At 61.2% G+C, this 56240-nt stretch carries 50 protein-coding genes and 5 tRNA genes; 26 read left to right on the top strand and 29 right to left on the bottom strand.

Annotated elements, in window-relative coordinates:
- The first annotated feature begins 183 nt into the window (after positions 1 to 183).
- From J3L12_RS12210 to J3L12_RS12195, 4 genes are all read left to right on the top strand, one after another.
- Positions 184 to 1152 carry a sodium-dependent bicarbonate transport family permease gene (locus J3L12_RS12210; RefSeq protein WP_208015332.1) on the top strand — a complete coding sequence of 323 codons (969 nt, stop codon included), beginning with the start codon at positions 184 to 186 and terminating at the stop codon, positions 1150 to 1152.
- A complete protein-coding gene (locus J3L12_RS12205) occupies positions 1152 to 1454 on the top strand; it encodes a transcriptional regulator (RefSeq protein ID WP_208015331.1) in 303 nt (100 codons plus the stop codon). Before J3L12_RS12210 ends, J3L12_RS12205 begins: the two co-directional genes overlap by 1 nt.
- A gap of 359 nt (positions 1455 to 1813) precedes the next feature.
- Positions 1814 to 3640 carry a 2-oxoacid:acceptor oxidoreductase subunit alpha gene (locus J3L12_RS12200; protein ID WP_208015330.1) on the top strand — a complete coding sequence of 609 codons (1827 nt, stop codon included), beginning with the start codon at positions 1814 to 1816 and terminating at the stop codon, positions 3638 to 3640.
- 17 nt (positions 3641 to 3657) lie between these two features.
- Positions 3658 to 4707: a 2-oxoacid:ferredoxin oxidoreductase subunit beta gene (locus J3L12_RS12195; protein ID WP_208015329.1), complete on the top strand. Its 1050-nt coding sequence runs from the start codon at positions 3658 to 3660 to the stop codon at positions 4705 to 4707.
- A gap of 98 nt (positions 4708 to 4805) precedes the next feature.
- Here the strand turns inward: J3L12_RS12195 and J3L12_RS12190 are convergent, their stop codons facing one another.
- Entirely contained in the window at positions 4806 to 5591 is a 786-nt protein-coding gene (locus J3L12_RS12190) for a YdcF family protein (protein WP_243455193.1), read from the bottom strand.
- Between the two features lie 79 nt (positions 5592 to 5670).
- Between J3L12_RS12190 and J3L12_RS12185 the strand changes: the two genes are divergently transcribed.
- From J3L12_RS12185 to J3L12_RS12170, 4 genes are all read left to right on the top strand, one after another.
- Complete coding sequence (locus tag J3L12_RS12185; protein ID WP_208015328.1) at positions 5671 to 6792, top strand: acyl-CoA dehydrogenase family protein; 1122 nt, start codon at positions 5671 to 5673, stop codon at positions 6790 to 6792.
- A gap of 338 nt (positions 6793 to 7130) precedes the next feature.
- Positions 7131 to 7727, top strand: a complete 597-nt coding sequence (locus J3L12_RS12180) for an NAD(P)H-dependent oxidoreductase (protein ID WP_208015327.1) — start codon at positions 7131 to 7133, stop codon at positions 7725 to 7727.
- 29 nt (positions 7728 to 7756) lie between these two features.
- A complete protein-coding gene (locus J3L12_RS12175) occupies positions 7757 to 8794 on the top strand; it encodes a serine hydrolase (RefSeq protein ID WP_208015326.1) in 1038 nt (345 codons plus the stop codon).
- 24 nt (positions 8795 to 8818) lie between these two features.
- Positions 8819 to 9379, top strand: coding sequence for a 5-formyltetrahydrofolate cyclo-ligase (locus tag J3L12_RS12170; RefSeq protein WP_208015325.1), 561 nt, complete (start codon positions 8819 to 8821; stop codon positions 9377 to 9379).
- 200 nt (positions 9380 to 9579) lie between these two features.
- Here the strand turns inward: J3L12_RS12170 and J3L12_RS12165 are convergent, their stop codons facing one another.
- From J3L12_RS12165 to J3L12_RS12155, 3 genes are all read right to left on the bottom strand, one after another.
- Positions 9580 to 9975 (bottom strand): VOC family protein, encoded by a 396-nt coding sequence (locus tag J3L12_RS12165; protein WP_208015324.1) that lies wholly within the window; start codon positions 9973 to 9975, stop codon positions 9580 to 9582.
- Between the two features lie 11 nt (positions 9976 to 9986).
- On the bottom strand, positions 9987 to 11492 hold the full coding sequence (gene malQ / locus J3L12_RS12160) for a 4-alpha-glucanotransferase (RefSeq protein ID WP_208015323.1): 1506 nt from the start codon (positions 11490 to 11492) through the stop codon (positions 9987 to 9989).
- Positions 11493 to 11741: 249 nt separating this feature from the next.
- Positions 11742 to 13814, bottom strand: coding sequence for a hypothetical protein (locus tag J3L12_RS12155; protein WP_208015322.1), 2073 nt, complete (start codon positions 13812 to 13814; stop codon positions 11742 to 11744).
- A 534-nt stretch (positions 13815 to 14348) separates the two neighbouring features.
- On the opposite strand from J3L12_RS12155, the gene greA reads away from it, so the two are divergent.
- Together greA and surE are read left to right on the top strand one after the other, a co-directional pair.
- Entirely contained in the window at positions 14349 to 14828 is a 480-nt protein-coding gene (gene greA, locus J3L12_RS12150) for a transcription elongation factor GreA (protein WP_208015321.1), read from the top strand.
- Between the two features lie 216 nt (positions 14829 to 15044).
- The gene (gene surE / locus J3L12_RS12145; RefSeq protein WP_243455192.1) at positions 15045 to 15860 is read left to right on the top strand and encodes a 5'/3'-nucleotidase SurE; all 816 of its coding nucleotides are present in this window, start codon (positions 15045 to 15047) and stop codon (positions 15858 to 15860) included.
- A 232-nt stretch (positions 15861 to 16092) separates the two neighbouring features.
- Here surE and J3L12_RS12140 read toward each other — a convergent pair whose 3' ends face one another.
- The 8 genes from J3L12_RS12140 to J3L12_RS12105 all read right to left on the bottom strand — a co-directional run bounded on the left by J3L12_RS12140 (position 16093) and on the right by J3L12_RS12105 (position 26235).
- Positions 16093 to 17514, bottom strand: a complete 1422-nt coding sequence (locus tag J3L12_RS12140) for a HAMP domain-containing sensor histidine kinase (RefSeq protein WP_208015320.1) — start codon at positions 17512 to 17514, stop codon at positions 16093 to 16095.
- Positions 17515 to 17589: 75 nt separating this feature from the next.
- Positions 17590 to 18264: a response regulator transcription factor gene (locus J3L12_RS12135; protein WP_208015319.1), complete on the bottom strand. Its 675-nt coding sequence runs from the start codon at positions 18262 to 18264 to the stop codon at positions 17590 to 17592.
- Between the two features lie 324 nt (positions 18265 to 18588).
- Entirely contained in the window at positions 18589 to 20841 is a 2253-nt protein-coding gene (locus tag J3L12_RS12130) for an endonuclease MutS2 (RefSeq protein WP_208015318.1), read from the bottom strand.
- Positions 20842 to 21071: 230 nt separating this feature from the next.
- A complete protein-coding gene (locus J3L12_RS12125; protein WP_208015317.1) occupies positions 21072 to 22811 on the bottom strand; it encodes a glycoside hydrolase family 13 protein in 1740 nt (579 codons plus the stop codon).
- Between the two features lie 32 nt (positions 22812 to 22843).
- A complete protein-coding gene (locus tag J3L12_RS12120) occupies positions 22844 to 23203 on the bottom strand; it encodes a nucleotidyltransferase domain-containing protein (RefSeq protein ID WP_208015316.1) in 360 nt (119 codons plus the stop codon).
- Positions 23145 to 23540: a HEPN domain-containing protein gene (locus J3L12_RS12115; protein ID WP_208015315.1), complete on the bottom strand. Its 396-nt coding sequence runs from the start codon at positions 23538 to 23540 to the stop codon at positions 23145 to 23147. The genes J3L12_RS12120 and J3L12_RS12115 overlap by 59 nt, the downstream gene beginning before the upstream one ends.
- A 14-nt stretch (positions 23541 to 23554) precedes the next feature.
- Entirely contained in the window at positions 23555 to 24883 is a 1329-nt protein-coding gene (locus J3L12_RS12110; RefSeq protein ID WP_208015314.1) for a sugar ABC transporter permease, read from the bottom strand.
- The gene (locus tag J3L12_RS12105; RefSeq protein WP_208015313.1) at positions 24883 to 26235 is read right to left on the bottom strand and encodes an ABC transporter permease subunit; all 1353 of its coding nucleotides are present in this window, start codon (positions 26233 to 26235) and stop codon (positions 24883 to 24885) included. Before J3L12_RS12105 ends, J3L12_RS12110 begins: the two co-directional genes overlap by 1 nt.
- A 262-nt stretch (positions 26236 to 26497) precedes the next feature.
- Between J3L12_RS12105 and J3L12_RS12100 the strand changes: the two genes are divergently transcribed.
- On the top strand, positions 26498 to 28111 hold the full coding sequence (locus tag J3L12_RS12100; RefSeq protein WP_243455191.1) for a succinic semialdehyde dehydrogenase: 1614 nt from the start codon (positions 26498 to 26500) through the stop codon (positions 28109 to 28111).
- 2 nt (positions 28112 to 28113) lie between these two features.
- On the opposite strand, the gene J3L12_RS12095 is transcribed toward J3L12_RS12100, so the two are convergent.
- The 9 genes from J3L12_RS12095 to rph form a co-directional block, all read right to left on the bottom strand.
- The gene (locus J3L12_RS12095; protein ID WP_208015312.1) at positions 28114 to 28755 is read right to left on the bottom strand and encodes an anti-sigma factor; all 642 of its coding nucleotides are present in this window, start codon (positions 28753 to 28755) and stop codon (positions 28114 to 28116) included.
- The gene (locus J3L12_RS12090) at positions 28752 to 29306 is read right to left on the bottom strand and encodes a sigma-70 family RNA polymerase sigma factor (protein WP_208015311.1); all 555 of its coding nucleotides are present in this window, start codon (positions 29304 to 29306) and stop codon (positions 28752 to 28754) included. Before J3L12_RS12090 ends, J3L12_RS12095 begins: the two co-directional genes overlap by 4 nt.
- A 258-nt stretch (positions 29307 to 29564) precedes the next feature.
- Positions 29565 to 30905 (bottom strand): aminotransferase class III-fold pyridoxal phosphate-dependent enzyme, encoded by a 1341-nt coding sequence (locus J3L12_RS12085; RefSeq protein ID WP_208015310.1) that lies wholly within the window; start codon positions 30903 to 30905, stop codon positions 29565 to 29567.
- A gap of 245 nt (positions 30906 to 31150) precedes the next feature.
- Entirely contained in the window at positions 31151 to 32185 is a 1035-nt protein-coding gene (locus J3L12_RS12080) for a S1C family serine protease (protein ID WP_208015309.1), read from the bottom strand.
- A gap of 185 nt (positions 32186 to 32370) precedes the next feature.
- Positions 32371 to 33573 (bottom strand): maltose ABC transporter substrate-binding protein, encoded by a 1203-nt coding sequence (locus tag J3L12_RS12075; protein WP_208015308.1) that lies wholly within the window; start codon positions 33571 to 33573, stop codon positions 32371 to 32373.
- Between the two features lie 696 nt (positions 33574 to 34269).
- Positions 34270 to 34971 carry an SDR family oxidoreductase gene (locus J3L12_RS12070; protein ID WP_208015307.1) on the bottom strand — a complete coding sequence of 234 codons (702 nt, stop codon included), beginning with the start codon at positions 34969 to 34971 and terminating at the stop codon, positions 34270 to 34272.
- Between the two features lie 62 nt (positions 34972 to 35033).
- The gene (locus J3L12_RS12065; protein ID WP_208015306.1) at positions 35034 to 35444 is read right to left on the bottom strand and encodes a thrombospondin type 3 repeat-containing protein; all 411 of its coding nucleotides are present in this window, start codon (positions 35442 to 35444) and stop codon (positions 35034 to 35036) included.
- An 803-nt stretch (positions 35445 to 36247) separates the two neighbouring features.
- Positions 36248 to 36859 carry an RdgB/HAM1 family non-canonical purine NTP pyrophosphatase gene (gene rdgB / locus J3L12_RS12060; RefSeq protein ID WP_208015305.1) on the bottom strand — a complete coding sequence of 204 codons (612 nt, stop codon included), beginning with the start codon at positions 36857 to 36859 and terminating at the stop codon, positions 36248 to 36250.
- Between the two features lie 236 nt (positions 36860 to 37095).
- A complete protein-coding gene (rph, locus tag J3L12_RS12055; protein ID WP_208015304.1) occupies positions 37096 to 37812 on the bottom strand; it encodes a ribonuclease PH in 717 nt (238 codons plus the stop codon).
- A gap of 265 nt (positions 37813 to 38077) precedes the next feature.
- Here rph and J3L12_RS12050 point away from each other — a divergent pair.
- Positions 38078 to 38152 (top strand) — tRNA-Thr (locus J3L12_RS12050).
- A 26-nt stretch (positions 38153 to 38178) separates the two neighbouring features.
- Here the strand turns inward: J3L12_RS12050 and J3L12_RS12045 are convergent.
- Positions 38179 to 39003 carry a metalloenzyme gene (locus tag J3L12_RS12045; RefSeq protein ID WP_347708893.1) on the bottom strand — a complete coding sequence of 275 codons (825 nt, stop codon included), beginning with the start codon at positions 39001 to 39003 and terminating at the stop codon, positions 38179 to 38181.
- A 190-nt stretch (positions 39004 to 39193) separates the two neighbouring features.
- Between J3L12_RS12045 and J3L12_RS12040 the strand changes: the two genes are divergently transcribed.
- The 3 genes from J3L12_RS12040 to J3L12_RS12030 all read left to right on the top strand — a co-directional run bounded on the left by J3L12_RS12040 (position 39194) and on the right by J3L12_RS12030 (position 41982).
- Positions 39194 to 39613, top strand: coding sequence for an OsmC family protein (locus tag J3L12_RS12040; RefSeq protein WP_208015303.1), 420 nt, complete (start codon positions 39194 to 39196; stop codon positions 39611 to 39613).
- A 656-nt stretch (positions 39614 to 40269) separates the two neighbouring features.
- Entirely contained in the window at positions 40270 to 41130 is an 861-nt protein-coding gene (locus tag J3L12_RS12035) for a dihydrodipicolinate synthase family protein (protein ID WP_208015302.1), read from the top strand.
- A 66-nt stretch (positions 41131 to 41196) separates the two neighbouring features.
- A complete protein-coding gene (locus tag J3L12_RS12030) occupies positions 41197 to 41982 on the top strand; it encodes a hypothetical protein (protein WP_208015301.1) in 786 nt (261 codons plus the stop codon).
- On the opposite strand, the gene J3L12_RS12025 is transcribed toward J3L12_RS12030, so the two are convergent.
- Together J3L12_RS12025 and hutH are read right to left on the bottom strand one after the other, a co-directional pair.
- Positions 41915 to 42913 (bottom strand): tRNA-dihydrouridine synthase family protein, encoded by a 999-nt coding sequence (locus J3L12_RS12025; RefSeq protein ID WP_347708892.1) that lies wholly within the window; start codon positions 42911 to 42913, stop codon positions 41915 to 41917. The two genes, J3L12_RS12030 and J3L12_RS12025, sit on opposite strands and share 68 nt — an antisense overlap.
- Before the next feature lie 25 nt (positions 42914 to 42938).
- Positions 42939 to 44459 (bottom strand): histidine ammonia-lyase, encoded by a 1521-nt coding sequence (gene hutH / locus J3L12_RS12020; RefSeq protein ID WP_208015300.1) that lies wholly within the window; start codon positions 44457 to 44459, stop codon positions 42939 to 42941.
- Between the two features lie 58 nt (positions 44460 to 44517).
- Here hutH and J3L12_RS12015 point away from each other — a divergent pair, with 58 nt between their 5' ends.
- The 4 genes from J3L12_RS12015 (at position 44518) to J3L12_RS12000 (ending at position 49019) form a co-directional block, all read left to right on the top strand.
- Positions 44518 to 45213 carry a GntR family transcriptional regulator gene (locus J3L12_RS12015; RefSeq protein WP_208015299.1) on the top strand — a complete coding sequence of 232 codons (696 nt, stop codon included), beginning with the start codon at positions 44518 to 44520 and terminating at the stop codon, positions 45211 to 45213.
- Entirely contained in the window at positions 45210 to 46859 is a 1650-nt protein-coding gene (gene hutU, locus J3L12_RS12010; RefSeq protein ID WP_208015298.1) for a urocanate hydratase, read from the top strand. Before J3L12_RS12015 ends, hutU begins: the two co-directional genes overlap by 4 nt.
- A gap of 149 nt (positions 46860 to 47008) precedes the next feature.
- The gene (gene hutI, locus J3L12_RS12005; protein ID WP_208015297.1) at positions 47009 to 48199 is read left to right on the top strand and encodes an imidazolonepropionase; all 1191 of its coding nucleotides are present in this window, start codon (positions 47009 to 47011) and stop codon (positions 48197 to 48199) included.
- A gap of 34 nt (positions 48200 to 48233) precedes the next feature.
- Positions 48234 to 49019: an alpha/beta hydrolase gene (locus J3L12_RS12000; RefSeq protein WP_347708891.1), complete on the top strand. Its 786-nt coding sequence runs from the start codon at positions 48234 to 48236 to the stop codon at positions 49017 to 49019.
- A 213-nt stretch (positions 49020 to 49232) separates the two neighbouring features.
- Here the strand turns inward: J3L12_RS12000 and J3L12_RS11995 are convergent, their stop codons facing one another.
- The 3 genes from J3L12_RS11995 to J3L12_RS11985 form a co-directional block, all read right to left on the bottom strand.
- Entirely contained in the window at positions 49233 to 49478 is a 246-nt protein-coding gene (locus tag J3L12_RS11995; RefSeq protein WP_243455194.1) for a DUF5615 family PIN-like protein, read from the bottom strand.
- A 26-nt stretch (positions 49479 to 49504) separates the two neighbouring features.
- The gene (locus tag J3L12_RS11990) at positions 49505 to 49843 is read right to left on the bottom strand and encodes a DUF433 domain-containing protein (RefSeq protein ID WP_208015295.1); all 339 of its coding nucleotides are present in this window, start codon (positions 49841 to 49843) and stop codon (positions 49505 to 49507) included.
- A gap of 223 nt (positions 49844 to 50066) precedes the next feature.
- A complete protein-coding gene (locus J3L12_RS11985) occupies positions 50067 to 50558 on the bottom strand; it encodes a putative immunity protein (protein ID WP_208015294.1) in 492 nt (163 codons plus the stop codon).
- A gap of 60 nt (positions 50559 to 50618) precedes the next feature.
- Between J3L12_RS11985 and J3L12_RS11980 the strand changes: the two genes are divergently transcribed.
- Both J3L12_RS11980 and J3L12_RS11975 read left to right on the top strand, forming a co-directional pair.
- Complete coding sequence (locus J3L12_RS11980; RefSeq protein ID WP_208015293.1) at positions 50619 to 51392, top strand: RNA methyltransferase; 774 nt, start codon at positions 50619 to 50621, stop codon at positions 51390 to 51392.
- Positions 51393 to 51410: 18 nt separating this feature from the next.
- A complete protein-coding gene (locus tag J3L12_RS11975) occupies positions 51411 to 52997 on the top strand; it encodes a sensor histidine kinase (protein WP_208015292.1) in 1587 nt (528 codons plus the stop codon).
- Positions 52998 to 53031: 34 nt separating this feature from the next.
- On the opposite strand, the gene J3L12_RS11970 is transcribed toward J3L12_RS11975, so the two are convergent.
- Together J3L12_RS11970 and J3L12_RS11965 are read right to left on the bottom strand one after the other, a co-directional pair.
- Entirely contained in the window at positions 53032 to 53886 is an 855-nt protein-coding gene (locus J3L12_RS11970; RefSeq protein WP_243455190.1) for a hypothetical protein, read from the bottom strand.
- A gap of 172 nt (positions 53887 to 54058) precedes the next feature.
- Positions 54059 to 55402 (bottom strand): MBL fold metallo-hydrolase, encoded by a 1344-nt coding sequence (locus J3L12_RS11965; protein WP_208015291.1) that lies wholly within the window; start codon positions 55400 to 55402, stop codon positions 54059 to 54061.
- Between the two features lie 179 nt (positions 55403 to 55581).
- On the opposite strand from J3L12_RS11965, the gene J3L12_RS11960 reads away from it, so the two are divergent.
- The 5 genes from J3L12_RS11960 to J3L12_RS11940 form a co-directional block, all read left to right on the top strand.
- Positions 55582 to 55657 (top strand) — tRNA-Thr (locus J3L12_RS11960).
- A gap of 4 nt (positions 55658 to 55661) precedes the next feature.
- A tRNA-Tyr gene (locus J3L12_RS11955) sits at positions 55662 to 55747 on the top strand.
- Positions 55748 to 55850: 103 nt separating this feature from the next.
- Positions 55851 to 55926, top strand: a tRNA-Gly gene (locus tag J3L12_RS11950).
- A 29-nt stretch (positions 55927 to 55955) separates the two neighbouring features.
- Positions 55956 to 56031 (top strand) — tRNA-Thr (locus J3L12_RS11945).
- Positions 56032 to 56114: 83 nt separating this feature from the next.
- Positions 56115 to 56240: GTP-binding protein (locus tag J3L12_RS11940; protein WP_240631362.1), on the top strand; the 126-nt coding region annotated here is incomplete at its 3' end.

Raw genomic sequence — 56240 nt, 5'->3', positions numbered from 1 at the left:
ATAAAAAGGTCGTTGCGAGGAAGCCAGAGGCCGACATCGTAACCCTGGAGAGCGTCGCACAGCCGTTTGACCACGGAGGTATCCTGGGTTGCTAGTGAGAACCAACCGCTCAAAGCCAAAACAGATTTCTGGAATGCTACCGGCCGTGCGTAACTATGTCAGAAAGCGGTAGAATCCTGGACAGTGGATACGCTGGAATTGCTCCGTATCAACCTGCTCTCCCCTGCCGTGCTGGCCTTTGCCCTGGGCCTCACGGCCACACTGGTCAAGTCCGACCTCAAAATCCCCGATGCGCTCTACACCACCCTCTCGATCTATCTCCTGCTGGCCATCGGCCTCAAAGGCGGGGCTGCACTTTCCACCACGCCATTTGCCGAGCTGTGGAAACCCGCCCTGGCAACGCTGGTGCTGAGCGTCCTTACGCCGCTACTCTCTTACGCTGTGTTGCGGCAAATAGGGCGCTTCGATGTGGTGAATGCTGCCGCTATCGCGGCCCACTATGGCTCGGTTTCGGCGGTGACCTTCATCGCTGCCACTACCTTCATGCAGGCAGCCGGGCAACCGGTGGAGGGCTTTATGCCCACCCTGGTAGCCATTTTGGAAGTCCCGGCCATTGTGATTGCGCTGCTGATTGCCCGCCGTAGCCTGGGCGAAGGCTCGCTGGGCGAGGCGGTGCGGGAGATTTTTGCCGGTAGAAGTATCCTGCTGCTCGTGGGGGGCTCTGTAATGGGCTTTTTGGCGGGGCCAGAGGGTCTCAAGCAAATTGCCCCGGTGTTCGTAGACCCCTTTCGGGGGGTGCTGGTGTTGTTTTTGCTCGAGCTCGGCATGGTAGCCGCCAAGCGCTTGCGCGATCTGCGAACGGTAGGGTTTTTTTTGATTGGTTTTGGCATCGTGATGCCACTTGTACAAGGGGCTCTGGGCGTGTGGTTCGGGAGCCTGGCCGGTATGTCGGTGGGGGGGGCAATGGTCTTGGGCACCATGGCCGCCAGTGCTTCGTACATTGCAGCCCCAGCTGCCGTACGCATTGCCTTGCCCCAGGCCAATCCGAGCTACTACCTTACCGCCTCGCTGGGCATCACCTTCCCCTTCAACCTGACCCTGGGAATCCCCATCTACTTTGCGCTTTCTCGCTGGCTGCACGGAGGTAGCTAATGGCCCTGGTTTCGCTCAAACTGGTCACCATCATTGCAGAAGGCTTCCTGGAAGAGCGGCTTGTCCGGGAAATCAAAAAATTGGGCGCCAAGGGCTACACCATCACACCAGCCAGGGGCGAGGGCAGCCGTGGGGTGCGGGCCAGCGAGTGGGAGGGCAATAACATTCGTCTGGAAACGATTGTGAGCCCTTCTGTGGCAGAAAAAATCCTGAACCGTCTGGCCGAGGTATATTTTGCCAACTACGCGGTGATTGCTTTTGTGGAAAACGTAGAGGTGGTTCGCGGCGATAAGTACACTTAACGCGCCATCCAGGATTAAGAAATCTCTGTCCTGGGTAGAACCTTGGCTGCTTGAGCAGGCGACCAGATCAGTGAAGCGCGCAATATCTCTGAGAGGCATCGCCTAATCCCCACAACCGACGAACCCCCCAGGTGCAGTCTATCGCGTTCCCATCACTGTTTGTGGTTCAGGCAGATCTGGCATGACTGCATCCGCCGCACATCGGAGGAACAATCGCACACTTCAGGCTCGAGCCAGAGAGGCTTTATGTGCTAGATTTCCCAAAAAATAGGGCCTAAAGTCACTCAGACCCCTCACCTATATCCGATAGGATAGAGGGGCAGACCGATGCTGGCCTGACAAAGCACTAGGAGGTGCTAATGAGCGTTCTGGAACGACAGCAAGAGGCGGGTTATGCTACGCGCTCGCCGGTCATCAACGACTTCTCCCTGGTTGTAGCCACCGCCAACGGTACCGGCAGTCAGACCGCCAACCTTACCCTGTTGCGGTCTTTTTTTAAGATGGGCATTCCTGTACATGGCAAGAACATTTTTCCTTCCAATATTCAGGGGCTTCCCACCTGGTACCACATCCGGGTCAGCCATGAAGGGTACATCGCCCGAAAGCCTTCCGAAATTTTAGTGGCCTTCAACCCTACCACCGCCGCAGAAGACGTCCAGGAGTTGCCCCCAGGCGGAGTGTGTCTCTATAACGCTGACCTGAAAAATCTGCCCAAACGCGACGACCTGATTTTCTACCCCATTCCTGTGAGCGAGCTCATTGCAGGCGTGGACGTGCCAGTCAAGCGCAAGCCCTACATTGCCAACATGGCCTATGTGGGGGTGGTGGCCTGGATGTTGGGGGCCCCGCTCGAGGTCGTGGAGGAAGCCCTGGGAGCACAGTTTGGTTACCGCCAGAAGCTGGTGGAAAGCAACCTGCAGGTAGTGCGCCGGGCGCATGAATGGGCCAGCCAGAACCTGCGCAAACAAGACCCGTACCGCCTCGAGCCCATGAACAAGACCGAAGGGCTCATCATCATGACCGGCAACGAGGCCGGCGCTTTGGGGGCGGTGTTTGGCGGGGTGAGCGTGGCGGCCTGGTATCCCATCACCCCTTCGACCAGCTTTATGGATGCCCTGCGCGAGTTTTTACCCAAACTGCGCAAGAACCAAAACGGTAAACCCACCTATACGATCATCCAGGCCGAGGATGAACTGGCTGCCGCAGGCATGGTTATGGGCGCAGGCTGGGCTGGTGCAAGGGCCCTTACCTCCACCAGCGGCCCCGGCATCAGCCTGATGGCCGAGTTCGTCAGTTATGGCTACTTTGCCGAAATTCCCGCCGTAATCTGGGACATCCAGCGGGTAGGCCCCAGTACCGGCCTCCCTACCCGCACCAGCCAGGGCGATGTTTCGTTTGCCTACACCCTGGGCCACGGTGATACCAAGCACCCGATCCTGTTCCCGTCCTCCATCGAAGAAAGTTTCGAGTTTGGCTGGAAGTCTCTCGACCTGGCCGAGGTGCTGCAGACCCCCGTGTTTGTGCTCTCCGACCTCGACCTCGGAATGAACCACTGGATGGGCAAACCCTTCGACTACCCCGAAGCACCCCTGCAACGGGGCAAGGTGCTGAGCGCCACCGAGCTCGAGGCCCTGGGCGGTTTTGCCCGCTACAAGGATGTGGACGGCGACGGCATCCCCTACCGGACGCTGCCCGGCACGCCCCACCCCCTGGCCGCCTACTTCACCCGGGGCAGCGGCCACAACGAACAGGCCCAGTACAGCGAACGGGCCGAGGACTATGAACGCCTGATGGCCCGACTGGCTCGTAAATTCGATACGGCCCGCAACCTGGTACCCGCTCCGGCCATCGAACACAGCCCCTCCGCCAAAGTGGGTATCATCGCTTACGGCACCACCCGCTACGCCATCGAAGAGGCCCGCGACCGCCTCGCCCGGCAGCTCCCTACCAGCTTCCTGCGTCTGCGGGCCCTGCCCATCAACCATGCCGTGCGGGACTTTGTGGCCGCCCACGAACGGGTGTACGTTATTGAACTCAACCGCGACGGCCAGCTTCACGGCATCCTGCAAAACGAGATGCCCGAGTATGCTACCCGCCTGCGCTCGGTGGCCCATCTCGACGGACTGCCACTCACCGCCGAGTGGGTGAAGACCCGCTTACTGAACGAGGAAGCCGGTCTCAAGTAGGAAATAGGGGAACACCTATGGAAAACCCAGTGCCTTCCGACCGCATCCCGCTCAAGCTCAACGCCGTGGGCCTGAGCAAGAAAGACTACGACGGCGCCCCCAGCACCCTGTGCAAGGGCTGTGGGCACAACAGCATCGCCAGCCAGATCGTGCAGGTAGGCTATGAACTGAACCTGAGGCCCCACGAGATTATCAAGCTCTCGGGCATCGGTTGCTCGTCCAAGTCGCCGGCTTACTTTTTGGGCATGTCGCACGGCTTCAACGCCCTGCACGGGCGGATGCCCAGCGTGGCCACGGGTGCGCTGCTGGCCAACCACACCCTGAAAGCCATTGGGGTCTCGGGCGATGGCGACACCGGCAGCATCGGCATGGGCCAGTTCAAGCACCTGATGCGCCGCAACGTGCCAGTGGTTTACATCGTGGAAAACAACGGCGTGTACGGCCTTACCAAGGGCCAGTTCTCGGCTACAGCCGAGGAGGGCCTCGAGCTCAAATACGCGGGCCACAACGAGTTTCCGCCGGTTGACCTGTGCATGGAGGCCATCATTGCCGGAGCCGGTTTTGTAGCCCGCAGCTTTGCGGGCGACGCCAAGCAGGTGCGCGAGTTGATCAAGGCCGCCCTCTCGTTCCGGGGTACGGCAGTGCTGGACATCATCAGCCCCTGCGTGACCTTCAACAACGAGGACGACAGCCCCAAGAGCTATGGCTACGGCACCAAAAACGAAAAGCCCCTGCACGAACTCGGCTTCATCCCCTCTGCGGAAGAAATACAGATTGAGCCCATGGAACCGGGCGAGCTTCGCACCGTCAAGCTCCACGATGGCTCGCTGATTAGCCTGCGGAACCTGGACGCCGACTACGACCCTACCAACAAGCTTGCAGCCCTGGAGCGTCTCGTCCGGGCCCAGGAAACCGGCGAGTTCATCACCGGCCTGATCTACTACAACCCCAGCCGGCCCAGCCTGGCCGAGGTAGAAGAGCTGGACACCCCTCTGGCCCAGCTATCCCCAGAACAGCTCCGGCCCGGCAGGGAGAAGCTCGAGCAAATTTTGCAAACCTACCGCTGAGCCTCAGAGTGCTGGGCTTTTTCAGTGTTCTGGACAGAACAGTGGCCGCCTGGATGGTCGAGCAGGTCTGTGAGGAGTGCTGTGACTTTCTAAGCGCGCTACAACCAACCCTGTAAGCGGTATTTCAACAGGCCCAGATACTCCCGCGTGAGGGGGGTCAGGGCTTTCAATCGGTCGGCGGGGGCGGTGAGGGCCAGGTCGAAGCGGGGTTCGCTCGAGGTCACGCTCACGACATCCAGGCCCAGCTTGCGAAAGGCCCCCACGGCCCGGCGGCTGTGCGCGGGGGTGGTCACCAGCAAAACCCGTGCCCATCTCCGCTCCCTGACCACCTCGGCCACCGCCAGGGCTTCGGTGCGGGTGGTACGCATCTGGGGCAGCAGGACAATTTCCGGGCCTTCGGTACCATACAAAGCCTGCACCCGCGCCCGGGCCTCGAGGCCCAGCGAAGGGCAGCGGGCATCGCCAAAAATCTCGCCCACCGTGTCCGAGAGGGAAATGCGGGGCGCGTAGCCGGCCCGCCAGAGCTCCAGGCCCTTCTCCAGGCGAGCCAGTGAGGAGGCCTCGAGCTCCCCCGCCCCGCAGTGCATCCCGCCCCCTAGCACCACGATCAGGTCGGCTTTTTGCGGCACCTCATGAACGATTAGCCCGTTCATCAGCGCCCGGGTGAGCGGGGTAAAGACAACCGACGCAACGAATAGCGCACAAAGCCCGCTTCCCAGCAGCAAAACCCGAAAGGTGGGGCCGAATAAGCCCATGAGCGTGCCCCCCAGCCAGAAGCCCAGCAGCGCCCCCACCCCAAGCTCAGGGTTGAGGACGAGCCCCAAGGGCAACAAGAGCAGGCTCAAGCCCGCCGCCATCAGCAATTGTGCGCGTTGCTTCAACATCCCCCCAATCTTACGAGATGCTTTCAGTTTTCCATTTCATAACGCTTTTTCAACACAAGCTGCGTGATACGATATATTTATGGCCGTTCTGACCGCCGACCAAAAAATGGTACTGGACATGGTGCGGGCCGTTTCCCGCGAGGTGTTGTGGGAGATGGCCCCCGAATACGACCGCTCGGGGCAGTACCCCTGGCCCCAGCTCCAAAAGCTGGGCGAGCTGGGCCTGCTGGGCATGACCACCCCCGAAGCCTGGGGCGGGGCCGGGCTCGATTCGGTCACCTGGGCCCTGGCTATGGAAGAAATCGCTGCAGCCGACCCCAGTGTGGCGGTCATTCTTTCGGTCACGTCGGGCTTGCCGCAGTACATGCTGAACAAGTTTGGCACCGAGGCCCAGAAAAAGAAGTACCTGGTGCCGCTGGCCAGGGGCGAATGGATTGGGGCCTTCTCGCTGACCGAGCCCCACGCCGGTTCCGACCCGGCCTCGCTCAAGGCGACGGCCCGCAAGGTGCCGGGGGGCTGGCAGCTGGACGGCCTCAAAAGCTGGGTCACCTCCGGCGGGCAGGCCCAGGTCTACGTGGTGATGGCGCGGGGCGAGGCTGGCATTAGCAGCTTCATTGTGGAAAAAGATACCCCCGGCCTCAGCTTTGGCAGCCCCGAGGACAAGATGGGCCTCCATGCTGCCCACACCTGCGAGGTGCGCCTCGAGGAGGTCTTTGTACCGGATGAAAACCTGCTGGGGCAGGAAGGCCGGGGACTGGCACAGGCCCTGGCCGGGCTGGACGCCGGGCGCATTGGGATTGCCGCCCAGGCGGTAGGCATGGCCCGCGCAGCCTTTGAGATAGCCAGGCAGTACGCTGACGAGCGCACCCAGTTCGGCCAGAAGATTCGGGAGTTTCAGGGGGTTGGCTTCAAACTGGCCGAGATGCACACCCGCATTGCCGCTGCGCGGGCGCTGGTTCTGGAAGCTGCCGCCAGGAAAGACCGGGGCGAAAAGTTTACCCTCGAGGCCTCCACCGCCAAACTATTCGCTTCGGACGTAGCGGTGGGCGTGACCCGCGAGGCTGTCCAAATTCTGGGCGGCTATGGCTACCACCGTGAGTACCGTGTAGAGCGCTACTACCGCGATGCCAAGATTACTGAAATTTACGAGGGCACCAGCGAGATTCAAAAGCTGGTCATTGCCAGAGAGCTGTACCGATAGAGCGCATCTCACGAAGTAGCCGCCTGAAAACTCGAAATCCAAGCACCTGTGGGCCGGGCCCGACCCACGCCTGGGTGCGTAATATGCGTCTGGGCCGAGACGGATTTTTGTTTTCGCGGGCGGCCACCCATGTAAAGGGTGCTGCTATTTTTATTCAAACACACCGCACAGGCCAGCCATCTCAAAGACCTACACACCCCTGGTCGAGCCTTTGGCTTTGAGCTTTCGGCTTTCGGCCCGCCGAGTGTGGGGATTTATCAAAAGTTGAGTGTTCAGGTGAAGCTGGTATAAACCATCCCGTTGCAGCTTTGGGGCTTTTGGCCGTAGGCTTTGAGCCGATGAACGTATTGATCATCCATGCCCACCCCAACCCCAATTCCTTCAATGCAGCCCTACGCGACGTGGCTGTCCGCACCCTGAGCCGCTCAGGGCACAGCATTTTGCTCTCGGATCTCTACACCATGCGCTTCAACCCCGTGCTGAGTGCGCGGGAGCTCCAGGGCGACCTGAGTGAAATCCAGCCGGAAATAGACAAGGTTCGCCGCGCCGATCTGTTGCTCTTCCAGTTTCCCGACTGGTGGTACGGGATGCCTGCCATCATGAAAGGCTGGATAGACCGGGTGTTTGCCTTTGGCTTTGCCTACGACGACGAGCATTCTTTTGAAAATGGTCTGCTGCGGGGTAAAAAGGCCATGCTGAGCCTGACCGTAGGAGCCCGCGAGGACTATTACCGTCAAGCGCCCCAGCGCGACCTCATGCGGGTACTCGAGCCCATCCACTACGGCATTCTGGCCTACTGTGGCCTGGAAGTGCTGCCCCCCTTTATTGCCTACGGGCCGGGTGAAATGAGCGAGGCCGAGCGCAAAGCCACCCTCGAGGCCTTCCGGGAACACCTGCATAAACTACCCGAACTCAAACCCCTTCACTTCAGCTAAACTTCAGCCTGGAAGACTAGGCTCTGGTCATGCACCGACGCACCGTTCTCAAGGGGCTGGCCGCCTTGCTAAGCGGCACCAGAGGCTTTGCACAAACCGCGCCCAATCCTGCCAACCCTGCCTTCCACAAGCTAGCCGCTACCTACTCCGCCCAGAACCGAGGCATTTCCCTTCTGGTGATGGTAGACGGCCAGATTGTGTTTGAGGATTACCCTGGCAGGGGTAGCCCCACCCGCGCCCACGAGCTGGCCAGCGGTACCAAGAGCTTTTGTGGGGTGATGGCCGTGGCTGCCGCACAGGACGGACTCCTCTCGCTGGACGAGCCCCTGGCCCAGACCCTGACCGAGTGGCAGGGCGACCCCCTGCGTTCACAAATCACCCTGCGCCAGCTTTTGCACCTGACCAGCGGCATTCCGGGCGGCACCCTGGCCCGCCCCCCCACCTACCAGGCCGCCATCCTGACCCCTGCCGAGGCGCCCCCGGACACGCGGTTTTCGTATGGCCCCATTCCCTTCCAGATTTTTGGCGAGCTGATGCGCCGAAAACTGAAGGGCGACCCACTTCAGTACCTGCAGCGCCGCCTGTTCGAGCCGATTGGCCTCGAGTACGCCTTCTGGCGCCGGGGTTCCGACGGCAACCCCCACCTGCCCTCCGGGGCCTTCCTGACCGCCCGCAACTGGGCCCGCTTTGGGGAGCTGGTGCGAAACGAAGGGGTCTGGCAGGGGCAGCGCGTGGTGGACACCGCGCTCCTGGAAAAGTGCTTTGAGCCCTCGAGGGTCAACCCCATCTACGGCCTGACCTGGTGGCTGGGCCGCCCCATCAGCCCGGCAGAGCGGGCCGCCATTGGCCGTGTAGGGCAGGACATAGACACACTGGCAGGCTCCCCTGGTCTGCCCGACGACCTGGCGGTTGCGGCAGGAGCCGGCGACCAACGGCTCTACATCAGCCGCAAGCTCAGGCTGGTGGTGGTACGCCAGGCCGAGGGTATTGTAGAAAGCCTTGCGGGGCGCAGAACGGCCTTTTCGGATGCCACATTTCTGCGCCTCTTGCTCACCGGCCAGCCATGAATCGCCATACGATAAACTGCCAGCGTGACGCAAGGTGAAGTGCGCGAAATGGTCTGGAGCGCCCTGGCACAGCACCGGGCTGCTACCTACCCCACCCCACCCCACGGACACCACCCCAATTTTGTGGGGGCCAGTCGGGCTGCCGAACGCCTGATGGCTTTGAAGCTATGGCAACTGGCTACGGTAGTGCTGGCCGGCCCCGACCAGGTGCTCAAACCCTTACGAGAGGCCGCCCTAAAGTCTGGAAAAATCGTCCTGATGCCGCACCCGGACAAAGCCGGAAAGTACCTGAGCTTGGAGGGCCTCCTACCCCACCAGCTCAAACGGGTGCGGGAAATCGCCCAACTGGGCAAACCCGTCGAACTCCAGCAAACCGCCATTGACCTGGTTCTGGTAGGCAGTGTAGCCGTGGACGAACAGCGCAACTGGATCGGCAAGGGCTATGGCTTTCCCTACAAGGGTCTGCAAGTGGCCGCCCCCTGGGCCACCCTGGCCCATACCCTGATGGTGTTTGAGCACCTCCCCTGCCCGCCAGAGCGCACCGTAGACCTGATTGCCACCCCTCATCAGGTAATGGGCATTTGATGTCGGCTTTAGGCGTATAACCAACTTTAGGCAACGCACGAGGTGGGGGTGGGTGGCGGGAGGTAGGTGGTGGTTGATAATCCCCTACCCCCTATTCCCTACCTTCCACCTCCTATGATGTGCACAGTGTCGAAGCAAAAATGGTTTGACTGTGTAAAACCGTTCATTTGAACGGACTATCAGCTATCGGCCATAGGCCATCAGCTATCTGCTAAGCCCCATATCGCCGCCGAGGCCAGCTCAACCAGGTTGCCAGCGGGGTCGTAGACGTACAAGCTCCGGCCCGCTTTCCACTCGGCCCAGAAAACCGGGTAGCCGTGGGCCTCGAGCCGCGCCGCCCAGTCTGGCAGTTCCTCTGCGGGTACCCTGAAGCACACATGCACGCTGCCCTGTGCGCCATGCGGCGGCAAGACGGTTTCTTGCTGGGTGGCTTCGGGGTTGAACACCAGAAAGACCCCCGGCCCTGCGCGAAAAAACAGGTGCCGCCCCGGCTGCTCGGCAAAGAGCTCGAGGCCCAGCAACCCCTGGTAGAAGCCCCTGGCGGCATCCAGGTCGGGCGCGTACAGGCAGGTCTCGAGCACCCCCGCAATCTTCATCAGAACCTCCGCTAGGCCCGCCGGTTCGCTTCGGCCAGCGCCCGCAATCCGGCGGCCAGGCCGGGCTCGAGGGCCTCTTGGCTGTAGCGCCACGACCAGTTACCCCCCAGCCTGCCGGGATAGTTCATGCGGGCCTCGGGGCCCAGCCCCAGCACGTCTTGCAGGGGCGCTACCGCCAGCTTGGCCGGGCTTTTGAAGGCCAGCTCGATCAAGGCGCCCGCCACTTCGTATTCCGACAGGCAGCGGATATCGTAACGGGCCAAGTAGTCGCGCATGAAGGTGCGTTCGGCCTCGGGCGCAGTGCGGAACCACCCCAGGCTGGTGTCGTTATCGTGGGTGCCGCTGTACACAATCACGTTGCCATGCTTGGGGTAGTTGTGCGGCAGGAAGACGTTGGTATCGTCGGAAAAAGCGAACTGGAGAATCTTCATGCCGGGAAAGCCAAACCCATCGCGCAGGGCCTCCACCTCGGGCGTGATGACCCCCAGGTCTTCGGCAATAATCGGCGCATCCCCCAGCGCCGCCCGCACCGCTTTAAAGAGTTTTTCACCCGGCGCCTTGACCCACCGGCCCTGGATGGCGTTGGGCATGCCAAAAGGGATTTCCCAGTAGGCCTCAAAGCCCCGAAAGTGGTCAATGCGTACCAGGTGGCATTGCTTGAGCGACTGCCGAATACGCGAAACCCACCAGGCAAAGTGCTCTTCCTCCATCACCTCCCAACGGTAGAGCGGGTTACCCCAGAGCTGGCCGGTCTCGGAAAAGTAGTCGGGCGGAACACCCGCCACCACGGTAGGGTTGCCATCGGCATCGAGGTAAAAGTACTGCGGGTTAGCCCACACGTCCGAGGAGTCGAAGGCCACAAAGATGGGCATGTCCCCAATAATCCGAATGCCCTTCGACTCGGCGTAGGCTTTGGTCTTGCCCCACTCGGTGTAAAACAACCACTGAATCCACTCGTGCAGGGCCACCTCGTAGGCCAGCTCTTCGCGGGCTTTGGCCAGGGCTGCCGGTTTGCGGTCGCGCAGCTCGGGGCTCCACTCGTTCCAGGGCTTGCCGCCAAAGCGGGTCTTGAGCGCCATGAAGAGCACAAAGTCTTCCAGCCAGGCTTGTTCGGCCTGAATAAAAGCCTCCAGAAGCGCTTTATCCTGCGCAGAACCCCTGGCCTGGAACCCGGTGAAGGCCCGCCTCAGGAGGGGCCAGCGGGTCTCGTAGAGCCAGCCGTAGTTCACGCTATCGGCGGGGTACTGCGGGGGTTCCTCGGTATTTTCCAGCCAGCCCTTTTCGATGAGCATTTCCGGGTCTATCAGGTAGGGGTTTCCGGCAAAGGCCGAGAAGGACTGGTAGGGCGAGTCGCCGTAGCTGGTAGGGCCTAGCGGCAATACCTGCCACCACTTAGCGCCAGTGGAAGCCAGCCAGTCTATAAACCGCTTGGCCTCGCGGCCCAAAGCCCCCATCCCCCACCGGCCCGGAAAGCTGGTGGGGTGAAGCAGAATCCCAAACGAACGTTCGATTTGCATAGTAAGGCCAGTCTATCCCACCTGGGCGCAGGATGGAAGCGCTTCTATTGCCGTAGATCCCCTTGGTTTTTTCTTTCAATATATCCACCGAAACTCAAAACCCAAGCGTGGGCCGGGCCCGGCCCACGCTTGGGTGTGTAATCCGCGTCTGGGGCCAGGCGTATTCTCGTTTTCGTGGGCGGCCACATCTGCGAAAAGCACTGTATACGACCTGTGGTATTTGGATCGGTAGAGCTATTCCAGCTTGGCTCACTTGTTTCCTCGGTAAACCAGCAAAAACCACAGCAACAGATGGAACCCCAGGGCCACACCCGTTAGAAGAGCTCCCCAAGGGTTTCCCAGGCGCCACAGCCACAGGCCGCCTGCCACGGCCAGCAAGACCATCAGGCCCCAGCCCTGGCTGTAGGTGGGACTGCCTGGAAAAAACAGTTGTACCCCCCGCCGCCAGGCCAGGTAGCCGTCCACACCCTGGGGCCGGGGAAGGAAGAAGCATAGCAAGTGGTAAAGCGCGAACAACAGAATTGTAATGGCAATGACCCAGGCCCAGAGTGGACTGGGCCAGATAGGGAGGTCGCGCCAGACTGCCAGAAAGTCGGTGCCCAAGCCTTGCAACTCGCTCAAGCCCACTGCTGCGGCGATGATTCGGGGGGTCGGCACAGCCTCGCGCACCACCCCGGCATCGCGGTAAACCGCCGTCCAGAAGTCGCCGCCGAGGCCCAGCGTCTCCCGTACAGATGCCGAAGACGGAGCCCTTCGGTAAGCCTGCGCCAGGGCCTCGGGCGTGCCGCGCCCAAGCAAAACGTACGTCCAGGGTGGGGCGGCTGCATAGAGCCGCTTTGCCTCGCTGGGGTTTTCTTTGGCCAGTGCATACGCCAACAGACCTTGTAGCGGCGCGGTGTTTGCAAAGCTACGCAGGGTTTCCTGGGCGGCACTCGAGCGTAGGGTACCCCGGGTCAGGCTGTCCTGGGCAACAAGCGCCTCGGAGCGGGCTGTCAGGCCCCAGCCCAGCAGGGCCAGTGCAGCCAGCAGAAACAAAAAGAGCAGCAAGGTGCGTTCACCAAGAGAGGTATAGGCCAGCACACTGTGGCGCAGGCGCAGGAGGGGATGCCGGAGCCAGCCCGCCAGCCAGCCGCCGATGGGGCGCACCCCGCGCAGCTGGGCAGGCAGGTACATCAGGGTCAGGTACAGCAGCATCAGGCTGTAGAGCCCCAGCAAGACCCAGGTAGCTGCGGCCATATTGGCCGAGGTGAGGGGGTTTTGCCAGCTTGCCACCTGGCGCAAAGCCTCGCGGTAGCGCTGTCCCAGGTCGGGGCGACCCTGGGCCTCGAGCCAGCCCACCTGCTCCCACAGCATAGCCCTGGCACCGGGCACCTGGGGCAGGTACTTCAAAAAAAATTCCGACCAGACCAGGCTTTGCTCGAGCCCCTGGCTTCGTGCAGCCCGTATCTGCATCAGCCAGGGCTGGAGCCACTGCATCACCCCCGGGCCCCAGGCCAGCTCGGGGCGGTGGCTGCGTTGCAGCAAGTCCTGCCCCACGGCCTCGAGGTCGGCGGGGCCGATGCTTCCTACCTCGCGGCTGAAGTAATACCAGTAGGGCCGACCGGTGGTGGGGCTCTGGTCGAGTTCGCGGGCCCCCGCAGCGCTCAGGGTCTGGTGGTACTCCCGAATGACTGCCAGGTTTTCCCACCTGCCCTCAAAGGGCTTGCCCGTAAAAGCGCTCAGGCCCAGCCGCCGCCCATCCTCGAGCAGCACCGTTAGCTCGGCATCGGCGTCCAGGGCCCGAACATCCCCCGGCGGGTAGTGCTGGGCCACCACTTTGGGGTTTTGCAGATCTATTTCCAGCACCAGGGGCCCTCGGGCAATAAAAGCGCGCTGCCCCAGCAGCTTGGGGCCGATCCACTCCCCCTTGAGTGGTAGTTTCCAGTTGCCCAGCACCAGGCCCTCGGGCCCCAGGGTGGGCGGGGCTATCTCGGGCCGAGTGGGGGCGGGTTGGGGGGGGCTGGGGGGTGAGACCGGCGAGGAGGGTGCGGCAGGGGCGGCTCGCACTCGAGTCTGCGCTTCCACCGTGCGCTCCCCTACCAGGATGCTGATCTTGTACACCCCTTCCGCGCTCGGTGTCCAGGCCGTGGATATGTTGCCATTGAAGGTCTCGAGATCTACCTCGGTAGCTGTGGTATCCGAGGCAATCTTGAGGGAGTACCGGCCTGGGGGAAAGTCTGCCCCGCGAATTTCCAAAGGCTGCCCCACCGGGGCTTCGGGCGGCACGGTCAGGCTCTGGGCCAGCGTTGCGCCAAACAGGAGAACTCCCGCCATCCATCGCATACCGTCATTTTATTCCACTGCCGAGTGAGGCAGTAAACGCAATTCCGAACAGGGCTGGGATGAATTGCTTTTTAGCAAGGGAAAAGACATGTTTCGCTGATACAATAGTTCGGAAGGTTTCAAGGAAGTACGATTATGACGTAAACAACGTTTTCTCGGGGCTGCTTATTTTTGTGTATCTCCGCCTTTGGGCCGACAGTGACAAAATTCAAACGGCTTTCCTGGGCGCTGTTATGTAGTAGATTGCTAAATCAAACTAGGGAACGAGGCTCTTTGCTTTGAACATGTCGCCCCTGAACTGCCCCAAAAATCTTCCGAACCATTGGCTGATAGTCAAAGGTGCATAAAAAGGGTTCTCCAAGGGGCTTATTCCGCTAATAGCCCAAAGCCGGAGGATAAGTGCTTCTACTGACTGGTTGCAACCGGCTCGGATAGGCGCAGTGTTGCCTGTTCTCGCTCAGGGCAGTAAAACCGGGCCATGTACTATACTGAAGTTCGGGTCTACGAACGGTAGGCTTGTGGAGGTTTTGCTAAATGTCAGATAAAAAGCCGGTATACCTTACCGCGGAGGGCAAAGCGCGGCTCGAGCAGGAACTTGCCTATTTGAAAACCGAAAAAGTACAGCAAATTGCCGATGAGATGGGCCGGGCCATTGCCGAGGGCGATTTGCGTGAAAATGCTGGCTACGACGAGGCTCGGCGGGCCATGTGGCAAAACAATAGCCGCATCGCGGAACTCGAGGACATCCTGAGCCGTGTACAGATTGTCGAATCTGGCAACGGCATTCCTACCGAGGTGCAGATTGGGGTGACGGTAGAGCTCGAGACCCCTACCGGCCAGCGCATGAGCGTTACCATGGTGGGTAGCCACGAAGCGGATGTATTCAGCGGCAAGATTTCCAATGAATCCCCCCTGGGCCAGGCTCTGATGGGCAAAAAGGTAGGCGACGAGGTGCAGGTCAAAAGCCCCAAGGGCAGCCAGACCTATGTGGTGGTTGAACTGGTATACGCCTGATGCCTTGCCGATAGCTGATGGCTGATAGCTATAATCCGAAGGCCAAAAGCTCAAAGAACGTCCATATTGTTGCAACCCGTAGGTTTGTCCTCGTTCGGTTACCTACCGAAGGGTCAGGGAGCTTGCATGCGAACCGAAACTTATGGCTACATTACCGATCAAGACCTTTGCTATGGTGCTTTCCGCCCCGGCGCTTTGGCGTTAGGCTAATCGCATATGCGAATCCTTGTTGCCAACGATGATGGCATCTTCTCGCCCGGAATCAAGGCTTTAGCCTTTGCCCTGCGGGAGATTGCCGAAGTAAATGTAGTGGCTCCCGATGTGGAGCAGTCGGGTGTGGGCCACAGCATCACCTTTCGCAGACCGCTGCGCTTTAAGCACACCGCCTCGGCAGGGTTTGGCGAGATTCCAGCCTACCGCGTGGATGGAACCCCAGCAGACTGTGTGGTGCTTGGCAGCAGGCTCCTGGGCTGGCCCGATTTGGTGGTCTCGGGAATTAACATTGGGGTCAATATGGGCCTCGATCTGACCCACTCGGGCACTGTGGCAGCAGCGCTGGAAGGGGCCTCGCTGGGCATTCCCTCCATCGCGTTTAGCCTAGATGCTTCTGGCGAGGAATTGCACTTTGAAGAAGCCGCCCAAAACGCGGTTCCGATTGTGCGGTGGGTGCTGAAGCACGGTCTGCCCAGTAAAACCCTGCTCAATGTCAACTTTCCCAACCGGACGCCGCAGGGGGTCAAGATCACCCGGCTCTCCACCCATCGCTACGAAGATTCCATTGTTGAAAGGATAGATCCCGATGGGCGGCCCTACTACTGGGTGGCCGGCAAGCCCACCGCCGAGTTGGAGGAAGGCACCGATTTCTGGGCCGTTCAGCACGGTTTTATCTCGGTAACGCCCATTACCCTGGACTACACCAACCACGCTTTTGCTGCCGAGCTCGAGCGCAAATTTACCCTGCAACCCCGCAGGGCTAAAGCGGTAAAGCCCCGGGCGGCCACCAGGAAAGACCCTTCTGCCTCTAAGAAATAGAGCACTCTTCACCACCATTTGAGCCCTCCAACTTCAAGAACGCTTTGTCCCGGACAGAACGCTGGCTGTCTGGACGGATGGCCGGGTCTGTGAAGAGCGCGATACTTGAACGCCCTGGATAGCAAGGGAGCTGAGGGGTAGGAAGTAGGGTGTGGACGTTGAAAACCCATCACCTACCCTCATCCAGCGCGTTGCTGAAGGTTGGCTATGCGCCCATAAAACCTGAGGGGTTTCAGGTGAGCTGAGGATGGGGAGCAGAAGCCCTTTTGAGCGAGATGCTGAAAACCGAGCCTTTGCCGGGCTCGCTCTCGGCCCACACGCTGCCCCCGTGGGCCTCCACAATTGAGCGCACGATGGCCAGCCCCAGCCCGCTGCCGCCCCGTTCGCGGTCACGCGCCTTATCCACCCGGTAAAAGCGTTCAAACAGATGGGGGAGGTGCTCTTTGCTGATACCTTCGCCGTTGTCCTCTACCCGGATCACCACCCGCTCGGCCAGGTCGAGCACTACCAGACGAATATGGGTAGAGTTGGCCTTGATGGCGTTGGAAACCAGATTGGCAATTACCTGATGCAGCCGCTCGGGATCGCCCAGCACCCATACCTGATCGGGCGCCTGTACCTCGATACGGCCCTCAAAACTTTTGCTGTATTCTTCCTGGATTTCGTTCAGCACCGTTTGCAGGTGTACCGAGCCCAGCTCCACCTTCCAGCTTCCGCCGGTTTTGGAGAGCTCGAGCAGGTCGCCCACCAGCTTTTGCATGCGCTCGGCTTCTCGTTTGATGATTTCCAGGCTCTCGCGCTGCTGCTCCGAGACCTGGGTGCGCCGCAGCAGGTAGCTGATATGCCCCAAAATGGCAGTCACGGGGGTGCGCAGTTCGTGTGAGGCATCGGCCAGAAAGCGGCCCTGGGTTTCCCAGGCGCTCTCCAGCCGGGAGAGCATCCGGTTGAGCGACCGAACCAGCGAGGCGACCTCGTTGTGGCCCTCGAGTTCGGGTAGTTTGTCGGGTTTGTTGCTGACCTGCTCGGCTTTTTTAGCCACCCACTCCAGGGGTTCCAGGGTCTGCCGTACCAGCCGGAAGGCCAGCAGTCCGCCAAAAATGAGCACCAACAGGGCCGTGGCGGTGTAGGTGCGGGCAAAATCGGCCAGGGTGCTTTCGATGCTTTCGGTGGACTTGCCTACCAGCAAAATGACCAACTGCTTGCCCTGGGGGATTCCGGCAATCTCGGTCTCGAGGCGCTCGGCCCGCACCCGCAGGGGAATCTGGCTGCCATCGGGGCGGGTCAGGGTGGTCTGGGTGTAAAACCCTCCGGAACGCAAGACCTCCTGCAAGCCTTTTTCCGAAAGCATGAGGGTAGCGTTACCCAGCGCCAGCGACTGGGCAATCGGGATGGCAGCTCCTTGCAGGATGTCGTTGGCAGTGGGGTTTGGGAAAGGTACCCACAGGGCTTGCCCGTAAACCGTGAGGGGGAGGCCCTCGAGGTTGCCCCGTTCTTGAATGAGCCGCTGAGCGCTTACCGAAGTCTCGACCAGTTCGCGCCGCAGGTTGTCGTAAAGCGTGAACTGGAGGGTTCCATACACCGAGCCCCCAATCAAAAGCAGCGAGAAAGCCAGCAGCGCTAGCGTGAGCAGGGTGATGCGGGTTCGGAGGGTCATGGTTTAAGGCTTATAGCCCATAGCTGATAGCCATATCAGGATCTCGGCTATCAGCTATGGACTATCGGCTATTAGCTAGTCCTCCCTAAGAACATACCCCACCCCGCGCACGGTGTGGATCAGGCGGCGCTCGCCGGTGCCCTCGAGCTTCTTGCGCAAATACCCGATGTACACGTCCACCACATTGGAGCCGCCCTGGTAGCCGGGCCAGACCTTTTCTTCAATCTCGAAGCGGCTGAAGACCTTGCCGGGGCTCTTGGCCAGCAGTTCCAGCAGCTCGAACTCCTTGTTGGAGAACTCGATGCGCCGCCCCCCCCGGTACACCTCACGGCCCTCGAGGTTGATAATCAGGTCGGAGACCCGGATCTCGCCGGTGATGGCGGGCGTCACCCGGCGCAGGTGGGCGCGGATGCGGGCCAGCAGCTCCTCGATGCTGAAGGGCTTGACCAGGTAGTCGTCGGCCCCGGCGTCCAGTCCCTCCACCTTGTCCTCCACCCGGTCTTTGGCGGTCAGGATGACAATGGGCACATTCGAGGTCTTGCGGATGCGCCGGGCCACCTCGAGGCCGTCCATCACCGGCAGCATCAGGTCCATCACCACCAGGTTGGGGTTGGTCTCGCGGAAACGTGAAAGCCCGGTGATGCCGTCGTAAGCCACCTCGGTGCGGTAGCCCTCGGCCTGGAGCTCGAGTTCGATAAAGCGGGCGATGTCCTTCTCGTCTTCGACGATCAGGATCAGGGGTTGATCCATACCTTCCATGCTAGCAGGGTAGCCGGACTTCTCATGAGAATCATGGCTAATCCACTAAGGATTAACTCACTTTGACGACTTGGATGAGACCATGACAGAGAGCGGCTGTAGCTAATGTGGGTAGCCCTTGGCTTGAAGGATGTTGTAGGTCGCAGATCTCATGCCGTCTTTACTTGAACCCCACTCACATTCAAGGAGGTAGGGGATAGGGGGCAGGGGTTAGAGGCGCAAAACTGCTTCCCCCACCATGTGCGTTACTGCAAGTTGGCCCTACGCCTGAAGCCAGCATCATTGGATAGCTGCCAAAACGGCACTCCAGTTGCCTCAAATACGCAGATGAACCACCGTCACCCCGTGGCCGCCCTCGTAGGGCAGGGCGTCGTGGAAGCTGTCTACCCGGCGGTCGCGTTTGAGCGAATCGCGCAGGGCGTTGCGCAAGGCCCCCGTACCCTTGCCATGCAACAGGCGCACGGGGGTGGTGGCGGTGGCCTTGGCTTCGGCCAGGTAATCGTCCACCGCTAGCAAGGCTTCCTCCACCGTCAGGCCCCGCAGGTTGAGCTCGCTGGCAATTTTGGCTTTGTGCTGGACACGGCCCGCCGGTTTGAGGGGTTTAGGTTCTTCCTTGGGCCGCAAACGGGTGATGGGTACGGTGAGGCGCACCGCACCCATTTGCAGCACGGCTTCCTGGCCCCGAAGCTCTACGATGGTTCCCTGGCCCCCATACTCCGGCACCTCCACCACCGACCCCGGTTGTAAACCTGGCTTGGGAGGTGTGGTTTTTTCCGGGCGCTGGTAACGGCTGCGAAGCTGGATGAGCTCCTGCAAGGCCTGGCCCTGGCCCTGGGTTTTGCTGCGTTCGCGGGCCTGGCGGATACGCTCCTGCGCTTCCCTTACCACCTGTTCGGCTTGGGCTCTGGCTTCCTCGAGCAAACGTTCCTTGTTTTGCCTTAGTTCGGCGAGTTGCTGGGTCAGCTCCTGCTCCAGGCTCTTTAGCCTTTCCTGCTCGCTCTCGGCTGCCTGCCGCGCTTCCCGCAAACGTTCGCGCTCGAGCTCGAGGGAGGCCAGCAGGCGCTCGAGCCGCCCCCCTTCGGGCCCCAGCAGGGCCTCGGCCCGCTCGAGCTGGGCCTGCGGAAAGCCCAGCCGCCGCGCAATCGAGAGGGCATAACTGCGCCCCGGTGCCCCTACTACCAGCTGGTAAGTGGGTCGCAGGTGTTCCAGGTCAAAGCGCATCGAGGCGTTTTGCACACCGGGGGTGTCCTGGGCGAAGGCCTTGAGGGGGGAGAGGTGGGTGGTAATCAGCCCGCGTACCCCCTTGTTCAGTAAGCCTTCCACAAAGGCTTGCGCGAGCGCGGCCCCCTCCTCGGGGTCGGTGCCGGAGCCCAGCTCGTCCACCAAAACCAGGCTATTCGGGGTGGCGGCCTCCAGCACTTCCTTGAGCTTGAGCACATGAGCGGCAAAGGTAGAAAGGCTCTGCTGAAGCGACTGCTGGTCGCCGATATCCACAAACAGCCTGTCCGGGAAGGCTATTTCGGCGGTTTCGGCGGCCACAAACAGCCCGCACTGGGCCATCAGCACTGCCAGGCCCAGGGTTTTCAAGAGGGCGGTCTTGCCCCCCATATTGGGGCCGGTTACCAGCAGGATTCGCCGCTCTGCCGAGAGGGCCAGGTCGTTGCTGACGGGATTGGCGATGAGGGGATGGCGGGCGGCCTTGAGAAGATAATGCCCCTCCTGGTTTAGCCGGGGCCGCACCAGGTTCCAGTCCTCGGCCAGGTGCGCGGCAGCGCGGGCGATGTCGAGCTCGGTGAGGGCCTTCAGGGTATGGTCTAGCTCGAGGTCGTTGCCCAGAATGGCCGATAACTCAAAGAGCACCCGGTTGACCTCGGCCTCCTCCTCGAGCTTCAGGCTGGCGAGCTGGTTGTTGAGGGGCACCACCGAGGAAGGCTCCATGTACACGGTGAGCCCCGAGTCGGACTGATCCAGGATGATGCCCGGAATTTTATGCTGGAAGCTGGCCTTGACCGGAATCACATAGCGTTCGCGCCGCAGGGTGATGAAGCGCTCCTGGATGGCCTCCGGGTGCCGATCCATGAGCTGGTGAAGCCTGTCCTGAATCTGCTCGCGCAAAGGGTTCACCCGCCGGCGGATTTCCCGCAGCCGGGGGGTGGCCTCGTCGCGTACATGGCCCGCTTCGTCCAGGCATTCCCGGATGCGCCGCAGGAAGTAGGTGTGCTCCCCCATGCGGGCGGCCAGGGCCTTCAAATACTCGCCAATCTCCAAAAGCTCGTGCTTGAGGGCCACCGCCGATTCCAGGCTGGCGGCCACCTCGCGCAGTTGGGGCCCCTCGAGCCGCAGCCCCTCCCTGGCGGCGGCCAGGGCGGGCCGCAGGTCGGAGATGCCCCCCAGCCGGTAGGGGTAGGCCAGGGCCTCGGCCACGGTGGCCTGCTCTGCCAGGGCTTCCGCCAGGGTTGCCCTGGGCGACAGGGCCAGGAGTGCCTCCCGCCCCATAAAGGTAGAGGCCCGCTCGGCCAGTGCCTCACGGATACGGTCAAAATCCAGCGATTCAAGAACCCCCTGCATACCCAACCCAAAGGGCCAGTATAGCTCAGCAGCCCGTGCAGGATGCGACCTGCGTTACCTAGCGCGGGCTTTTATTTGGCTACATTTCTTGGCTGCAGCCCCCTCACCCGGCGACACCGGGTTGTCGTTAGCCGTGTTCCAGTCGGCAAAATGGGTACAAAGCAAAGGTGCGGCGTCGCCACCCTCTCCCACTGTGGGAGAGGGAAAGGGGAAACTGTAAAAGCCTGACCCTAACGCTGCAAGCGAAATATTCCCAGGCCCGAGAGCCGCACAGTGCCTTCTACGGGTTGGCTCGTCAGCAGATTTTCGGCCTTTGGGAGCTGTACCTCGGTGGGCTCCAGAGCCGCATACACCCAGACCTCTTCCTCCTGGTACCGGCGCTGGTAGGCCAGAAGCTTCTCGGAAACCTGCAAGGGGAGCAACCCTCCCCGTCGCAGGGCGGGCACCTGTTTCCTGAGCCGAATGAGGGTCTTGGTCCAGTCCCGCACCTCCTGGTTCCACCGCCCTTCGTCCCAGGGAAACGTTCCCCGGCACATGGGGTCGCCGTTCCAGTCGTGGTAGGGGTTGGTCTGGTTGAGCCCGATTTCGTCGCCGTAGTAGAGCCCCGGTGCGCCGGGAAAGGTGAGCAAGATGCCCAACGCCAGCTTGAAGCGCTCCACATCCCCCTTTAGCCGCCAGAGTGCGCGGGGGATGTCGTGGCTGCTGATCAGCGTGTACATGCTCTGGCGAAGCTGGAGGGGCAGGGCTGCATAGTGATCCCACAGGGTCTCCCAGAGCTGAAGGGTGGAAACCCGCACCTCCCAGCCGTACACATTTTTCCCCGACAGCCACTCCATCAGGGGGTTGGCAAACCCTGCGTAGTGCATGGAGCCATCCAGGGTGTGGGCCCGCAGGGTGGGCAGGGTGTCGAAGAACAGCTCGCCAAACACGAAGGCCTCGGGGTTTTCTTCCAGGCTATTGTGCTTGATGAGCCGCAGGAGCTCGGCATTGCGGCGATCAGTGCCCCCCTCTCCCATCTGATGGGCCACATCCAGCCGCCAGCCATCGGCCCCCTTGCGAATCCAGTGCCGCACCGGGGCGTGGTAACCATCCAGCCAGCGCTCCACCGTGAGGGGGTTGGCGTAGTCCAGCTTAGGAAGCGTTTTGACCCCAAAGAAGGCTGCATAGGAGCCGTCGGCATAAAAGGTGAACTGCCCGGCCTCGGGGGCGGTGGGGTCGTGCAGGGCTTTCTGGAAGTCGGGGTGGGTGTTGCCGATGTGGTTGAACACCCCATCCAGCACCAGCCTCATGCCGCGCTGGTGTAGTGCCTCCACCAGCCGGTCGAAGGCTTCATTGCCGCCCAGGTGGGGATCCACGTTCAGATAATCGCGGGCATCGTAGCGGTGATTGGAGCCTGAGGGCAGAATGGGGGTGAGGTAAAGGGCCTCAATGCCCAGGTCTTGCAGGTAGTCCAGTTTTTCCAGGATGCCCTCGAGGTCGCCGCCGTAGTGCTGGATGGGCCCCTCACCCGGCCCGTAGTCCACCGGCTCGTCCCAGTGTTTCTTCACAATGGGGCGGCCCATATACATCCACTCCCCGGTCTGGGGGTCGTTGTGAGGATTGCCGTTGCGAAAGCGATCCGGGAAAATCTGATAAAACACTGCCCCCACCGCCCAGTCGGGTACGGTGGGCTGGGCCAAAAGGTGAAAGAACCTGTCGTAGCGCGGCATGGCCCCGTGCAGCCCGTGCGCGGTCAGGTAGGCTTTTTCCTGGGTCAGGAAGAAGCAGTAGCGCAGAGGCGAGCTGTAGAGCGGCAGATGAATCTCCAGCCCGCCCGCCACGGCCTTCATGGGCCGACGCTCCACCTCGCCGTAGCGCTCGAGGATCAAAAACCCCTCTTTGGCCGGTGTCCGGAGTCGCAGGGTGATTTCCTGTCCCAGCTCGGGCTTCAGGGGGTCTACACAGAAAGGCTCCCAGTCGTGGTAGTGCATGAGGAAAAACTAGCTGGTAATGAATCAAAAAGCTAGGGCGGGGGTCTCAACCATCGGATTTCCCGAACCAGGGTCTGCCAGAAACGGGGCCTAGCCTCGGGCAGCGCGTGCCATTCGGCCTGCGAGAACACCAAAGCCTCGGTTGGCACAGGTAGAAGCTCGAGGGGCAGGCGGCGCGTACGTTCCCAGGGAGCCTCAGGCGTTTCCTTGACCACCAGTATCAAGTCCAGGTCGCTGCCCGGGCCTGCTTCTTCCCGTGCGTAGGAACCAAAGTATCCAGCGGCCAGAAGCCCGGGAACCTCCACCTGCGAGAGCCAGTCCTGTAAGGCCTGCTCAACCTCGATCCGACTGGGCCATCTGAGCACGGACGAATTCAAGGATCGCTTGGGCATGGTTCAGAGCCTCCTGGCTTTGTTTTAGACCGTAATGCTCGGCGGGCGCGCCTGCCGGAAAAGCGTCAGGATAGCGCGTGGGGATGTAGAGAGCATCTAACGCACGGGCCATATCAACCAACTCGGTAGGCGCCGAAAAAGGCAGCTCTCGCAAGAGCCGGGCCACCAGGTGACCCCACACTTCCTGGCCCAAAAAAAGGTGCAGGGCTTTCAGGGCTTTCTCAGCAGACTGGTGAGCGGCAAAACAGGCCCATTCGTGCCGACCGGCCTCGAGGGCAATGCGAGCCATACTTAAGTCCTTTTCGGCTTGCAGCAGCCAGTCGGGCGCACGGTTCACGCCCGTATTGTACGCTACTCCTTCACCGAGCCTGCGGTGTATCCCGACACGAAATAGCGTTGGAACCCGTAGAAGGTCAGCAGAATGGGCAGCGACCCCAGTACCGCCGCCGCTGCGAACAGCCCCCAGCGGGTGGAGAACTGGCCGGTGGTGAAGTTGCGAAGCCCCATCCCCACCGTCCAGGAGTCCACCCCGGTGAGGAACAGGTTGGCCACGATAAACTCCGAGTAGGTGCCCACAAACTGCAGCAGGAAGATAAACACGAACATGGGCGCCGAAAGTGGCATCAGAATTTTGGTAAAAACCTGCCACTTGCTGGCCCCGTCAATCAGGGCGGCCTCCTCCAAACTTTTGGAGATGCTTTCCAGAAAACCCTTGTAGACCCAGGTGCCAAAGCTGATGATGCCGCCCGAGTAGGCCAGCACCAGGCCGGTAAAGGTGTTCAGAAGGCCCAGGTTGGAAATCAGGATATAGGTCGCGACCAGGCCCAGGAAGCCGGGGAACATCTGGATAAATATGAAAACCAGCAACATGGTATAGCGGCCCGGAAAGTTGAAGCGGGCAAACGCATAGCCTGCCGTAGCGGTCAGCAGTACCGCCAGAATGCCGGTAATGCCGGAAACAAACAGGGTGTTCCGCACCCAGAGCACAAACTTGGCCTCGGTGCCCTGGCCAGTGAACTGAGCGGGGGAGAGGAAGATGACCAGGATGAAACCCAGGATGGCAAAGACCGTCAGGCTGCGACCCTGAAGTAAAGCCCAGGGGCTATCGGTTCTGTCGTCGCCAATGATACGGCGATAGGCAGCCATGGCAATGACAATGATCAGGCATAGGGCTGCAATCGCCAGCAGCACCGCCTGATAGGGATAGAGGATGAAGCCATCGAAAAGCTTGGCGTAGTTTTCCCAGCTAAGCTGCGAGAAATCTGGAATGACCCGGGCCCGCACCAGCAGATTGTCGCTGGCCGGGGACAGAATGCGATACAGGGTGTTGCGGGGGTCGAATGAAGCAGCCAGGATTTGCAGCACCGGATAATAGGCAAAGACCAGCACCATGAACATGAACAGGTGCGTGAGACCCTGCCCAAACAGGGGTAAAAAGCTGCGCTTGCGACTGGTGCGGCTGTTGTTGATATAGGTGACCAACCAGGCATAGGCCAGAATCAGCCCAATGATGATTAGAAGGCCGCTCAGGGCATAGACCCAGCCGTTCTCGATGCGAATAAAACCCGGCGGGGTGTTGGGCTGGATGCGGGTCAGAAGGCCGGGAAAGTAGACAAAAAGCACCCAGGCGACCATGAGCCCGAACACCGCCCAACCGAGATAACGCGATAAGGCAGCCATTAGCGCACCTCCTTAAGGGCTCCGGTAAAGCGGAAGTTGATGAGGCTAATGGCCACCGTGAGGAAGAAAATCAGGATGGATATGGCTCCTCCCAGGCCATAAGCCTGGCCGCCGTCGGCCTGGAAGGCGGTTTTGTAGGCCCAGGTAATGAGGATGTCGGCAGCCTGGGCTGTGGAGGGGCGCCCTTCCACACCCGGTTGGGGGCCCATCAGATAAATCAGCCCAAAGTTGTTGAAGTTGAAGGCAAAAGACCCCAGCACCAGGGGAATAAAGGGTTGTCGCAACAGGGGCAAGGTGATGCCGGTGAGGGTCTGGAGGCCGTTGGCCCCATCTATTTTGGCAGCCTCGTAGACGTCATCCGGGATGGTGGAGAGGGCCCCCAGAGTTGCGGTCATCCAGTAGGGGAACCCCAGCCACAGGCTGATGAGCAAGGCCGACATCTTGAACCACTCGGGGTCGGTAAGCCAGGGAACCGGATACGAGCCCAGCAGCCCCAACAAGCGGTTGATAGGGCCAAACTGCACGTTGAGCATGGCGGTGAAAATTTGCACGCTGATGACCACCGGAATGGCCCAGGAGATGATCAGGGCCGTGCGATAAAAGCCCCGCAAGGCCAGGTTTTTGTTGTTGAGTATCAGACCCAGAACGAGCCCCGGTACAGCCCCCACAATCACGGCTCCCGCTGCGAAAATGATGTTCCAGATCAGCACTGGAATCAGAATGGTGCCTGCCCGGCTAAAAATCTCGGCAAAATTGCGGAAGCCGATAAACTTGAAGTCGTTGATTTTGTAGACCAGGGTGGGGGTGAAGGGCGGAGGCGCGGTGAGGGTGATGATGCCCTCGCTGGCCTGCTCTGCGGTCACGCGGGCTCGCTGGGTGCGGGTGGTGATTTCCAGGGCCTGGCCGGCGCAGTCGGGCTGGTCGCAGCGCAGTAGGTCGTGGGCGTTGCCGTCCACAAACAACTGCCGTCCCTCCACGCGCACAATCTCGGTCTCGGTGGAGCGGTCGGGTTTGCCGTTGCGGATGCCAGTGTAATCGGTGAGACCGTAATAGATGGTCAGGATGATGGGAAATAAGGTGAAAGCTAGCAAGAAGGTGATGGCCGGGAGGAGGTAGTACCAGTCGGTCAGATAGGGAACCCGCCGTCCCAGCAATACCAGAATGGGGATGAGGACAATGGTGCCAAAAACCAGAATCAGATAACCGGGGTAGCTTTCATCCACCGGCCTGGGGAAAGCAGCCTGTAAACCCCAGAAAATTAGCAATCCGGCCAGCGCGGCAACAATCAGGGCTCCACCCAACAACCCAATCGCGATCAAAAAACCTCGAGCGCCAGGGGGGGAACGATACATAAAAGACCTCCGTTAACGTTGTTTGGTATAAACCCAACCAACGAACCTTTTCGAACGCCCCCAGCATATACTTTGGGAGCGTAATTTGTAAGGCCCTCGAGGCTTGTTCTTGCAGTGCTGGTCATGGTGGAAACGCTTTTTTGTTCTACTCAAAATCCTCGGTTCGGCTTCGCATACGGCTTGCTATGAGGCCCGCAAGCCGGTGCATCGGTATGGGATATGGAGGCACTATCACTTGACGCAACACCCATCGCGCCTCACCATGAGATTCAAGGTGATCGAGACCGGACGTCTCAGTGTCATCAACCCGCCCCGCGAGGCCCCACAGTTCACCCCCGAACTGCTGGAACAGCTGGCCAGGCGGGTATCGCTGTTCGGTGAGCGGGCTTACCAAACCCTGTGCGCCCCCTTCGACGGAAGCGTACTGGGGAGCATTCCGATCTGCACTCCCGAGGATGTCCAGCAAGCTGTACAGCAAGCCAGAATGGCCCAGGCGGCGTGGGCTAAAGTGAACCCCAAAGCCAGGGCGCGCATCATGCTGCGTTTTCACGACCTGCTCCTGGATCGCCAGGACGAAATCCTCGACTTGACCCAGTACGAAACCGGCAAGGCCCGCCGCGATGCCCAGGAGGAGCTGTTGGACTCGGCCATTGTGGCGCAGTACTACGCCACCCGCAGCCCTGGCTGGCTGCGGCCCCGGCGCACCGGTGGAACCTTTGTGGGCCTGACCCAGACCTGGGAATACCGCCATCCGGTGGGGGTGGTGGGGGTGATCTCGCCCTGGAACTACCCGCTGGTCATGGCGGTCAGCGAGCCGATTCCGGCCCTGATGGCGGGCAACGCGGTGGTGCTCAAGCCCGACCCCCAGACCACCTTTACGGCCTTGTGGATACAGGCCCTGATGCAAGAAGCCGGTCTGCCCCCCGACCTCTTTCAGATTGTGACCGGCGGGGCGGAGGTAGGGGCGGCCCTGGTGGCTTCGGCAGACTTCATCGCCCTGACCGGCAGCACCCCTACGGGGCGCAAGGTGGCCCGGCAGGCCGGGGAGCGGCTGATTGGGGTGAGCCTCGAGCTCGGTGGCAAAAACCCCATGCTGGTGCTGGAGGATGCCAACCTCGAGGCCGCCGTGGACGGGGCCATTCACGGGGCCTTTGCCAATGCGGGGCAGCTTTGCGTCTCGCTCGAGCGCATTTTCATCCACGAAAAAGTCTTCGATGCCTTTACCCGGCGCCTGGTGGAAAAAACCTCAGCCCTGCGGCTGGGGGCTACCCTCGACCACCGTTCGCAGATGGGCTCCCTGACCGTACAGCGGCAGTTCGACACGGTGCTGGCCCACGTACAGGATGCGGTATCCAAGGGCGCTAAGGTGCTGGCGGGCGGCCGACCCCGACCCGACCTGGGCCCGCTCTTTTTCGAGCCGACCATCCTGACCGACGTAACCTCCGAAATGCGCGTGTACAGCGAGGAGACTTTTGGCCCGGTGGTGAGTCTGTACAGGTTTAGCGACCTCGAGCAGGTACTCACCCTCATCAACCAGAGCGAGTATGGCCTCAACGCCAGCGTCTGGACCAGGGATCTCCGCAAGGGCCTCGAGGTGGCCGCGCGCATCCAGGCCGGAACGGTCAACATCAACGAGAGCTACGCTGCCGCCTGGGCCTCGATGGATGCGACTATGGGAGGCTTCAAGGCCTCGGGGCTGGGGCGGCGGCACGGCCGGGAAGGGCTCTACCGCTTTACCGAGGTGCAGACCATTGCTATTGAGCGCTTCATACCCGTTACCGGGCCGACCTGGCTGCCGAGGGGCTGGTATGGGCGCATCGTAACGGCGGCCCTCCGGGGCTTCAAGTGGCTGGCCCGCCTGTGGTACCGGGTATAGAGCTACGAGGTGGGCACCCGGCCCAGGGGCTCGGTGGGCTGAGGGCTGCCGCCGGGGGGCTCGAGGCTCACCCCCATGAAGTCGAACCCTTCGTAGTCGGTCTCGAACACCCGCCCCGAAAAAACCCCCAGCGAAACCGGCTTTTCGCCGTTCTTGCGGCCCCAGGCCTGGTAGACCCTGCCCGGAGGCGGAGGCTCGCGCAGCACCATCAAGCAGGGCCCCTCCTCGCGCCATAGCATGGTGCCAAAGGGCTGGCCCTGGCTATTCTTGATGAGTTGCCACTTCACCTCGGGGTCGGCCAGCCAGCGGGCCAGCTTGGCCTGTTCCTGAGCGAGCGCCTGGTACTGCCGGTGCAGGCTCACACCCCAGCCCCCCACACCCAGTCCCAAGAGCACCAGCAGCGCAGCCGCCCAGGGCAGGAAATTCCGCTTTGGAAAGGTTCTACGCCGAATCTGTTCCCATACACGCGGGGGCGGAGCCACCGGCGGCAAGCTCTCGGGAAGCCGGTGCAGTACCTCTCTAAGTTCAGTAAGCTCTCGGCGCAGTTCGGGAGAGGATTGCAGGGCTTGCTCGAGCCGGTCTTTCTCCTCGCCCTCCAGTAGCCCCAGGGCATAGTCAGGCAGCAACTCGCGGAGGTCTTTCATGCTTCCTCCGAGACCTCGGGCCCACCTAGATACTCGCGTAACTTGAGCAGGGCCCGGCGCAGCCGGGTCTTGACCGTGCCCAGCGGCAGGTGGTGGCGCTCGGCCAGCTCACTGTGGCTGTAGCCATCGAAAAAAGCCTCCTCGAGCAGCCTGCGGTCGGTGGGTTCCAACCTGTGCAGCGCCCGGCTGACCAGAATCCGGTCGGTGGGGTCGTCCTGTCGCCACAGCCCCAGCTCCTGGTCGGGGTTGTGCAGGTCAAGGTCCTCAAGCTTCTGGGGCCTTGCCTTTCGGCTGCGCAAGCGCGACAGGGCAAAATTCCGGCCGATGGTGAACAAAAACGCGGTCACGCCCCCACGCTCGGGCTGGTAGCGGGCGGCCTCCCGGTAGAGCTGAACAAAACTGTCTTGCAAGATCTCTTCGGCCTCCTCACGGCTCTGGAGCATCCGCAGGAGAAGCGCGTACAGCGAGGGGCTATGGCGACGATATAGCTCTTCCAAAGCACGCTCATCCCCCTGGGCGAGGCGCGACATCAGGGCAATGTCTGGCTCCACGCCTCTATTCAACAATACGGCGGGCTCTGGCGCTATAGATGTTCAAGTATATTAAATCCTCAAGCACTAGTTCCTCAGATGCCACCTCTGGGCGTGTAGCCAACCTCCAGCGACTCACGTGATGGGGGTGGGTGGTGGATCACCAACACCTATCCCCTACGCCCTGGGAGGCGCTAAGATTTACTTACCAGGCCGCCGAGGCTACCGGTAGCTTCGGGTCGGTCTTTCGCAAAAGGCTGCGTTTGCTTGAACTTTCGCCTAGTCGGCAGCCGCCCCCACCACGCCCAGCGCTTCATCTACCAGGGCCAGACCCTCCTCGATCACGTCCAGGCCGTACTTGAGTTCCTCGCGGTTGATAACAAGCGGTGGACAAACCCAGAGCATATTGAAGCGGCTGAAGGCGTAGATGTGCTTGGACTTGAGGTAAGCCGCCAACTTCTGCATCTCGGGGGAGGTACCGTTGAAGGGGGCCAGGGGCTCCTTGGTGGCTTTGTCCTTGACCAGCTCGAGCACACTAAACAGCCCGATGTAGCGCACATCACCTACGCAGGCGTACTTCTTGCGCATGGCCTCGAGGCGCTCCCCCAAATACCGGCCCTGTTCCTGGGTGTTTTCGAACAGGTGCTCCTCCTCGTAAACCGCGAGGTTCGCTACGGCGGCGGCGCACGAGACCGGGTGGCCCGAGTAGGTCAGGCCCCCCCAAAGCATGTGGTCTTCGAAGAAATCGGCAATCGGCTTGGAGACAATCACCGCCCCCAGGGGCATGTAGCCGCTGGTAAGCCCCTTGGCGCAGGTCACGATGTCGGGCTTGATGCCGTAGTGCTGCGTGGAGAGCCACTTACCGGTGCGCCCAAAGCCGCTCATCACCTCATCGGTAATGAGGAGAATGCCGTATTTGTCGCATAGCGCCCGCAGCTTGGGGTAGTAGTCGTCGGGAGGCACCAGCAGCCCGTTGGAGCCGGTGATGCCCTCGACCATGATAGCCGCGATGGTGTGGGGGCCTTCCATCTGGATGATTTCTTCGATGTGGCTCACGCACTCGCGCCGGCAGCTATCCGGGGTTTTGCCGAAGGGGCAGCGGTAGCAGTAGGGGTCGAAGGCTCGCACGATACCGGGAATTCCTGGCTCCACCGGCCAGCGCCGGGGGTCGCCCGAAGCGGTCATGGAACCCATGGTAGCGCCGTGGTAGCTGCGGTAGCGGGTAATGATTTTGTCGCGGCCCGTGTAGAGGCGGGCTATCTTCATGGCGTTTTCGTTGGCCTCAGCCCCGCCCAGGCAGAAAAAGGACTTGGCCAGGCCCGTCACTTCGGCCAGTTTCTTGCCCAGTTGCCCCCGGGGCTCGGTGGCAAAGCTGGGGCCTGCAAAGCACAGTTCGTCCACCTGCTTCTTGATAGCCTCGAGTACCTTGGGGTGCTGGTGCCCCACATTGATGTTGATAAGCTGGCTGCTGAAGTCCAGCCACTTGTTGCCATCGCCGTCCCAGAACCACACGCCTTTTGAACGGGTCATGTGGATGGGGTTCGAGGTGCTTTGCACCGACCACGAAAACAAGGTGTAGTCACGGTTCTCCTGGATAACTTCCTTGGATGGGCGTTCCATAAAGGGCCTCCCTTCGGGAATTTCCTTCAATCCTATTTGCCCTGGCAGGGTGAAGCAATGGTCAAAGTGTAAAGTTTGATAAGCGTTCCTTAGTAAATGCAAAAAGTTTTTCAAATTTTGCCACCGCAATGGGCGACGGCGCCACATCGAATGATGTCATCTTTGCTTGAACGCTATGCATATTGTGGAAAGGGTGATGCAGAGACCAGGGGTTAGGGGACGGTGGTTAGAAAGACAAACCCGCACTAACTGCGCCGGGTTGGGTTGGCGGTGAGTTTGAGTTCAATCTTGAGGGTCTGGCTGCCCCGCCGTATGGTCAGGGTCACGTTGTCGCCCACCTCTTTGCTGCGGATATAGCGCTGGAGCTCGGTGACATCGTTGAATTTCCGGCCATCGGCCTCGAGAATCACGTCAAATTCGTAGATCTCCTGCCCGTTCTCTCGGCGAACCGCAAAGCCGCGCAAACCGGCCCGCTCGGCAGCGCCCCCGCGCAGGAGTCCCCGGATCAAAACTCCTTCCTTGGGGATGCGCAGGGTGGCCGCGGTTTCATCGTCAATCTGAAAAAGCTGCACCCCTATGTAGGGCACGTCGCGTTTGCGGCCCGCCTGGAGCTGGCCAATCACCTCACTCAAACCCAGCAGAGGCGACAGGTAGCTTTCAAATACGCCGTTAGGCTGACCAATCGCCACCACGACCGCCACCACCCGCCCGGCCTGGTTGATGACCGGGCCGCCAGAGTCGCCGGGGGCCAGGGGGATGGTGGTGGAGATGGCGATGGAGTTGAAGAAGGGGAAAATGTCACGCTCAACAGTATTGACCAAGCCATAACGTGGGGCGATAAAGGCACCCCTCGAGTTTCCGATAGCTAATAAGGCCTCCCCCACCTGTGGCCCTATGGTGGTCTCGAGGGGCAAAAACGGCACCGGTGCATTCACCCTGGCCCGCAAAATGGCAATATCGCGGAACTCGTCATAACCTACGAGTTCGGCAGGGAACGATTCGTTCTTGGAGTTGACCACCCGAAAACTGCTGGTGTCCTCAATCACGTGATAGGCGGTCATGACCAGCCCATCCGCACTGATAAAAAAACCAGAACCCGTACCTTCGGGAACGGTCTCGATACGCAACGCTGCAGGCAAAGCACGGGTGTAAACCTGCTCGAGGGCGCTTCGAGCTTCGGCGGTCAGGGTTCGGGGCGTCTGTACGGGCTGCGCCTGAATCACCGCAGCCAACATGCCGAGGTAAGCCACTACCGCAAAAATTAGCCAAGAACGCCGCATGTTAGGATCTCCTGTCCGTGCGCTGGGCGCAGCTATGAAAATTAGAGTAGCCTAACAGCGCTTAATTTCGATGTTGGAATGCACACTTTTTTCTCTCATCTACCCATGGATAAAAACCCCCTTCGTGCGAAGGGGGTTCTGGAAGTAAAGGTTTTCGCTGTATCAGGTGTTCGTAGGAGGACGCTCTATCGGCCCGAAAGGCCCCGGTTTATTTCTGCCACCATGGCTGCCACGATTTGAGCCACGTTGGTGTCCGACTTCTGGACGGCCTGCGAAAGGGCATTCCCCCAAGGCCCCCACACCTTACCCATCTCGGGGATGTTGGGCATGGGCGACCCCAACGCAATGGTCGCCGAGAAACCCGCTACCACAGGGTCGTTCCGCAACTGCTGAACTGCCTGCTTGGATACCGGCAAGCGCCCGCCGGCCTTGTTAAAGGCGATCTGGTTCTGGGTTGACACCAGTAGCTTGGCGAAGTTGGCCGCAGCAGTCTTGTTACGCGAGTAGGCGTTCATGGCCACGCCCTGCACCCCCACAAACGGACGCCACTGCCCGCCACCAGGAGGGCTGGGAAGGGGAGCGATTCCAAAGTCAATGTTAGCTTTCTTGTAGTCGCCAATCGCCCAGGGGCCGTTCAAAATCATGGCCAAAGCCCCTTCTTTGAAAGCACTGTCGGCCACGCCGTAGTCCACGCCCTCGGGGATCAGGCGATAGCGGTAGCGCAAGTCTTTGATGAAGTTGACAGCCCGCACCCCTGCATCGCCGCCCAGGCGGGTCTGGCTGGCGTCCACGCCTTGTGCCGTGCGACCAAACACCGAAGCGCCATAGGCTGTAAACCAACCGTAGTTGAAATAGGGGTTGGCCAGGTCGTAAAGGAAGCCAAAGGAGTTACCCTTGGTATTGTCCTGGGCAATCTTGAGAAACTCATCCCAGGTTTTGGGGGCTTCCTTGACCAGCTTTTTGTTGTAAATAAGCGCCACCGACTCGGCAAACATGGGCAAGGCAAAAAGCTGATTGCGGAAGGTGAGGGCCTCTACCGCCACGTCCGAAAGGCTCTGAATATAGCTGCTGGTGGCATATTTGCCCATGGGCTCCAGCACACCTGCCGCCGCCATGGCCCCCACCCAGTCGTGGGGAATGCTCACTACCAGGTCGGCAGCCTGGCCCTGGGGCGCTCCCAAAATAAACTTGTTCTGGATATCACCAAAGGGTACCTCGACAACATCAACCTGGGTTCCGCTGCTCTTGCTAAAGTTGGCCGCAGTTTGCTTGAGCCAGGCCAGTTCAGGGCCGCCGTAGTGCGTCCAGACCGTCAGTTTGCCCTGCGCCATAACTGAGCCCGCCAGACCCAGGGCGGCTATGGCTGCCATCAAAAGACCTTTTTTCATGTCCTCCTCCTCGTTTCAAGCCCGATCCTGTACAGACCAAAACACGGCTTGAACTGTATCTCGACAGCAGTCTCTGGCAGCGTTTCCACCATGTTCACAACGTTACTTTTGGAACAACTGCCTTCTGCGTCAAAGGGTATCTTACTACAATCCGAAGCGAAGTAAAGAGTCTGGAACCACCCCAGGACACAGGCAAAAGTTGCTTCAAGATGTGCGTGCCTGTGCAGTTTTTTGATGAATCTGCTATGAAAACCATGGGGCCTTCACAGGGGATAAATGTCCGGTATCATCGAACCCAAGCCCCGCAGCCTTTCTCCCAAAACCATCGCCCTCAGCACAAAGCGGTGTCCGGTCAGCTTCGAGGAATACACGGCTTAGTGCCTCCCGTCTATGTTTTGGATAATGGCATGATCGAAAATCATTCGGGTATTGCGCCCGGAGCATGATTTTCTAACACAGCCTGGATTCATCTCCAGACCTTATACGGGCGCAACTTAACAAGAACATACCGGAAGATGTCTTCGTCTTAGCCCAGGGCTATCCCCGTGCAAATGCCCCAAATTATGGCTGAAAGTACCTTTTCTGAGCGGTGCTCACAGACACCTATTTGGTTTTTATCTGACGGGTGTCCTGCGCCTCGGTGCATTAGGTGTGAGGGAGGAGTATGGCAGGCATCTGAAAGCCTTTTTGCTGGGCTCATTTCCTGGGCGGCTGGCTGGGGCGCAAATCGAGCTGGCTGGGAATGATGCGGGGGTCGCTTTGCAAAAGGTATAACACCGCCTGGGCAATATCCTGGGGCTGGATTTTCCAAGGAGCGCCGGTGGTGTTGCCGGCAAAAGGGGTGTCTACGGAGCCGGGCAAAATACTGCTGACCCGAATTCCGTAGTATCGCAGATCAAGCATGGAGGCTTCGGAAAAGCCCAGCAGGCCAAACTTACTGGCGTTGTAGGCGGCTCCGTTTGCAAAGGCATTCTTCCCCGCCAATGAACCGATATTGATGATGTGCCCCCCACCTCGCTTCTGCATGGCCGGCACCGCAGCTTTGGTGGCATAAAATGGCCCGGTCAGGTTGGTTTGCAGTACCCGCTGCCACTCCTCGGGCTCGAGTTCGTGAACGGGTTTGAAAATGCCTACCCCGGCGTTGTTGATCAGGTAGTCCAGGCCGCCAAAATGGGCCTCGAGCTGCAATACCGCTTTCTCTACATCCTCGTATCGGGTAATGTCTCCTGGCAGCGCCAGGCTGTTACCCAATTCCCCCGCAAGGCGGGCCAGCTTGGCCTGGCTACGGGCAAACAAACCCACCCCCACCCCATTTGCAACCAGTTGCTTGGCAATCTCGAGGCCTATTCCCGAGGAGGCTCCGGTAACCAGCGCCACTTTTCCACGCAGTTTAGACATAGCCCAATAGTGCCCAAAAAAATCAGGCGAACACAAGGTTCGCCCACACGATTCACCAGCCCTTACTTAGGCTTGTAAATATCCACACCACCGGCTTTTTCCAGGCTCTGCATTAGGAACTGCGCGGTGACCAGAGGTTTGCTGTTGGCATCACCCGGTAGCGTTCCGGCAAAGACCTCGAGCACATCAGCGTAACCATCGCCATCGGAGTCCTTCATAGCCTTGAGGGCTTCGTAGAGGGCATCGCCAATGTTGCCTTTGAAGTTGGCCCGCACTTCGTTTCCAAAAGCGTTCCAGGGAGCCCCTCCGTTCGCGTTAACGTGACAATACTGGCACGTTACCGTGCGCACATCACCGCGGTCGGCCACCAGATTGAACTGCGTAATGGCCTGCAAGCGGTAGGGGCCTCGAGCCAGAACAAACGGCGACAGCATAGCCACCAAAAGCGTAAAAGCCATCAAATACCTTGGCATAAGAGCCTCCGTAGAACCAGTCACCCAATAGGTGTTGGCATAGAGCAACCTGTAGCCGATTAGTGCCCGCGTGGCTCACAGGCTGTTTTCATCTTTTTTCGCACCAAGCACCCTTTATGCTGATGTGCGAAAGTTTTCTTAATGGCGCCGGATGCGGCGCAACAAATCAAGGCTTCGGGCGTTTCGATGGACTCAAAGCGCAGATCTCCCAGGAGAATCGAGTAAAATATCAGGGTAAAACAGTAATCCTACCGTACATGGTTCGGGCGTGGACTATATTGCCCGTATTCAGGCTGCAAATGTACTCTATTTCGCCAGCAATGTTGAAGACCACCTTCACTTTGTTCTCGATTCCTGGAGCCAGGTTGATGGTGGTGAACTGTAGCTCCTGAGGAGTGCCCGGCTTGCTTTGAGCCAGGTGGGTGGTTTGAGTCGGGTCTTCGTTTACAAACTCGATACAACCCCCTTTCTTGATGGTTACATCCGAGGAATTGGTATTGCCTGCCTTGAAGCCTTCTTCGATGGTAAGCGCCCGTACCAGGACACAGGCCTGTGGGTCGCTGGGCTGGCAGGCAGTGAATAAAATAGCAAAAGCAACAGTACAGCTCGCATTAAAACCAGGATACTCGGATGAAACCTCGACCGCCAGTTAACTAAACCGTGAACCATCCTCGTCGTTCATTTAAGTGATGCAAATCTAGCCCTGACATCGCTTCATACTTTGGCCTCCAACTCAAGTTACGCAAGGCTGGGGCGTTTGGATTTGGCGCTTTTTGAAAGAGAAGCTCTTGAGTGGGTAGCGGCTACTCATGAAGGGGCTGCTCTTTGCGGGGCAACCCAAACTTGTGGGCCTCTACCAGCATTCGCAGGGCTTTGCCCCGGTGGGAGTGGGCGGCTTTCTGCTCGAGGGTCATCTCGGCAAAGGTTTTACCCACCTCGGGCAAGTAAAACAAGGGGTCGTAGCCAAAGCCCCACTCGCCCCTGGGAGCCTCGAGGATTTCCCCTTCGGTCTCACCCCGGTAAAGCTCCATGTAGCCATCGGGATAGGCAATCACCACCACCGCCACAAACTTGGCTTTGCGCTCGGCCTTGGGAACTCCCTTGAGGCGCTCGAGCAGGTATACATTCCGCTCAGTGTCGGTTTTTTTGTTACCGTATCGGGCTGAGTAAACCCCAGGCTCCCCCCCTAGGGCTGCGACCTCGAGGCCTGAATCGTCGGCCAGGGTGGGCATACCACTGTGCTTGGCGGCAAAAGCCGCTTTCAACACAGCGTTATCCTCAAAGGTGGAGCCTTCCTCGGGCGGCATTTTGAAGGGATAGTCGAGCAGGGAGAATAGCGTCCAACCCAGGGGAGCGAGCCCTTCCTTAATCTCGCGGTACTTGCCTGGATTGGAGGTGGCTATTAGCAGACGCATCCCAACTATCTTACAGCGCTCTTCACAGACGTGGCTGCCCACGAAAACGAGAAGGTCGGGGCCCAGACCCATGTTACGCACCCAGGCGGCCACTGTTCTGTCCAGGACAAAGGTTTCTTAGTCCCAGATGGCTCGATATTTGTGAAGAGCACCCCACGAGACATGATCAAGAGCCTGTTTCATCCAACCCCGCTCTTCCCACGTCCGGCACCTCATAGCATGAGGCCGGTTTTCCATCAACTGCGATTTTTTAGCTGTCCATGTACCCGACGTACTATCTCGGGAATTTGGGCCAGCCCCAGTTCCAGCATGGCCTGATAGGTTGCTTTGGGCACTGGACGACCCTCACCCGCCCCGTGCAATTCGATGATGTCGCCGGACTGGGTAGCCACTACCGTCAGATCGGCCCAGGCGTTTTCGTCTTCGATCTGGGTCAGGTCGAGCAACAGCGTGTTCTCGCCCATCCAACCTACGCTCACTGCTGCAAACTCGGTCAGGGGCCATTCATCTAGCTTACCCTGATTCACCAGCCGATCCATGGCCACATGCAGGGCGGCATACCCCCCTAGCAGCGAGACCACACGGGTTCCCCCATCGGCCTGGAGCACATCGGCGTCAATCACGACTGTCTTGTTGGGCAGCAAGCTCAGGTCGAGCGCGGCCCGGAAAGCCCGGCCCAGAAACCGCTGAATCTCTGCCGTACGACCCGAAATTTTTTGCCGCTCACGCTCCTTGCGCTCTTTGGTGGAGCGAGGCAACAAGTTGTACTCGGCCATCAGCCAGCCTGACCGTCCCGATACGTGCCGGGGTACCCCCTCGGTGAGGGAAACATTCACCAACACCCGGGTATTTCCCAGTTCTACCAGAGCCGACCCCTCGGCATACTGCACGTAGCCCACTCGAATCGCCAGCGGGCGCAGTTCATGAGCTTGCCGCCCGTCTCTACGCTTCATCTGCGAGACTCTACCACCGCAATGGGATATTTGCCAGTTTAGAAGCAGCCTGGCTTTTCAGCCTCGCCCCCGGGAAACCGTTTGAGTTTTCAAGGGAACTAAGTTGCGCCTGTGTAAGGTTTAGAGATGAATCTAGACTGCGCCAAACAAGAGCTTGCCAGGCTACTCCGGCAAACCCCCTGTTCTCCCACTCCTTCGCAGATACTGCGCAAGAGGGGCATGGGAGTTGTACGCTCCGCCCAAAGCCGCTAGAATAACCCAGCGTGCCGGTGTAGCTCAGCGGTAGAGCACTCGATTCGTAATCGAGCGGTCGTCGGTTCAAATCCGACCACCGGCTCCAATTCCCACGCAAAAACCAGCACTGGCTCAGCCCAACGATTGTTTGATCCAGGGCGCCACATCGGTCAGGCGATGCATTTCTGGCAGATGGTCGGCCCCAGGGCCACAAACCACGAGGGGCACGGGGTTGTGGGTGTGCTGGGTGTGCCAGGGTTCTTCCGCATTACCGTGGTCGGCGGTGAGGATTAGTGTGACTCCGGAGTTGGCGTTCAGGAAGCCATACAGGAACCGATCCAGCTCTATAAAGCGCTCCTCGAGCCTGTCCGGCAAGCGGTGGGCCGAATAATCCAGCGCCCAGTTTTCCAGGATGGTGAGGTGGTGCGCCTGAGCAAGCTGGGCAAAGCGCCGGCCTGCGGCTTCGGGTTCGGGCCAGAAAGCAGGTAAAAGTGCTTGGGGATGATCAATGGGAAGCAGCTCCAACCCGGCCATCCTGGCAGCAAAGCCAAAGGCCGAAAGCAAGTTGCGACGGCTGTTCACCACCCGTTCCAGGTATTCCCGCCGGTAGCCGTTGGCGTGCAGAACCCGCAAACCCTGCCGGGCAGCCCAGACCTGGAGGCTTTCCTGCTGCAACAACACTTGCAGCCTACTCAGTGGATGCGGACCCTGGTGGTAGCCCAGCCACTGGGCCGCATTGAGCCCGGTCAGCAAAGCGGTCTGGCCAGTCCCCGACTGGGGCAGGCCCTCCACCCCAAGCCTGGCGTCCAGAACGCGATAGGCCAGGTGGGGCTGGCTGAAGGGCTGCTGGCTAAATCCACCGCTCAAGACGCGTAGGGTGGGCAAATCCAAGCGCTGAAGTGGACTTCGGGGGTCGTCCGTAAGCCCGAAGCCATCCACGAACATGAAGGCCAGCACCAGGGCATTGTGCGCTCTTGGCACAGAAAGGTCAAACCCGTAGGTGGGGGGGCCGAAAGCTCAAAGCAACGCCTACCGCGAATAGCCGATATACACAGCCCCCCATCCTGCCCATGACCCAACTTGCGACCTACGACACAACCAGTCCGGCTTTGAAGAGCGCAAGATAGTAAGCGAAAGGAGCCATGCTATGCCTATACGCACAGCCAACGCGGTCTGGAAAGGTACGCTGAAGGAAGGCCGGGGCCACCTGAAGCTGGAAAGTGGGGTGTACGAAGGCCCTTACACCTGGGCCTCGAGGTTTGCCGATGCCAGCGGAACCAACCCCGAGGAACTGATTGGGGCAGCCCATGCAGGCTGCTACGCCATGTTTCTTTCAGCTTTGCTCACCAACAACAACACCCCACCCGAAGAACTGAACGCCACGGCCAGGGTACACCTGGGCGAGGGCCCTACCATCACTAAAATCGAGCTGCATTTGGTGGCCAAGGTGCCCGGTATTGACGCGAACAAGTTTCAGGAGCTAGCTCAAGAGGCCAAGACCAAGTGCCCCATCTCCAAAGCCCTGGCGGCAGTTCCGGAAATTAGCCTCGAGGCCCGGTTGGCCTGAGTGCTCCTAGCTACCGAAAGCCCCTCATACCGTCTTTACTTGAAGGCCCAAGGAGGTAGAAAGGAAGGTTTGTACCATACTTTGTTTGAAAACTTTGCATACCGCAGGAACGGTTAAGCAGGCAGAAGGGGTTAGGGCGTACCGACTGTATACCCTGTGGCCAGGACACAGTAAAGGGCCATCGGGCCCGGCCGACGCCGGTACTCAAGGGAGGTGGAGAACCGCTTACACCACCAGCGAGATACGGCGTGGGAGAGGGTGTCTCAAGCAGCCGAAAGGGGGCGGTGAAGCCGATGTGCTTGCGGATTCTGAGCCTCCTGTGGCCCGTGTTGCGCTCGGCTAGAAAGTTCTCAGCGAATCCCCAGGCTCTGCTCAAGCTAATCCGAGGGTTGTGATAAAAGCCCAATGGCCCAGGCTTTTTTCGTTTTCCCCTTTCCCTCTCCCCTTGCGGGTAGGGGTGGCGACACCGCTGGCCAGTTTGGTGCTGATTTTGCCGAATAAAGCATTTCTGACGGTAACCCAGCGTCAACGGGTGAGGGGTCGCAACAACGATGTCCGCAAATGATAAGAGCCTGCCCGATGGCCCTTGGCACTTGGCCCTCGAGACCTGCGATGCGATAGAATCACCTGGTTTTGTCACAAGGAAAAAGCCGACTATGATCATCCCTCCCCTCCCCACCCCCTTCGACCAGACCGGCCACCTCGATGCAGAAGCCTTCCGCGACCTTGCCCAGGCCATCGAACCCCATGTGGATGGGCTGCTGTTTTACGGTTCCAACGGCGAAGGCGTCCACCTGACCCGCGAGGAACGGGCTGCGGGCCTGGCCATCCAGACCCCCCGGAAGCCTGCCATGGTGGGCTTAATGGAAGAGACCCTGGCCCAGGCGGCCATTGCCCTGAGCGAAGCCGAGAGCCTGGGTGCTAAGGTGCTGGTCACACCTCCCCGCTACTACGAGGCCAACCTGGGCAACGATGGACTGTTGCGCTACTTTGGGGGCATTGCCGATATGGGCAAGGCCGAGGTCTGGCTCTACCATGTGCCCGCAAACACCAAAGCCCCGCTGCCCCTGCCGGTAGTGGCCGAGCTGGCCAAGCACCCCAACATTGGGGGCCTCAAAGACTCGAGCGGGGAACTGGCCCGCATGGCCTTTTATGCTTCGCAAAAACTGGCCCTCGAGCTCTACACCGGCCATGCCCCCACCTTCCTGGGGGCCCTGGGGCTGGGCGCCAAGGGGGGCATCCTGGCGGTTTCCAACCTGGCCCCCAAGCCGTACAAAGAGATGCTCACGCTCTGGCAGGCCGGCAAGGTCGCCGAGGCCCAGGCCCTGCAAGCCGAGGTAGAACCCTTTGGCCGGGTGCTGGCCCAGGGCGGTTTTGTGCTGCTCAAGCAGGCCCTGCGCCATCTGGGTCTGCCTGGGGGCTACCCCCGCCCTCCCTACCCCAGCGAAAGCCCGGTCTGGCCCGCCTTCAAGCCCATCCTGGAAGAGTTCCGGGCCCGGGGCTGGACGGTGGGTTAAGGGGTTCTAAAGGAAATAACCCAGCATCAGGAACCCGCATCCGGTAAGCTCGTGGTGGAGGCAATCATGAAACGTGTTTTGGTATGGGCATTGTGGGGTCTGGCCTTGATACTCGGGGCTTGCGTACCGCAGGCCGTGCGGCCCCAGGCGCCGCAGGTAGAGCTTTTGCAGTTCAGTCTGGTCTCGATTGACCCTTTCAGCGGGCGGGGCGAGTTCGACGTGCGCCTGCGCCTGACCAACCCCAACGGCTTCACCCTGCCCTTGCTGGACAGCACCGTAACGGCAGAGTTGGGCGGTTCGCAGTTTCGCCTGACCCTGCCTGCCCTGGAAATCCCCTCGGGGGCCAGCCGCGACGCCAGCACCCGGCTGGTGGTGCCTATTGTGGAGGGTACGCGGGCACTGGCCAGCCTGGTGAGTGGGCAGAACACCCGCTTCCGTTTGTTGGGTGAGCTGCGGGTTCAACTGGGCCCGGCGGTGGTACCGATTGGGCCCGTGACCCTGGTAGACCGCGATGTGCGCATTCAGTTTGCCTTCCAGCTCCCGACCATTCGGCTGGCCGAGATTCGCCTGGATGGGCTGGCCATCCGGCTGGTGCTGGAGGTGGAGAACCCCAACCCCATCGGCTTCACCCTGGAAGGCCCCCTGCGCGTTCTGATCGGCGGGCGCAGCGTGGCCGAGAGTGCTTTCAACCTGGGCTTGGGCCCCAACGGACGCAACCGAGGCGAGCTGCGGCTTGCGCTCTCGGGACTGCCGGGCGTGGGCGGCGTGAGTGTGGATTTGGGGCTTAGCGCCCGCATTCCGGGTATCCTGGATCGTTCGGTGGCACAGATGCTACAGGGCATCCTGCGCTGAGCAGGGCTTGCTTCAGTTCTTTCAGGGTAGACACCTGCTTGAGCACCGGGTGCAGCTCCGGGTTGGCCGGGAAATACCGGTAGAGCACCTTGCGAAGCTGACGGAGGCCGTGAAACTCGCCGTACCACTGCACATTTAGCTCGGCGTGGCGCAGCGCGGTCTGTATGCGCTCCGGGAGGGACGGGGCCGGTACCCTGGAGGCGATTTGGCGAAAAATCCAGGGGTTGCCCACCGCTCCGCGGCCAATCATCACCCCGGCCACCCCGGTCTGGAGGCACGTGTGGAACTGCTCGGGGGTGGTTACGTCGCCCGAGCCCAGCACCGGCACCCGCACGGCCTCCGCCACCCGGCCTATGGCCTCCCAGTTGGCCTGGCCCTCGTAGCGCTGGCGGCTGGTACGGCCATGCACGGTGAGGAGGGCCACCCCGGCGGCCTCGAGGCCCTGGGCAATCTCCAGGCTCCGGTCTTCGTCCCAGCCCAGGCGCATCTTGGCGCTGACCTCGAGCCGGGTTCCCTGGCGCATGGCCCGCACCAGCTCGAAGGCCCGCTCGGGGGTTTGCAGCAAGCAGGCCCCGCCCCGCCCGGCCAGCTTGGGCGCCGGGCAACCCATGTTCAGGTCTATCGCCACTGGTGAAAAAAGCGCCTCGGCTTTGGCAGCGGCCTCGCACAGTACGTCGGGGTCGTCGCCAAAGAGCTGCACCACCAGGTTGGGCTCCCCCGGATACGGTGCGCCCAGCTCGGTGGATTTGCGCTCCCCAGCCAGCAAGCCCCGGGCCAGCACCATCTCGCTCACCGTCCAGGCGGCTCCGTGCTCCAAGGCCAGCCTGCGAAAGGGGGCATCGGTGTAGCCCGCCATGGGGGCCAGCACGGCCCGGGCGCTCTGGAGCCTTTCTCGGTAAAAGGCGGTTTTGGGCGTTGTCGTCGTGGTCACAACCTGTACAGTCTAAGGGATAGCTCTATTCCAGCGTACCCACCGCCCGCTCGGCCACCCTGACCAGTTCGCCGGAGCGAATGAGCTCGCACAGGCGCAACAGCTCGGGCTTCAGGTAGCGGTCGCGATCCAGGTGGGGGATTTCCTGCCGGATGCGTTGCCAAACTGCCTCCACCCCCTTGCCAGGCCGAAGGGGGGCGTGAAAGTCCAGGGCCTGGGCCGCCGAGGCCAGCTCGATGGCCAGCACCCAGAGGGTGTTCTCGAAGATGCTGCGGGCCTTGCGGGCCCCGATGGTGCCCATGGAGACGTGGTCTTCCTGGTTGGCGCTGGTGGGGATGGAGTCCACCGAGGCCGGATGCGCCAGCACCTTGTTCTCGCTCACCAGCGCGGCAGCGGTGTACTGGCTGATCATCAGCCCCGAGTTCAGCCCGCTGCCCTCGGCCAGAAAGGCCGGCAGGCCCGAGAGGGCCGGGTTCAACATCTGCTCGATGCGCCGCTCGGAGATGTTGGCCAGCTCGGCCAGGGCGATACCGGCGTAGTCGGCGGCCAGGGCCAGCGGCTGGCCGTGGAAGTTGCCCGCCGAGAGGGTGCGCCCTTCCTCGGGCAGCACCAGGGGGTTGTCGGTCACGCTCTGCATCTCCCGCCGCACCACCTCGAGCACGTGTGTAAGGGCGTCGCGGCTGGCCCCGTGCACCTGGGGGGCGGCCCGCAGGCTGTAGGCGTCCTGAATCTTGTCGCAGTCTATGTGTGAGCGCATGATCTCGGAGTCCTGCAATAGCTTACGCACGTTGGCGCTGGTGGCGGCCATGCCCGGGTGGGGGCGCAGCCGGGCCACGGCTTCGTCGAAGGGGCGGTGGCTCCCCTTGAGGGCCTCCACGCTCATGGCCACGGCGATATCGGCGGTTTTGAGCAGCACCTCGGCGTCCAGGAGCAAGAGGGCCAGCAGGGCGGTCATGGCCTGGGTGCCGTTGATCAGGGCCAGGCCCTCCTTGGCCTGAAGCTCGAGGGCCTCCACCCCGTAAACCCGCAGCACCTCGCCTGCAGGCTGCACCCGGCCCCGGTGGAGCACCTCGCCCTCACCGATCAGCGGCAGACACATGTGGGCCAGGGGGGCCAGGTCGCCCGAGGCCCCCACCGAACCCTGCGAGGGCACCAGCGGTAGGATGTCCTGGTTCAGAAACCACAAAAGCCGCTCCACTACCTCCACCCGCACCCCGGAGTAGCCCAGGGCCAGGCTCTGGGCCCGCAACAGCAGCATGCCCCGCACTACTTCGGCGGGGAACGGCTCCCCCACCCCAATGGCGTGCGAGAGCAGCAGGTTGCGCTGCAGGAGCTTCAGGTCAGCGGCGGCAATCCGCACGCTGGCCAGCTTGCCGAAGCCGGTGTTAAGGCCGTACACCGGCTCGTTTTGAACACAGAGCTGTTCGACAAAAGCACGGCACCCTTCAAGGCGCTCTTTGGCGGCTGGGCTCAGGCCCACGGGCGCTTTTTCACGTACCACCCGGCGGAAAGCCTCGAGGTCCAGCGTCCTATCCAGTTCAACCATGGCTCCTCACTTGACCTACAACCGGTTGAGGTTGTATATACAAGTGAGAGGATAAACCGTGAAATACCTGCGCGTCAAGGAAGCCGTCTTGCAGGAGCTGGGCAAGGCCGCCCCAGGGTTTCCCCTCTCGGAAAACAGCCTGGCCCGGCGCTTTGGGGTGAGCCGCATGACCGCGCGGCGGGCTTTGCAGGAACTCGAGCGCGAGGGCTACCTCTTGCGCCGGCAGGGCAAGGGCAGCTTCCCCACCGAGCGGCGCTTCAGCCAGGGCTTCCTGCGGGTACGCCCCTTCTACGAGTTCGCCCGCGCCCAGGGGGCTACCCCTAAAACCCAGGTGCTCACCGCCGAACTGCGCCCCACCCCGGCGGAGGTGCGCCAGAAGCTGGGGGTTTCAGAGGCTCTGTATGTGGAGCGGCTGCGCTTTCTGGACGATGAGCCGGTGCAGCACGAGGTGCGCTACCTGCACCCGGCGCACTGCCAGGGCCTGCTACAGCACGACCTGACCCGTGAGTCCATCCACGACCTGCTGGTTCACACCCTGGGCCTGCCCCTCACCAGGGTCTGGCAGCGGCTGGAGGCAGTGGCCCTGCCCAACCCCCTGGCCGCCCTGCTGGAGCAGCCCCCCAATGCCCCGGCCCTGCGCCTCGAGCGCCTCACCTACACCTTTGAAACCCCTATCACCTGGGTGGAGTACCTGATGCGGGCCGACCGCTACTACCTCGAGGACACCTTCATTCCCCAAGGAGAACGACCATGACCTACAAAGCCCCCCTAGGCCCCCGTACCGCCAAAGGCTGGATTCAGGAAGCCGCCAAGCGGATGCTCCTCAACAACCTCGACCCCGAAGTGGCCGAGAAACCCGAGGAACTCGTGGTGTACGGCGGGCGCGGCAGGGCCGCCCGCAGTCCCCAGGATCTGCAACGCATTCTGGCGGTGCTGGAGCGGCTCGAGAACGACGAAACCCTCTTGGTGCAGTCCGGGCGGGCGGTGGGCGTGTTCAAAACCCAACCTCTGGCCCCCCGTGTAATCATCGCCAACTCTAACCTGGTGCCCCAGTGGGCTACCTGGGAGGAGTTTGACCGGCTCGACCGGCTGGGCCTGATGATGTACGGCCAGATGACCGCCGGAAGCTGGATCTATATCGGCACCCAGGGCATCCTGCAGGGCACCTACGAGACCTTTGCCGCCGCCGCCCGCAAGCACTTTGGCGGTACGCTAAAGGGCACCATCACGGTCACGGGCGGGCTGGGGGGCATGGGCGGGGCCCAGCCCCTGGCGGTCACGCTGAACGGCGGGGTGGCCCTCTGCGTGGAGATTGACCCGGAGCGTATCCAGCGCCGCCTGGAGACCCGCTACCTGGACCTGCGGGCCGACTCCCTGGACGAAGCCCTCCGGCTGGCCGAGGAAGCCAGACGCAAAGGCCAGGCCCTCTCCATTGGCCTCCTGGGCAACACGGCGGAGGTGCTGCCGGAGATGGTGCGCCGGGGCTTCACGCCGGAGCTGGTGACCGACCAGACCAGCGCCCACGACCCCCTGTACGGCTACATCCCCATCCTGAGGGCCGACGAAGACCCGGCCCTCCTGCGCCAGCGCGACCCCCAGGGCTACAAGGAACGGGTACTGCACGACATGGCCACCCACTGCCGGGCCATTGTGGAGATGCAGAAAAAAGGCGCGGTGGCCTTCGACTACGGCAACAACCTGCGGGCTTTTGCCAAGCTGGGGGGCTTCGCGGAGGCCTTCAGCTACCCCGGCTTTGTGCCGGCCTTCATCCGCGACCAGTTCTGCGAAGGGCGGGGGCCTTTTCGCTGGGTGGCCCTTTCCGGTAAGCCGGAAGACATCTACAAGACCGACCAGGCCGTCCTGAAGCTTTTTCCCGAGGACGAAGGGCTCTACCGCTGGCTCAGCGAAGGGGTAAAGAAGTTCAAGTTCCAGGGCCTCCCCGCCCGCATCTGCTGGCTGGGCTACCGGGAGCGCGACCAGGCCGGCCTGCTGTTCAACGAGATGGTGCGAAAGGGCGAACTCGAGGCCCCCATCGTGATTGGCCGCGACCACCTGGATGCGGGCTCGGTAGCCTCCCCTTACCGCGAGACCGAGGCCATGAAGGACACCTCCGACGCGGTGGCCGACTGGCCCATTCTGAACTTTGCCCTGAACGCGGTCTCGGGGGCGGCCTGGGTCAGCTTCCACCACGGCGGCGGGGTGGGCATGGGCTACAGCCTGCACGCCGGGCAGGTCACGGTGGCCGACGGCAGCGAGGAAGCCGCGTACCGGCTTGAGCGCGTCCTGACCAACGACCCCGGCACCGGGGTGATGCGCCACGCCCATGCAGGCTACGAAGAAGCGAAGGAAGTGGCAAGAAATCGAGGCTTAGACCTCGCAGGCTGGGAGAAGGAGCAATAGCCCCTCCCCCCTGGCGGGGGAGGTTGGGAGGGGGTAGTGAGCCGAAGGTGAATGCCGTTGACATTGCCTCGTGCACATTTACGAGTTCTGCGAACTCGACACCCTCACCTTAACCCTCTCCCACAAGGGGAGAGGGAACTAAGGGCACTATGAATCAAGTCTTTGTTGGGATATCTGAGCTATACACGCCCCAGCGCAGGCTCGAGCGTGCCGCTTTCGCCGTCCAGGATGGGCGTTTTGTCTGGGTGGGGGCCGAGGCCGAACTGCCGGAGGCCTACCATCTTTGGCCCCGCACCGAGCTGGGCGGGCGTGGGGCAGTGCCGGGCCTGGTGGACGCCCACACCCATCTGGTCTATGGCGGCGACCGGCTGGGCGAGTACCTGCAACGTGCTCGAGGCGAAAGCTACGAGGCCATCCTGGCTGCGGGGGGCGGGATTTATTCAACGGTGCGGGCCACCGATGCCGCTTCGGAAGATGAACTGTACGCGTGGGCGCAAGCTCGAGCCGCCCTCTTCCTGGCCCAAGGGGTAACCGCCATAGAAATCAAGAGTGGCTACGGCCTTGTTCCCGAAGCCGAACTCAAGATGCTGCGGGTAATCCGGCGGCTCGAGGAACACCTACCGCAGCATGTGTTCGCCACGCTCCTGGCGCACGTAATCCCCAAAGGCTGGGAGCGCAGCCGGTACATAGAGATGTTCTGCCAGGAGCTTATTCCCGAAGTAGCTAGAACTGGGCTGGCCGAGGCGGTGGATGTGTTCTGCGACGAGGGTGCATTCACTCTGGACGAAACCCGACAAATCCTGGAGGCGGCCCTTTCGCATAACCTTCGGATCAAACTCCACGCCGAGCAGATTGTCCATACCGGGGCCACCCGGCTGGCGGCGGCGCTGGGGGCGCTCTCGGCAGATCACCTCGAGCAGTCCACTCCCGAAGACTGGCGTGCCCTGGCCGCCTCAGGCACGGTGGGGACGGTGCTCCCCGGCGCGGCGGTCATCCTGCGCAAGCCCTTCCCCAATGCCCGGGCCATGTGGGATGCGGGCGTGAGGGTGGCCATTGCCACCGACCATAACCCCGGCAGCAGTCCGTTCTACAGCCCCTGGCTGGGCATGCAACTGACCGTGTCCCTCGGGCGGCTTTCCCTCGAGGAGGCCTTGATGGCGCATACCGAAAACGCAGCCCTGGCCCTGGGGCGGGCCGATTTGGGCAAGATTGAGCCCGGAGCCCGGGCCGACTTTGTGGTGGTGGACTCACCTCATGCCCTCATGCCGCTATACCAATGGGGCCATACCCCGATTCACGCGGTCTACGTGAGCGGCAGACAGGTTTTTCCCACTGTTTAAGCGCCCCTCTTCGTCTGGTACACTCACCTCGGCTGTGAGCGCAATACAGGTTCGAGATACTTTTGTAGAGGTTCCGGGCGGCCAGGTCTTTGTGCGGCAGTGGGATACAGGCCAGCCCGAAAAAGCCCCCCTGGTGCTGCTGCACGACTCCCTGGGGTCGGTGGAGCTCTGGCGCGGGTTTCCGGCTGCGCTGGCCCAGGCCACCGGACGCACGGTGTGGGCCTACGACCGCCTGGGTTTTGGACGGTCCTCGCCCCGAACCGAACCGCCTTCGCTGGGCTTTATCCTCGAGGAGGCCCAGACCTACTTCCCTGCCGTCGCCGAGAGGCTCGAGCTGGACCCGTACATCCTCTTTGGGCACAGCGTGGGGGGCGCCATGGCCCTGTGCATCGCCGCCCATCAGCCCGCTCGCTGCCGCGCGGTGATTACCGAGTCGGCCCAGGCCTTTGTGGAAGAGCGCACCCTCGAGGGCATCCGGGCCGCCCAGCAGAGCTTCCAGAACCCCGCCCAGTTCGCCCGCCTCACCCGCTGGCACGGTGAAAAAGCCCGCTGGGTGCTGGAAGCCTGGACAGGCGTCTGGCTCTCGCCGGCGTTCCGGGGCTGGACGCTGGAGCCCTGTTTGAAGGCGGTGCACTGCCCCGTGCTGGCCCTGCACGGCGACCGTGACGAGTATGGCTCCACGGCCTTCCCAGAGCGCATCGTACAGGGGGTGCAAGGCCCCGCCCGCATGGAAGTGCTGCATGACTGCGGTCATGTGCCCCACCGCGAAAAGGAGCCCCTGGTGCTGGGGCTGGTGGAGGATTTCCTGCGGAATGTATAGCGCACTTCACAGACGTTGCCGCTCGTACAGGCGGCAACAGGTTTGTGTACGAAAAAGGATTCGCAGTCCTCGATGGCTCAGTTTAATGATGGCTGCTCTAACGACGAAGTTCAGCAGCGGGGCCGGCTGCAAAGACTTCATACCTCGGAAAGTCGTGATGCCGGCCCCGTCTGCTGCAACGTTTTGTTCGGCGGCGCACCATCCAGCCAGGCGTTATGGCGTTCCGTCGCCGGGTGGTCGAATGCGCACGCGGCCGGCCTCCGCAGTGATAATGGCTCCCCGTGTCAATTCATCCCCATATTGCGTGAGCACTTGCTGGCATATCGCGCCTTGCTGGCGCACGCTGATGTTGACGAGACGCACGATGCCGCAGTGCGGCAAGCTGCGTCGGATCGCCAGTTCCCCGAAATCCTTGTCCACCGTGATGAGCACGCGCTGTTCTCGGTGCGCCTGCGCCAGGATGTCTTCATCACCTGGATCCTGCGTCAGATCGCCGGTTCACAGCACGTCATGGCCGGCTGCCTGAAGTTCAGCCTTGGCGCCGCCCCAAACGCAAGTATCGAGCTACAACTTCGTGCGGCAGACTCGATTTTGAGAGGCTCGATTCGCTCATGGCCGACCATGCGACGCGCATAGACCAGGCACGCCTGGATGTCTTCCTTTTCCAGCCAGGGGTAGCCCTGCAGCAGGAGTTCGGGCGTGTCGCCGGCCGCAATCATCCCCAGGACATGTTCGACCGCTAGTCGGCGGCCGCGGATGATGGGCTTGCCGCTGAAGATGTTCGGATTCACAGTGATACGTTCGAGAAGCTTCAGTTCGTCCATTGTTTCGCCTCCCACAGCGCACTCGGCGTAAGAGTTGTGGTTCTGCTTCTCGGTCTCACAAGGATCACCGTGCTTGAACCTCCTCGTACTCTTCCTGAGAAGCAAAGACATGCCTTAGTGTGCTACTTGATCTAAACCCCGAGATGTGAAAAAAGAGGGGGTGCTATGCACTCAGATCGCGCTCGCCTGACCTGCACATGTTGCTCGCAGCGCCAAAACCGCCTCACTCGACGCCCAGCAAGCGCAGTTTCTCGGCCTCCATGGCCGACAATACCAGCCCTTCTATTGCCTTTGGAAGCCGTTTTCGCTGCCAGATGCGCTCCTGGTTCATGGCAGCCACGTCACCTGCACTGGCCGCCTGTACCGCCTTGATCGCATAAATAGCAGCCCCCAGCGAGTGATCGGCCATATGGGCCGTCGCCACCGCTTGACCTGCCGCTCGAGCCGCCGCTATTGCTGCTTCATGCAAGGCAGCTCGAGCCGCCGTATGAGCTGCCACACTCGCCGCACGGGCCTGACCGACGCTGACCTCTCCCCTGGCCCAGGCCCGTCCCATCTCTATGGCCTTTTGGGGCCGGTCGTCTTGTGGATACAGCCTGGTAAACATGGGCAACACATGCTCTGCACAGTCAGCAGCCCAGGCTGCCAGCAAGCGATGCCGGTCAAGATCCAGCAATCCCCCTCGGTGCACAGCCTTGAAGCGTGGGTCTCGCATGTGTTTGCATTATTGCAAAGAACCTCGACGCATCGGGCCCAAGCCATTAGGCTAGAGCCGATGAATTGGCTCTCAAACATCCGTGTGGTGCTGGTGGGCAGCCAGGAGCCCATGAACGTGGGGGCAGCCGCCCGCGCCATGCAAAACTTTGGCATCTCGGACTTGTGGCTGGTGGCCCCCGAGCCACGGGTGCGCGAGGATTTGGCCCTGCACCCAGGGGGCTCGATGGCCTACCGATTGGCGGTACACGCCGAAGAGATTCTGGACAACCTCAAGGTAGTGCAAGCCCTCCCCGAGGCCGTTGCGGAGGCCCGGCTGGTGGTGGGTACCACCGTGCGGGAGCGAGAAATCTACACCGGGCCGGTAGTAGACCCCAAACGCATGGCACAGCGCGTAGCCGGGGTAGCGCCACAGGGTAAGGTGGCCCTGGTCTTCGGGCGCGAAACCTCGGGCCTCACCACCGACGAACTCGACCTCTCCCAACTGATTGTGCGCATCCCCACTTCGCCCAAACAGCCCAGCTTGAACCTGGCCCAGGCGGTCTTGTTGCTTTGCTACGAGGTCTTTGGTGCCTCCCTCAACCCTCCTGAGCCTGCTCCGGGTGAACTGGCTGAACAGGCGGCTCTACAAATGCTGTTTGACGATATTCGCGAGTACATTTTGCGCATCGGCTTTACCGATGAAAACCGTCTTCCATACGCCGTGCGGCGCTTCCGCCGTCTGATTCACAAAGCCAACCTGACCCCTGGAGAGGTGCAGTTTTTGCGAGGATTTTTGCACCAAAGCCGCTGGTATGCCCAGCACGGACGCCGCAAAACCGACCCAAGCCCCTAATACTGCTATCTTTTGGCTATGGAGTCCGGCCCCAGTTTATACCGCCTGATCAAGTTATATCGCCTGATTTTACCGCTGGCGATTGCCCTGGTGGTGGTGCTATTTGAGCTTTCCCTCGAGCCTTACCAGGGCCAGCCGGTGGCCTTCTGGCTGCGCATGGGGTTTTATGGCCTGGTGGGGCCTCTGGTTACCTGGATGACCCTGGAGTGGATTGCCCAGCAGGTACAAGACCGTGAGCGGGCTCAAAGAGCCGTTGAGGCGGCCAACCGGCGGCTTGAGGCCATCGGCAACATCCTCAAGCGGGCCTCGGCAGCCGACAACCTCGAGCAGGCCCTGGCCTCGGTGGTGCAGGAGGTGGCCCAGGCGCTGGGCATGGAGGCCTCGCTGACCCTCGAGGGGGTGCGGGCCACCTCCCCAGGCTTCCAGAGTACCCGTTCCCTCTACGAAGTGCCCTTACCCGGCATGGACGGGAAGCTCGAGGTGGCCCTGCTCCGCCCCCTCTCGGGCGAGGAGCAGGGTTTCCTGGAGGTGCTGGTAGCCGAAGTGGCCGGGGCGCTCGACTCGGTGCGGGCCCGCAGCCGCGATCTACTCACCCTCTACGAAGTAGACCAGGCCCTGCGGGCCGAGGCCAACCTGGGCCGGCTCCTGGAGCGGCTGATGGAGCGCATTCTGGCCTGGGCCGGGGCCAGCGGGGGCGGGGTGTTGTTGCTGGATGAGGAGAACTTCCTGCAGCCCCAGGTGCTGCGGAACCTCGAGCTGCCCCCCTACGCCTTTATGCCCGAGCAACACTGGAAGGAAGCCCTGGAAGCCCCCGTATTTGTGCGGGACAACCTGCTGGCGTTGCCGCTGCGCGAACAGACCGCCATTGGCCTGCTACTGGTTCAGGGTGAGGCCGAAAACCTGCGCCAGAGGCTACCTTTTTTGCGCTTTCTGGCCGCCCAGGTTACCCTGGCCGTTCGCAATGCCCAGGCTTATCTGCGGGCCGAGGAGCTGGCCCTCACCGAGGAACGCAACCGCATTGCCCGCGAAATACACGACGGCATCGCCCAGGCCCTGGCCTTCATGGCCCTCAAACTCGACCTGGCCGAACGGCTTCTGAAAACCGACCCCATTCGCGCGACCGAAGAACTCCAGCAGGTCAAGGAGACCCTGCGGGGCCAGATACGCGAGGTACGGCGCAGCATATTTGCCCTGCGGCCCATCGATCTGGAGCGCTACGGCTTTCTCGAGTCGGTGCGGCGCTACGCCACCGCTTTTGCCGAGCAGGCGGGCTTCCGGGTGCGCCTCAGCCTGCCGGAAAAAATCGAGCTTTCGCAGGCCTCCGAGCTGGTATTTTTCCGGATTTTGCAGGAGGCCCTGACCAATGCAGCCAAGCACGGCAGGCCTGGGCTGGTGCAAATCAAGCTTACCCCCCTGGGCGAGCGGGGCGGCGTACTGGAGATTAGCGACAACGGAAAAGGCTTCAAGGCCGGAGGCTCGGCCAGCGGTATGGGTGGCTTTGGTCTGACCCAGATGCGTGAACGGGTCGAGGCCCGGGGTGGACGCTTTTCGGTCGAATCGGTGGAAGACCACGGTACAACGGTGCGCGCTGAACTGCCTTCTTGATGGCTGAAGGCATGAAGTCACCCTTGCGCAATCGCTACGGCACACAGCGAAGCGCTCGGCTGCGTCCCTGCGGCGGCACCACCACCTGGTACTCTGCCTGCAAATCCACGATTCGGCCCGAAAGTTTGATCAGGACTAGCGTTTCACGATCCCGCGCCTTTTCCCAGTTGGGCAGGCTGCTGGCATAGCTGGCCGATTCATTGGGCAGCAGCAAGCGAATGCGTCCGTTCTGTACAGCCCCCACGTGAAAAGCTGCCGGTTTGGCGAAGTCGGGGATTTTGTCGTAGGGTGCTTTGAGGTTGGCCTCGGCCCAGACCCGGCTGGCCGCCACATAGACGGTTCCGGCGGGGTCGCTTACCCGCAACTCGTGCAGACAGCGCCGGGCCTTGGGGTCTTCATCGAGCAGTTTGGCCAGGTAAGGGGGCGCATCGCTCCGGTCAATCAGCGCCTTTCGCGCCAGGTACATATAGCCAAGGTAGGGGTTGACCGGATTGCGAGCAGTGCCCAGCTTGAAAACCGTGGGCCCAATGGTAATCACAGGGTTGGCCCAGCCCTCTACCCGAACCGGGGTACGGATGCCCAGATCCACCTGGGCCAGGTTGATAAACAGGTCGTCGAAAACCGCATAGGAGGTGTCGTTCTGGCTGACCATCCGCAGGTACAGGCCGTTCGCGGTCTGGGGAAACCTGACCTCGAGCAGGTAGCGCCCCAGGATGCCGGTCTCGTTGAAACGCACCCCTTTGGGCTCGAGGAGGCTCCGCAACTCACTCACCCGCAACAGCGCGGGTTGCTGCACCCCTCCAACCGCCCAGGGCACCGAGCCCACACCATCCTGTGCGAGGGTCCAGGCCAGCCCCATCGCTCCCACCCAGGCTATGCTTTTCTTCATCCCTTGCCCCCTGTAGCCAGGTCGTCCCTGGTAAGCGGTTCTATGGTCAAAGACCTTCCCGTTGCCTTGTTTCTCTCCCAACTGACCTGAGCAGGTCAAATATGCGGGCTTTTAGCTTTCGGCTTTGCGCCTTTAGCCACCACAAACAGCCCAGGACAACGCCAGCACTACCCTAAACTTCAATCGGTCTGCCCCACTCCGCCAAAAAAGCCGCTTTGCCGCGTTCGCGCAGGGCCTGACCCAGGCTTTGCAGTTTGTCCACTTCGCCATGTACCAGGGCTATACGCTTCTCGCTGTCCAGCCAGTCCAGCAGTTCATCGCGGCCCGCGTGGCCCGAAAAGCCCCCCAGGGTATAGGTTCTGGCCCGCACCCGCACGGTCTCACCAAACATCCGCACCGTCTCGGCGTTGTGGATGAGCAGCTCGCCCAGGCCACCCCTCGGCTGGTAGCCGGTGATGATGACCGCATTTTTCGCGTCAGGCAGGCCGTGGCGCAGGTGGTGCAGGATGCGCCCGCCCGAGAGCATCCCGTTACCGGCAATAATGATGAGTGGCCCTTTCATCAAGTTAAGGGCCTTGGACTCCTCCACACCCTGGGTGTAGTCGAGGCGTTTGGGCCGGAATGGGTCGAGCCCGTGCGAGTAAATGTGCTGCACTTCGGTGCTAAAGAAGTCCCGCACTTTGGGGTAGATCTCGCTGATTTTGGAAGCCATGGGCGAGTCTACAAACACCGGGACGATGGGAATGGCCTCCCGCTGCTCGAGCTCGCGGATATAAAACAGAATTTCCTGGGTGCGCTCGAGGGCAAAAGACGGAATGAACACCTTGCCCTCCTGACTCAGCACTTCGTTCAAAATGTCGGCGAATTCCTCGAGGGTAGCGGCAAAGGGGCGGTGGGAGCGGTCGCCATAGGTTCCTTCGCAGAGCACCAAATCGGCCTGTGCGGGGTAATCGGGGTCGGTGAGTACATCCTTGCGCCGGTGTCCCAGGTCGCCGCTGAAAATCAGGGTCTTGCCGTTCGCTTCAAGCTGAATGAAGGCGCTCCCCGGCAGGTGACCCGCATCCCGCAGGCGGAATCGAAAGGGCCCCAGGCTCTGGGTTTGATAGAAAGCCACCTCTTCCAGGCGGCCATAAAGCTCCGCCAGATCCTTTTCATCCCAGGGCAGGGGGGGCACCTCGCGGCCTTTGCGCTCCAGACGCTCGCGCTCTTCCTGCATTAGCTTGAGTGAATCCTCCAGGATTACCGGCAGAATCAGATGGGTGGGCTCGGTCACGTACACCCGCCCCGGGTAGCCCTGCCGAATCAGCAAGGGCAAGCGGCCTATGTGGTCATTGTGCGCATGGGAAATCAGGACTGCATCAATGCTTCGGGGCTCAAAGCCAAAAGGCTCCTCGTTGCGCTCCTCGTCGGCTCCCTGGTAGGCCCCACAATCGAGCAACAATCTGAAGTTCTGATGTTCGACCAGATGACAGCTACCGGTTACGGTCTGAGCTGCACCAAAGGGGGTAATTTGCATGAACGTACTGTACCAGACTGGTTGAAACCCGCTTGTACGCCCAAAGGGGGTGATGATGCTTTTGCCTTTCTTACGGCCTTTATTCGTCTTGACAGCCCCCTTTCTGTGGTGTAACCTTACGACTTGGACGAGGTTCAACCCCTTAGTCCAGAGCAGCCATCGGAAGGACAACAAGCCGGGCCACCCTAGCTCAACTGGTAGAGCACCCGACTTGTAATCGGAAGGTTGTCGGTTCAATTCCGATGGGTGGCTCCAACAAGGGCAGGTGGCCGAGTGGTTAAAGGCGACAGACTGTAAATCTGTTCTCTTCGGAGTACGATGGTTCGAATCCGTCCCTGCCCACCAATGCGCTTTCCGGGCGCGCCGAGCGGCTGGTGCCGGGTGCTAATAGGCCGTGAAAAGCCTCAAGTTACGACACCGGACGTTCATCGGCGCCGAAGCGCCAAATGCGGGAATAGCTCAGTTGGTAGAGCATCTGCTTCCCAAGCAGAGGGTCGCGAGTTCGAGTCTCGTTTCCCGCTCCAGAAGCGCTATGTGCGCGAACACCACAGGTGCTCGGGTAGCTCAGCTGGTAGAGCACACCCTTGGTAAGGGTGAGGTCGTCGGTTCAAGCCCGATCCCGAGCTCCAAACCCACACCGCCCGTCCACCGCTGCGGGCGGTGTGTTCCTGAAAGGGCAATACCATAGCGGAAGCCAAAGGAGGCAACACGAATGGCGAAAGGCGTATTTGAGCGCACCAAACCCCACGTCAACGTGGGAACCATCGGACACGTAGATCACGGGAAGACCACCCTCACGGCGGCCATTACCTTTGTGGCGGCGGCGGCCAACCCCAAT

This window comes from Meiothermus sp. CFH 77666 (assembly GCF_017497985.1).
In the GTDB taxonomy this organism is placed as follows: Bacteria; Deinococcota; Deinococci; order Deinococcales; family Thermaceae; genus Meiothermus.
The sequence above is the reverse complement of the archived record's forward strand: the minus strand, read 5'-3'. Positions and strand labels throughout refer to the sequence as shown.

Coding starts and splice junctions, on each gene's coding strand:
- J3L12_RS12105 (WP_208015313.1), bottom strand. CDS start 26,235: ATGTATCGTTCCCCCCCTGGCGCTCGAGGTTTTTTGATCGCGATTGGG.
- J3L12_RS12100 (WP_243455191.1), top strand. CDS start 26,498: ATGAGATTCAAGGTGATCGAGACCGGACGTCTCAGTGTCATCAACCCG.
- hutH (WP_208015300.1), bottom strand. CDS start 44,459: ATGGTTGAACTGGATAGGACGCTGGACCTCGAGGCTTTCCGCCGGGTG.
- J3L12_RS12075 (WP_208015308.1), bottom strand. CDS start 33,573: ATGAAAAAAGGTCTTTTGATGGCAGCCATAGCCGCCCTGGGTCTGGCG.
- J3L12_RS12195 (WP_208015329.1), top strand. CDS start 3,658: ATGGAAAACCCAGTGCCTTCCGACCGCATCCCGCTCAAGCTCAACGCC.
- J3L12_RS12070 (WP_208015307.1), bottom strand. CDS start 34,971: ATGTCTAAACTGCGTGGAAAAGTGGCGCTGGTTACCGGAGCCTCCTCG.
- J3L12_RS12085 (WP_208015310.1), bottom strand. CDS start 30,905: ATGGAACGCCCATCCAAGGAAGTTATCCAGGAGAACCGTGACTACACC.
- J3L12_RS11970 (WP_243455190.1), bottom strand. CDS start 53,886: ATGAAGAAAAGCATAGCCTGGGTGGGAGCGATGGGGCTGGCCTGGACC.
- J3L12_RS12190 (WP_243455193.1), bottom strand. CDS start 5,591: ATGTTGAAGCAACGCGCACAATTGCTGATGGCGGCGGGCTTGAGCCTG.
- J3L12_RS12185 (WP_208015328.1), top strand. CDS start 5,671: ATGGCCGTTCTGACCGCCGACCAAAAAATGGTACTGGACATGGTGCGG.
- J3L12_RS12065 (WP_208015306.1), bottom strand. CDS start 35,444: ATGCCAAGGTATTTGATGGCTTTTACGCTTTTGGTGGCTATGCTGTCG.
- J3L12_RS12155 (WP_208015322.1), bottom strand. CDS start 13,814: ATGCGATGGATGGCGGGAGTTCTCCTGTTTGGCGCAACGCTGGCCCAG.
- J3L12_RS12140 (WP_208015320.1), bottom strand. CDS start 17,514: ATGACCCTCCGAACCCGCATCACCCTGCTCACGCTAGCGCTGCTGGCT.
- J3L12_RS12175 (WP_208015326.1), top strand. CDS start 7,757: ATGCACCGACGCACCGTTCTCAAGGGGCTGGCCGCCTTGCTAAGCGGC.
- J3L12_RS12080 (WP_208015309.1), bottom strand. CDS start 32,185: ATGCGGCGTTCTTGGCTAATTTTTGCGGTAGTGGCTTACCTCGGCATG.
- J3L12_RS11965 (WP_208015291.1), bottom strand. CDS start 55,402: ATGCAAATTACCCCCTTTGGTGCAGCTCAGACCGTAACCGGTAGCTGT.
- J3L12_RS11975 (WP_208015292.1), top strand. CDS start 51,411: ATGGAGTCCGGCCCCAGTTTATACCGCCTGATCAAGTTATATCGCCTG.
- surE (WP_243455192.1), top strand. CDS start 15,045: ATGCGAATCCTTGTTGCCAACGATGATGGCATCTTCTCGCCCGGAATC.
- J3L12_RS12200 (WP_208015330.1), top strand. CDS start 1,814: ATGAGCGTTCTGGAACGACAGCAAGAGGCGGGTTATGCTACGCGCTCG.
- J3L12_RS12040 (WP_208015303.1), top strand. CDS start 39,194: ATGCCTATACGCACAGCCAACGCGGTCTGGAAAGGTACGCTGAAGGAA.
- J3L12_RS12030 (WP_208015301.1), top strand. CDS start 41,197: ATGAAACGTGTTTTGGTATGGGCATTGTGGGGTCTGGCCTTGATACTC.
- J3L12_RS11990 (WP_208015295.1), bottom strand. CDS start 49,843: ATGGACGAACTGAAGCTTCTCGAACGTATCACTGTGAATCCGAACATC.
- malQ (WP_208015323.1), bottom strand. CDS start 11,492: ATGCAAATCGAACGTTCGTTTGGGATTCTGCTTCACCCCACCAGCTTT.
- rdgB (WP_208015305.1), bottom strand. CDS start 36,859: ATGCGTCTGCTAATAGCCACCTCCAATCCAGGCAAGTACCGCGAGATT.
- hutI (WP_208015297.1), top strand. CDS start 47,009: ATGAATCAAGTCTTTGTTGGGATATCTGAGCTATACACGCCCCAGCGC.
- J3L12_RS12165 (WP_208015324.1), bottom strand. CDS start 9,975: ATGAAGATTGCGGGGGTGCTCGAGACCTGCCTGTACGCGCCCGACCTG.
- J3L12_RS12110 (WP_208015314.1), bottom strand. CDS start 24,883: ATGGCTGCCTTATCGCGTTATCTCGGTTGGGCGGTGTTCGGGCTCATG.
- J3L12_RS12120 (WP_208015316.1), bottom strand. CDS start 23,203: ATGCCCAAGCGATCCTTGAATTCGTCCGTGCTCAGATGGCCCAGTCGG.
- hutU (WP_208015298.1), top strand. CDS start 45,210: ATGACCTACAAAGCCCCCCTAGGCCCCCGTACCGCCAAAGGCTGGATT.
- J3L12_RS12125 (WP_208015317.1), bottom strand. CDS start 22,811: ATGCACTACCACGACTGGGAGCCTTTCTGTGTAGACCCCCTGAAGCCC.
- J3L12_RS12035 (WP_208015302.1), top strand. CDS start 40,270: ATGATCATCCCTCCCCTCCCCACCCCCTTCGACCAGACCGGCCACCTC.
- J3L12_RS11980 (WP_208015293.1), top strand. CDS start 50,619: ATGAATTGGCTCTCAAACATCCGTGTGGTGCTGGTGGGCAGCCAGGAG.
- rph (WP_208015304.1), bottom strand. CDS start 37,812: ATGAAGCGTAGAGACGGGCGGCAAGCTCATGAACTGCGCCCGCTGGCG.
- J3L12_RS12095 (WP_208015312.1), bottom strand. CDS start 28,755: ATGAAAGACCTCCGCGAGTTGCTGCCTGACTATGCCCTGGGGCTACTG.
- J3L12_RS12130 (WP_208015318.1), bottom strand. CDS start 20,841: ATGCAGGGGGTTCTTGAATCGCTGGATTTTGACCGTATCCGTGAGGCA.
- J3L12_RS12180 (WP_208015327.1), top strand. CDS start 7,131: ATGAACGTATTGATCATCCATGCCCACCCCAACCCCAATTCCTTCAAT.
- greA (WP_208015321.1), top strand. CDS start 14,349: ATGTCAGATAAAAAGCCGGTATACCTTACCGCGGAGGGCAAAGCGCGG.
- J3L12_RS12135 (WP_208015319.1), bottom strand. CDS start 18,264: ATGGATCAACCCCTGATCCTGATCGTCGAAGACGAGAAGGACATCGCC.
- J3L12_RS11985 (WP_208015294.1), bottom strand. CDS start 50,558: ATGCGAGACCCACGCTTCAAGGCTGTGCACCGAGGGGGATTGCTGGAT.
- J3L12_RS12205 (WP_208015331.1), top strand. CDS start 1,152: ATGGCCCTGGTTTCGCTCAAACTGGTCACCATCATTGCAGAAGGCTTC.